The 55962-nt window shown below is 70.9% G+C and carries 46 protein-coding genes and 1 rRNA gene (2 of these 47 running past the window's edge); 26 read left to right on the forward strand and 21 right to left on the reverse strand.

Annotated elements, in window-relative coordinates; all coding sequences use genetic code 11:
- A 16S ribosomal RNA gene (locus tag ACO2Q3_RS02400) occupies window positions 1-53 on the reverse strand; it reaches 1429 nt to the left of the window's first position.
- Window positions 54-877: 824 nt separating this feature from the next.
- On the opposite strand from ACO2Q3_RS02400, the gene ACO2Q3_RS02405 reads away from it, so the two are divergent.
- Both ACO2Q3_RS02405 and ACO2Q3_RS02410 read left to right on the forward strand, forming a co-directional pair.
- Entirely contained in the window at window positions 878-1684 is an 807-nt protein-coding gene (locus ACO2Q3_RS02405; RefSeq protein ID WP_423304800.1) for a phosphotransferase enzyme family protein, read from the forward strand.
- Between the two features lie 70 nt (window positions 1685-1754).
- Entirely contained in the window at window positions 1755-2201 is a 447-nt protein-coding gene (locus ACO2Q3_RS02410) for an RrF2 family transcriptional regulator (protein ID WP_423304801.1), read from the forward strand.
- Window positions 2202-2249: 48 nt separating this feature from the next.
- On the opposite strand, the gene ACO2Q3_RS02415 is transcribed toward ACO2Q3_RS02410, so the two are convergent.
- Window positions 2250-2681 (reverse strand): CBS domain-containing protein, encoded by a 432-nt coding sequence (locus ACO2Q3_RS02415; protein WP_423304802.1) that lies wholly within the window; start codon window positions 2679-2681, stop codon window positions 2250-2252.
- Between the two features lie 317 nt (window positions 2682-2998).
- Here ACO2Q3_RS02415 and hfaA point away from each other — a divergent pair, with 317 nt between their 5' ends.
- The 5 genes from hfaA to ACO2Q3_RS02440 all read left to right on the forward strand — a co-directional run bounded on the left by hfaA (window position 2999) and on the right by ACO2Q3_RS02440 (window position 11652).
- Window positions 2999-3409: a holdfast anchoring protein HfaA gene (hfaA, locus tag ACO2Q3_RS02420; RefSeq protein WP_423304803.1), complete on the forward strand. Its 411-nt coding sequence runs from the start codon at window positions 2999-3001 to the stop codon at window positions 3407-3409.
- A gap of 16 nt (window positions 3410-3425) precedes the next feature.
- The gene (gene hfaB / locus ACO2Q3_RS02425) at window positions 3426-4460 is read left to right on the forward strand and encodes a holdfast anchoring protein HfaB (RefSeq protein ID WP_423304804.1); all 1035 of its coding nucleotides are present in this window, start codon (window positions 3426-3428) and stop codon (window positions 4458-4460) included.
- Entirely contained in the window at window positions 4378-5721 is a 1344-nt protein-coding gene (gene hfaD / locus ACO2Q3_RS02430; protein ID WP_423304805.1) for a holdfast anchor protein HfaD, read from the forward strand. Before hfaB ends, hfaD begins: the two co-directional genes overlap by 83 nt.
- Before the next feature lie 215 nt (window positions 5722-5936).
- Window positions 5937-8807 (forward strand): M16 family metallopeptidase, encoded by a 2871-nt coding sequence (locus ACO2Q3_RS02435; RefSeq protein WP_423304806.1) that lies wholly within the window; start codon window positions 5937-5939, stop codon window positions 8805-8807.
- Between the two features lie 88 nt (window positions 8808-8895).
- Window positions 8896-11652 (forward strand): tetratricopeptide repeat protein, encoded by a 2757-nt coding sequence (locus ACO2Q3_RS02440; RefSeq protein ID WP_423304807.1) that lies wholly within the window; start codon window positions 8896-8898, stop codon window positions 11650-11652.
- Between the two features lie 105 nt (window positions 11653-11757).
- Here the strand turns inward: ACO2Q3_RS02440 and ACO2Q3_RS02445 are convergent, their stop codons facing one another.
- Entirely contained in the window at window positions 11758-12657 is a 900-nt protein-coding gene (locus ACO2Q3_RS02445) for a hypothetical protein (protein ID WP_423304808.1), read from the reverse strand.
- Between the two features lie 141 nt (window positions 12658-12798).
- Here ACO2Q3_RS02445 and ACO2Q3_RS02450 point away from each other — a divergent pair, with 141 nt between their 5' ends.
- Window positions 12799-13341: a PAS domain-containing protein gene (locus ACO2Q3_RS02450; RefSeq protein ID WP_423304809.1), complete on the forward strand. Its 543-nt coding sequence runs from the start codon at window positions 12799-12801 to the stop codon at window positions 13339-13341.
- A gap of 10 nt (window positions 13342-13351) precedes the next feature.
- Here the strand turns inward: ACO2Q3_RS02450 and ACO2Q3_RS02455 are convergent, their stop codons facing one another.
- The 4 genes from ACO2Q3_RS02455 to ACO2Q3_RS02470 form a co-directional block, all read right to left on the reverse strand.
- Window positions 13352-14311, reverse strand: coding sequence for an aldo/keto reductase (locus tag ACO2Q3_RS02455; RefSeq protein WP_423304810.1), 960 nt, complete (start codon window positions 14309-14311; stop codon window positions 13352-13354).
- Window positions 14312-14412: 101 nt separating this feature from the next.
- The gene (locus ACO2Q3_RS02460) at window positions 14413-16062 is read right to left on the reverse strand and encodes a choline dehydrogenase (RefSeq protein WP_423304812.1); all 1650 of its coding nucleotides are present in this window, start codon (window positions 16060-16062) and stop codon (window positions 14413-14415) included.
- A 250-nt stretch (window positions 16063-16312) separates the two neighbouring features.
- On the reverse strand, window positions 16313-17095 hold the full coding sequence (locus tag ACO2Q3_RS02465) for an enoyl-CoA hydratase-related protein (protein WP_423304813.1): 783 nt from the start codon (window positions 17093-17095) through the stop codon (window positions 16313-16315).
- 76 nt (window positions 17096-17171) lie between these two features.
- Window positions 17172-17699 (reverse strand): gamma carbonic anhydrase family protein, encoded by a 528-nt coding sequence (locus ACO2Q3_RS02470; protein ID WP_423304814.1) that lies wholly within the window; start codon window positions 17697-17699, stop codon window positions 17172-17174.
- 313 nt (window positions 17700-18012) lie between these two features.
- Between ACO2Q3_RS02470 and ACO2Q3_RS02475 the strand changes: the two genes are divergently transcribed.
- From ACO2Q3_RS02475 to ACO2Q3_RS02495, 5 genes are all read left to right on the forward strand, one after another.
- Entirely contained in the window at window positions 18013-18786 is a 774-nt protein-coding gene (locus ACO2Q3_RS02475; protein ID WP_423304815.1) for a PhoH family protein, read from the forward strand.
- 83 nt (window positions 18787-18869) lie between these two features.
- Window positions 18870-19436 (forward strand): helix-turn-helix domain-containing protein, encoded by a 567-nt coding sequence (locus ACO2Q3_RS02480; protein ID WP_423304816.1) that lies wholly within the window; start codon window positions 18870-18872, stop codon window positions 19434-19436.
- Window positions 19437-19442: 6 nt separating this feature from the next.
- Window positions 19443-19991 carry a GNAT family N-acetyltransferase gene (locus ACO2Q3_RS02485; RefSeq protein WP_423304817.1) on the forward strand — a complete coding sequence of 183 codons (549 nt, stop codon included), beginning with the start codon at window positions 19443-19445 and terminating at the stop codon, window positions 19989-19991.
- 27 nt (window positions 19992-20018) lie between these two features.
- Window positions 20019-20249 carry a hypothetical protein gene (locus ACO2Q3_RS02490; RefSeq protein WP_423304818.1) on the forward strand — a complete coding sequence of 77 codons (231 nt, stop codon included), beginning with the start codon at window positions 20019-20021 and terminating at the stop codon, window positions 20247-20249.
- A gap of 63 nt (window positions 20250-20312) precedes the next feature.
- Window positions 20313-21269, forward strand: a complete 957-nt coding sequence (locus ACO2Q3_RS02495; protein WP_423304819.1) for a cupin-like domain-containing protein — start codon at window positions 20313-20315, stop codon at window positions 21267-21269.
- A 139-nt stretch (window positions 21270-21408) separates the two neighbouring features.
- Here ACO2Q3_RS02495 and ACO2Q3_RS02500 read toward each other — a convergent pair whose 3' ends face one another.
- A complete protein-coding gene (locus ACO2Q3_RS02500) occupies window positions 21409-22224 on the reverse strand; it encodes an arylamine N-acetyltransferase family protein (RefSeq protein ID WP_423304820.1) in 816 nt (271 codons plus the stop codon).
- A 72-nt stretch (window positions 22225-22296) separates the two neighbouring features.
- On the opposite strand from ACO2Q3_RS02500, the gene ACO2Q3_RS02505 reads away from it, so the two are divergent.
- Window positions 22297-23163, forward strand: a complete 867-nt coding sequence (locus ACO2Q3_RS02505; protein ID WP_423304821.1) for a 50S ribosomal protein L11 methyltransferase — start codon at window positions 22297-22299, stop codon at window positions 23161-23163.
- Window positions 23164-23203: 40 nt separating this feature from the next.
- A complete protein-coding gene (locus ACO2Q3_RS02510; protein ID WP_423304822.1) occupies window positions 23204-25018 on the forward strand; it encodes an aminopeptidase P family protein in 1815 nt (604 codons plus the stop codon).
- A 102-nt stretch (window positions 25019-25120) separates the two neighbouring features.
- Here the strand turns inward: ACO2Q3_RS02510 and ACO2Q3_RS02515 are convergent, their stop codons facing one another.
- Together ACO2Q3_RS02515 and ACO2Q3_RS02520 are read right to left on the reverse strand one after the other, a co-directional pair.
- Window positions 25121-25333, reverse strand: coding sequence for a hypothetical protein (locus ACO2Q3_RS02515; RefSeq protein WP_423304823.1), 213 nt, complete (start codon window positions 25331-25333; stop codon window positions 25121-25123).
- A complete protein-coding gene (locus ACO2Q3_RS02520) occupies window positions 25264-27285 on the reverse strand; it encodes a tetratricopeptide repeat protein (protein WP_423304824.1) in 2022 nt (673 codons plus the stop codon). Before ACO2Q3_RS02520 ends, ACO2Q3_RS02515 begins: the two co-directional genes overlap by 70 nt.
- 170 nt (window positions 27286-27455) lie before the next feature.
- On the opposite strand from ACO2Q3_RS02520, the gene ACO2Q3_RS02525 reads away from it, so the two are divergent.
- A complete protein-coding gene (locus ACO2Q3_RS02525; protein ID WP_423304826.1) occupies window positions 27456-28118 on the forward strand; it encodes a hypothetical protein in 663 nt (220 codons plus the stop codon).
- A 3-nt stretch (window positions 28119-28121) separates the two neighbouring features.
- Here ACO2Q3_RS02525 and ACO2Q3_RS02530 read toward each other — a convergent pair whose 3' ends face one another.
- Both ACO2Q3_RS02530 and ACO2Q3_RS02535 read right to left on the reverse strand, forming a co-directional pair.
- Window positions 28122-33605 carry an AAA domain-containing protein gene (locus ACO2Q3_RS02530; RefSeq protein WP_423304827.1) on the reverse strand — a complete coding sequence of 1828 codons (5484 nt, stop codon included), beginning with the start codon at window positions 33603-33605 and terminating at the stop codon, window positions 28122-28124.
- A complete protein-coding gene (locus ACO2Q3_RS02535; RefSeq protein ID WP_423304828.1) occupies window positions 33602-34798 on the reverse strand; it encodes a M48 family metalloprotease in 1197 nt (398 codons plus the stop codon). The genes ACO2Q3_RS02530 and ACO2Q3_RS02535 overlap by 4 nt, the downstream gene beginning before the upstream one ends.
- A gap of 248 nt (window positions 34799-35046) precedes the next feature.
- Between ACO2Q3_RS02535 and ACO2Q3_RS02540 the strand changes: the two genes are divergently transcribed.
- Window positions 35047-35832, forward strand: a complete 786-nt coding sequence (locus ACO2Q3_RS02540; protein WP_423304829.1) for an SDR family NAD(P)-dependent oxidoreductase — start codon at window positions 35047-35049, stop codon at window positions 35830-35832.
- Window positions 35833-36041: 209 nt separating this feature from the next.
- On the forward strand, window positions 36042-36602 hold the full coding sequence (locus ACO2Q3_RS02545; RefSeq protein WP_423304830.1) for a hypothetical protein: 561 nt from the start codon (window positions 36042-36044) through the stop codon (window positions 36600-36602).
- Window positions 36603-36624: 22 nt separating this feature from the next.
- Here the strand turns inward: ACO2Q3_RS02545 and ACO2Q3_RS02550 are convergent, their stop codons facing one another.
- Together ACO2Q3_RS02550 and hspQ are read right to left on the reverse strand one after the other, a co-directional pair.
- The gene (locus ACO2Q3_RS02550; protein ID WP_423304831.1) at window positions 36625-37215 is read right to left on the reverse strand and encodes a hypothetical protein; all 591 of its coding nucleotides are present in this window, start codon (window positions 37213-37215) and stop codon (window positions 36625-36627) included.
- Between the two features lie 222 nt (window positions 37216-37437).
- The gene (gene hspQ, locus ACO2Q3_RS02555) at window positions 37438-37767 is read right to left on the reverse strand and encodes a heat shock protein HspQ (protein ID WP_423304832.1); all 330 of its coding nucleotides are present in this window, start codon (window positions 37765-37767) and stop codon (window positions 37438-37440) included.
- A gap of 166 nt (window positions 37768-37933) precedes the next feature.
- Here hspQ and ACO2Q3_RS02560 point away from each other — a divergent pair, with 166 nt between their 5' ends.
- Complete coding sequence (locus ACO2Q3_RS02560) at window positions 37934-39043, forward strand: Ppx/GppA phosphatase family protein (protein ID WP_423304833.1); 1110 nt, start codon at window positions 37934-37936, stop codon at window positions 39041-39043.
- Window positions 39036-39740: an RlmE family RNA methyltransferase gene (locus ACO2Q3_RS02565; protein WP_423304834.1), complete on the forward strand. Its 705-nt coding sequence runs from the start codon at window positions 39036-39038 to the stop codon at window positions 39738-39740. Before ACO2Q3_RS02560 ends, ACO2Q3_RS02565 begins: the two co-directional genes overlap by 8 nt.
- On the opposite strand, the gene ACO2Q3_RS02570 is transcribed toward ACO2Q3_RS02565, so the two are convergent.
- Complete coding sequence (locus ACO2Q3_RS02570) at window positions 39710-39961, reverse strand: DUF6356 family protein (RefSeq protein ID WP_423304835.1); 252 nt, start codon at window positions 39959-39961, stop codon at window positions 39710-39712. The genes ACO2Q3_RS02565 and ACO2Q3_RS02570 overlap by 31 nt on opposite strands.
- 127 nt (window positions 39962-40088) lie before the next feature.
- On the opposite strand from ACO2Q3_RS02570, the gene ACO2Q3_RS02575 reads away from it, so the two are divergent.
- Window positions 40089-40553, forward strand: coding sequence for an Lrp/AsnC family transcriptional regulator (locus ACO2Q3_RS02575; protein WP_423304836.1), 465 nt, complete (start codon window positions 40089-40091; stop codon window positions 40551-40553).
- A 145-nt stretch (window positions 40554-40698) separates the two neighbouring features.
- Here the strand turns inward: ACO2Q3_RS02575 and ACO2Q3_RS02580 are convergent, their stop codons facing one another.
- Together ACO2Q3_RS02580 and ACO2Q3_RS02585 are read right to left on the reverse strand one after the other, a co-directional pair.
- Complete coding sequence (locus ACO2Q3_RS02580; RefSeq protein WP_423304837.1) at window positions 40699-44901, reverse strand: translocation/assembly module TamB domain-containing protein; 4203 nt, start codon at window positions 44899-44901, stop codon at window positions 40699-40701.
- On the reverse strand, window positions 44901-46820 hold the full coding sequence (locus ACO2Q3_RS02585) for an autotransporter assembly complex protein TamA (RefSeq protein ID WP_423304838.1): 1920 nt from the start codon (window positions 46818-46820) through the stop codon (window positions 44901-44903). The genes ACO2Q3_RS02580 and ACO2Q3_RS02585 overlap by 1 nt, the downstream gene beginning before the upstream one ends.
- 324 nt (window positions 46821-47144) lie before the next feature.
- Between ACO2Q3_RS02585 and ACO2Q3_RS02590 the strand changes: the two genes are divergently transcribed.
- The 3 genes from ACO2Q3_RS02590 to ACO2Q3_RS02600 are packed head-to-tail and all read left to right on the forward strand — an operon-like array spanning window position 47145 to window position 50573.
- Window positions 47145-48617, forward strand: a complete 1473-nt coding sequence (locus ACO2Q3_RS02590; protein WP_423305646.1) for a circularly permuted type 2 ATP-grasp protein — start codon at window positions 47145-47147, stop codon at window positions 48615-48617.
- A complete protein-coding gene (locus tag ACO2Q3_RS02595) occupies window positions 48614-49555 on the forward strand; it encodes an alpha-E domain-containing protein (RefSeq protein ID WP_423304839.1) in 942 nt (313 codons plus the stop codon). The genes ACO2Q3_RS02590 and ACO2Q3_RS02595 overlap by 4 nt, the downstream gene beginning before the upstream one ends.
- A 34-nt stretch (window positions 49556-49589) precedes the next feature.
- The gene (locus ACO2Q3_RS02600; protein WP_423304840.1) at window positions 49590-50573 is read left to right on the forward strand and encodes a transglutaminase family protein; all 984 of its coding nucleotides are present in this window, start codon (window positions 49590-49592) and stop codon (window positions 50571-50573) included.
- Window positions 50574-50641: 68 nt separating this feature from the next.
- Here the strand turns inward: ACO2Q3_RS02600 and ACO2Q3_RS02605 are convergent, their stop codons facing one another.
- The 4 genes from ACO2Q3_RS02605 to ACO2Q3_RS02620 form a co-directional block, all read right to left on the reverse strand.
- Window positions 50642-51427: a WYL domain-containing protein gene (locus tag ACO2Q3_RS02605; RefSeq protein ID WP_423304841.1), complete on the reverse strand. Its 786-nt coding sequence runs from the start codon at window positions 51425-51427 to the stop codon at window positions 50642-50644.
- 141 nt (window positions 51428-51568) lie between these two features.
- Complete coding sequence (locus tag ACO2Q3_RS02610) at window positions 51569-52831, reverse strand: TolC family outer membrane protein (RefSeq protein ID WP_423304842.1); 1263 nt, start codon at window positions 52829-52831, stop codon at window positions 51569-51571.
- A complete protein-coding gene (locus ACO2Q3_RS02615) occupies window positions 52828-53031 on the reverse strand; it encodes a YgaP family membrane protein (protein WP_423304843.1) in 204 nt (67 codons plus the stop codon). Before ACO2Q3_RS02615 ends, ACO2Q3_RS02610 begins: the two co-directional genes overlap by 4 nt.
- Before the next feature lie 79 nt (window positions 53032-53110).
- Entirely contained in the window at window positions 53111-54388 is a 1278-nt protein-coding gene (locus ACO2Q3_RS02620; protein ID WP_423304845.1) for an NAD(P)/FAD-dependent oxidoreductase, read from the reverse strand.
- Window positions 54389-54685: 297 nt separating this feature from the next.
- Here ACO2Q3_RS02620 and ACO2Q3_RS02625 point away from each other — a divergent pair, with 297 nt between their 5' ends.
- Together ACO2Q3_RS02625 and ACO2Q3_RS02630 are read left to right on the forward strand one after the other, a co-directional pair.
- Window positions 54686-55045 (forward strand): rhodanese-like domain-containing protein, encoded by a 360-nt coding sequence (locus ACO2Q3_RS02625; RefSeq protein WP_423304846.1) that lies wholly within the window; start codon window positions 54686-54688, stop codon window positions 55043-55045.
- Between the two features lie 11 nt (window positions 55046-55056).
- A protein-coding gene (locus ACO2Q3_RS02630; protein ID WP_423304848.1) for an efflux RND transporter periplasmic adaptor subunit crosses the window boundary here: on the forward strand, window positions 55057-55962 show its 5' portion. 153 nt of this gene lie beyond the right edge of the window; only the first 906 of its 1059 coding nucleotides appear in the window; its start codon is at window positions 55057-55059; its stop codon lies beyond the right edge, outside the window.

Consider the following 55962-nt stretch of genomic DNA (forward strand, 5'->3'; position numbering starts at 1 on the left):
TATTAGGCCTGCCGCCAGCGTTCGCTCTGAGCCAGGATCAAACTCTCAAGTTGAGTTGACGTTCTGACCGAAATGTCCACCAACCGGGCAGGTCGGTGAACGCGTTCGTTGCGTAGTCTATTGACGAGTTCCCATCTGTCCGTCGCCGCCCGAAGGCTGCAAAGAACAACATGGTATTGTCTTCAAGAGACCGCATTTGTCAGCGTCGAGACAACCTCCGAAGAGGTCATCGCCAGGACGCCGCCGCCTGCGTTTCTCTTTCCAAATCAACGATGTCAAAGACCCGACCGGCTTGCCGGCCCCACCGTTTAGCGCCCGGTGGCGGCGAGGAGCGGCGTATCTAGTCGCCCCGTTTTTCTCTGTCAACCGACTTCCGAACCTTTTTTCGAAGCTTCGATGAAGCTCAAATCCAGGCCGCACGAAGCAGTTCGAGGCCGCCGGGGCGTGCCCCAAAAGTTCGAACCGAGTCGATTGAAGGTGCGGAACCTATTCGAAGCGGCTGGTAATTGTCAAGAGCGTTTCCGCTCTAATTTCCAGTGCTCCGGGGCTCCGCCCCTTCACTCGGTTTGCTCCCTGAAACTCAGCAACCGCTTGTGCCGTAAGGCTTTGGCGGCAGTGGCTTCAGGGCGTCGCCCCGAGCGAGGGGGGCTATCTATCGGCGGCCCCGGGGCAGCGCAACCCCGCCGGTGACGATTTTTGAGACTTTTTCGACGACCGGTGTTCGCCGCCTGCGGCCCGACGCGCTAGAACCTCAAGGCCAGCAAGGGAAACGGCGGCGCCGGCCGCTTCGCCGCGACCTTTTGGTCGGCCGTGGACGGAGCGGCCGCGCGACGCGCTCACCCGCCGTCAGGCCCTTCGCACCGCCTTTGGGGACCCCATGACCGACCCGGACCACGTTGCCGACGACTCGGACGCGCTCGGCGAGCCGCTGGTCGGCGGACTTGAGGACGGACGCGTGTTCCGCGTGGGCGACACGGTGCGAAAGCCGGCTGGCCCCTGGACCGAAACCCTGCACGCGCTGCTGCGCCATCTGCAGGCCAGGGGCTTCCCCTGCCCTCGCCCGCTCGGCCGCGACTCGCGGGGGCGGGAGATGCTCAGCTTCCTGCCGGGCCAGGCGAGCCTGTGGCCCTGGCCGACGGGGCTGCTGGCGACCGACGGCTGCCGCAAGGTGGGCCAGTTGCTGCGCGCCTACCATGAGGCCGTGGCCGACTTCGTCCCGCCGGCGCCCGCCGTCTGGCGGCACGGCCCGCAGGAGCTGCGGCCCGGCGAGATCGTGCTGCACGGCGACTTCGCCCCCTATAACCTGGTCTGGCAGGGCGGCGAGCTGACCGGGGTGATCGACTTCGAGCTGGCCCGGCCGGGGCTCGCCCTGGAAGACGCGGCCTTCGCGGCGATCCGGCTCGGACCACTGCGCCCCGACCAGGCGCTGATGCGCATAGGCTTTCCCGAAGGCCCCGACCGGCGGGCGCGACTGGCGGCGTTCGCGGCCGGCTACGGCTGCGACCTGGCCGACCTCGTCCGCCAGATCCCGCTCACCCAGGCGGCCGAGCTGGCGCGGATCACAGGCTGGGGCGGAGAGGGTCGCGAGCCGTGGGCCACCTTCCTCGCCAGGGGGCTCGACGAGTCGGTGCGGCTGGAAGGCGCGTGGATGGCGACCCATCGATCCGAATGGGCCACGGCCTAGCGGACGAATCGCCCCCGCCACCCTTGCCACGCTTGGACGGGGGTCCATAAAGGGCGGCTCAGGAGGACCCATGCTTTCCAGCAAGGCGCGCTACGCCTTGCGCGCCCTGGTGGAATTGGCGCGCGAGCCGGCCGGACAGATCACCGCGGGCGAGCTGGCCCTGCGCGCCGACGCGCCGCGCAAGTTCCTTGAAGCGATCCTGCTGGAGCTGGCGCGGCGGCGCATCGTGGTCAGCCGGCGCGGCAAGTTCGGGGGCTACTCCCTCGCGCGCGCGCCCGAGTCTATTACCTTCGCCGAAGTGATCCGCGTGCTGGACGGCCCCTTGGCCCTGGCCCCGTGCGTCTCGCGCCTGTCGTTCCGCAAGTGCGACGACTGCCCCGACCTCGCCACCTGTTCGATCCGCGAGGCGCTGCTGCGCGCGCGCGACGCCACCGCCGACGTGCTGGAGGGCTACAGCCTGGCCGAGGCCGCCGCAGGCCGTGGCGGCGAGCTGTTCCACGAGAGCCACGGGGAATAGGCCCGCCCTCCGTCGAGCGGGCCGGGGCCGGCCGGATCTCGACCGGCTCTATCCGGCGGTGATGTAGGCCTTCAGGCCGTCGGCCTCGGCCACCGCCTCGGCGATCTTGGTCTTCACCAGGTCGCCGATCGAGACGATGCCCAACAACCGCCCGTTGCGGCAGACCGGCAGGTGGCGGATGCGCCGGTCGGTCATCCGCTCCATCAGCGCATCCACCGTCTCGTTGGGCTCGGCGAACACCACGTCGCGGGTCATGCAGATCGAGACCGGCTTGCTCAGCCCCGCGGCGCCCTCCTCGGCGACGATGCGGACGATGTCGCGCTCGGAGACGATGCCGACGACGCTGTGCGCCTCGTCGACCACCACCATGGCCCCCACCCTGCGGCTGTGCAGCAGCGCGGCCACCGCCGAGACGGACTCGCCGGGCGAGGCCGTGAACACCAGGTCGCCCTTATCCTTCAAGATCTGGGACACGAGCATCGCGTTGTCCTCCGTTTGCTCCCGTTGAACGAGGTTCGGCCGAAAGCGTCGTCGGATCAATGCGCTAATGCGTGATCGCCGTGTGAGCCGGGCGACTCAACCGGCGATCGGCGGATAGATTCGCGTGGCGGCGTCGCAACCAACCGCGACGTTCTATTGCAAAGCGGTCGCCTTTTAGTGGGGCGAACACCGGTCGGCCTTAACCAATTCAAGAGACCTTTGACGGTAAATCGCCAGGAAATCCTGTCGCGCTGTGTCCGCTTCTGAACGGGCGCCTGCGCGGCAGCGGGTGTCGCGTGAGGGCCGGAGGGGCAAGGATGATCGACAAGGCCAGATGGGCCGTCCTGGTGGCGGTGGCCGCTGTCTCGGGCGCCGCGGCCGACGCCGCCCGCGCCCAGGACATGAACACCAACTCCGCCAGCTTCAACGCCGGCTACGGCCGGGTCGCCGGCCAGGAGAACCATGCGGTCAACGTCGGCATGCGCGACGCCAACGGCAACCTGGTGATCGTCGACGGCCTGATCCTGCACGGCGAGGACCAGTCGACCTTCAGCGCCTCGGGGGCGGTCTCGGGCGCGGTGGACACCTTCTCCGGCGTCGGCGCGAGCAGCTCGGCCAACGCCATCGGCAACAACCTGCAGGTGATCACGCAGGGCAACTACAACACCGTCATCGTCAATTCGGTTCAAACCAACAACGGCAACGTCAGCGCGTCGACGACGCACTGAACGGAGACGAAAAGCAATGTTCTTCCATTCGTTCCTGGCCAAGAAGTCGACGCGGATCGTCGCCATGGCGTCCGCCGCCGCCTCGCTGCTGAGCGCCTGCGCCAGCCCGGTGGCCGGTCCGAGCGGGCTGTACGCCCAGCCCACCGGCAACGCGCCGGTGACGGCCAATCCGACGCCCTATTCGGCGGCGCTGGTGTGCCTGGCCGAGTACGCCCGCAAGAACAACATCAACGCGCCGCGCATCGCCGTCGGCCGCATCGCCGACTACACCGGCAAGGAAGAGTCCGACGGGTCCGGTCGCAAGATCACCCAGGGCGCCTCGCTGATGGAGATGAGCGCGCTGGCCAAGGCCGGTGTGCCGATGGTCGAGCGCTTTGACACCTCGGTCTCCGAGCTGGAGCTGAAGTACGCCAACAACAAGCTGATCTCGGACAACCCGTCGGCCCAGGCCGACATGCCGGCCGAATACCGCCGCATCCTGGCCGGCCAGGTGCCGGGCTCGGACTTCTACATCGCCGGCGGCATCACCGAGCTGAACTTCAACATCCGCTCGTCCGGCCTGGACGCCGGGGCCGGCGGCCTGGGGACCAAGGACCTCAAGGGCGGCCTGTCGGGCCGGGTGTTCATCATGAACGTCGGCCTGGACCTGCGGCTGGTGAATACCCGCACGCTGGAGGTGGTGGACGTCATCTCCTACCAGAAGCAGATCGTCGCCCACGAGGTGAGCGCCAACTTCTTCAAGATCTCGGGCAACACCGCCTTCGACCTGTCGGCCGGCGACGGGGCCCTGGAGCCGCTGCAGCTGGCGGTTCGCGCCGTGCTCGAGCGCGCCACCGTCGAGATGGTGGCCAATCTGTACGGCATGCCCGGCCCGCAGTCCTGCATGCAGGACGACTTCCTCGGCCACGCCGTGACCACCGGAACGACCGGCGCCTTCGTGCCCGCCTACAACAACCTGGAAACGAACAATGCCGCGACCCGTGAAGATCCTGCGCGTTGGCACTCTGGCCGCGATCCCGATGTGGCTCCTGTTCGCCGGGACCGCTACTAGCCAGACCGCGCCGGCCAGCAGCGTCGACAACACCCAGGTCCAGTCCGGCGACATCTTTTCGAGCGGCGCGCTGAACGTGGTGACCGCTTCGGACGCCACGAGCGTGGTCACGTCGTCGGGCAACACGCTCACCGGCTCGGTGGACAATGGCGGCAACCTGGCGCTGCATTCCAGCCAGACCACCAATGGCGCGGGCGATCCGAACACCACCCCGCCGCACCCGAACCAGGTCGACGCCGTCAGCACGATGTCGGTGGCCGCGGGCGCCTCTGTGGGCGGGATCACCAGCACCACGGCCGCCACGGGCAACTCGCTGGATTCCGGCATCACCCAGGGCGCCACGCTGAGCGCGACGGTGACCCAGGCCGCCAGCGGCGCGCCGGTCCACGCTGAAAGCAACATCGACGGCAGCAGCGACGGGGTCGCCACCAACGTGTCGCAGGCGACCCAGGCGATCACCAATTCGGCCGGCTTCGGCGCGACCGACTCGACGATCAGCGCCACGGTCACCCAGACCAGCTCGGCCACCGCGCGCAGCGACGCCGAGACCGACTACACCTATGTGGGCAACAACGGCGACGCCAACACCTCCAGCGTGGCGGCCCTGTCCAGCGCGGCGGTCGGCAACAACGTCACCTCGGTGGGCGTCGGAAACTCCGCGCAGACCCTGAACGTGAACCAGAGCCAGACCGACGGCACGGTTCAGGGCACGCAGTTCGCGTACATGGGCTCCAGCCAGGAGAGCAGCGTCAGCGCCACGGCGACCGCCAACAACTTCAACGCCACCAACGAACAGGGCGCGTTCAACGTCACCACCGCCCAGACCAACGACGCCTATGTGCATGCGCAGAGCGTTGAATCGTCTTACGAATTCGGTGGGGCGAGCGTCTCGGCCTACGGCGTGGGCAACTCCACCTACGCCGGCAACTCCGGGGCCGGCATCACGCTGGACAACACGCAGGTGAACGGGACGGGCGGCGTGCAGTCCGAGGCCAGCTTCACCGGCGTCTCCGGCTACGACGCCGCCGTCGCCTCGACGGCCATGGGCAATGCGGCCACGGGCTTCTCCTGCGCCTCGTGCGGCGGCGGCATGACCATCCGCAACAGCCAGACCAACCTCGGCGACATCTCGTCGACGGCCAGCACGACGATCAACAGCGACCCGGCCAACGGCGTGTCGGGCATCGGCCGTTCGGTCAGCGCCATCTCCACCGCGGTCGGCAACAACGCCACCTTCTACGTGACCCAGCCGAACCACTGACCGGCATGGTCCGCGCAGAGCCCTGTCGCCGCCGCGAGCCGCCCGCTCCGGCGGCGATTGCGTCCGTGGCGGGGCGCCGGCGGCTTTGCGACGCCCCCGTAACGGCCTGCGGCGGCATGCGGCCTTGAAGAGGCCGCACGCGCCTGTGCATCTTCCCCGCTGTTGGGGACGGACTTTCTAGGTAGAGACGAATACACATGGTTCGAATTTCCCGCGTGGCGGCCCCCCTCATCGTCGCCCTGGGGATCAGCGCCACGGCGCTGACGGGCGCGAGCGCGCTGGGGCTGCCGATGCTCGGCAAGCCGGCCGCGACGGCGCAGGGCACGGAACCCGAACTGAAGCTGAAGCCCGGCGAGTGGCCGCAGGCGCATTCCGACCTCAAGCCGGACCCGTCGATCCGCTTCGGCGCCCTGCCCAACGGCATGCGCTACGCCATCATGCGCAACGCCACGCCCGCCGGACAGGCGTCGCTGCGGCTGCGCATCGACGCCGGCTCGCTGGAGGAGACCGACGACCAGCAGGGCCTGGCCCACTTCCTCGAGCACATGGCGTTCCGCGGCTCGAAGGGCGTGCCGGACGGCGAGATGATCAAGATCCTGGAGCGGCACGGCCTGGCCTTCGGGGCCGACACCAACGCCCAGACCGACTTCGACGACACCATCTACAAGCTCGACCTGCCGACCACAGACAGCGACACAGTGGACACCTCGCTGATGCTGCTGCGCGAGGTGGCGGGCAACCTCACCCTGAACCAGGACGCCATCAACCAGGAGCGCGGCGTGATCCTGTCGGAGGAGCGGCTGCGCGACACGCCGTTCTACCGCATCTTCAAGGACCGCCTGGCCTTCCTGATGCCGGGCCAGCGCCCGCCCGAGCGCTTCCCGATCGGCAAGGTCGAGGTGATCCAGAACGCCAAGCGCGAACAGCTGGCCGACTTCTACGGCAAGTACTATCGCCCCGAGCGGGCGACCCTGATCGCGGTCGGCGACTTCGACGTCGACGCGATGGAGGCCCTGATCAAGGCCAAGTTCGGCGACTGGCAGGGCCAGGGGCCGGCCGGGGCCGATCCCGACCTGGGCCGCGTGGCCCGCCGCGGCCTGCAGACCAGCCTGTCGGTGCAGCAGGGCGGCCCCACCACCGTGCAGATGGACTGGATGACCCCGCCGGACCTCGGTCCCGACGACACCGCCCAGCGCCGGCGCGACCTGGTCGAGCGGCTGGGCTTCGAGGTGCTGAACCGGCGCCTAGCGACCCTGGCCCGGGGCGACAAGCCGCCCTTCATCAGCGCCGTCGGCTTCCGCGCCGACGAGTTCCGCGCCGCCCGCACCACCGTGATCTCGCTGACCGCCGAGCCCGACGCCTGGCAGGACGCCCTGTCCACCGCCGAGCAGGAGCAGCGCCGGCTGGTGAAGTTCGGCGTGCGCCAGGACGAACTCGCGCGCGAGATCGCCGAGGATGAAGCCTCGCTGAAGTCCGCCGCCGCCGAGGCCTCCACCCGGGTCACGCCCCGGCTGGCCGACGAGATCGCCTCCACCACCGGCCAGAAGGACGTACAGACCAGCCCGGCCGACGACCTGGCCTTCTTCGAGGCGGCGACCAAGGACCTGACCGCCGAACAGGTCAGCGCCGCCGTGCGGCAGGCGTTCGAGGGCTCCGGCCCGCTGATCTCCGTGTCCTCGCCCACCGGCCTCGACGGCGGCCAGCAGGCGATCCAGACCGCCTACAACACCGCCCGGGGCAAGGACGTGACCGCGCCGGTCGCCCAGGCCGCCGTCAGCTGGCCCTACGCCGACTTCGGACCGGCCGGAAAGGTCGCCGAGCAGCGCGAGGTGGCCGATCTCGACACGGTGTTCGTCCGCTTCGAGAACGGCGTGCGGCTGACCGTGAAGCCGACCAAGTTCCGCGACGACCAGGTGCTGGTGAAGGTGCGCATCGGCTCCGGCCGCCAGGCGCTGCCCCCCAGCCGCCAGAGCATGGCCTGGGCCGGCTACGCCTTCATCGAGGGCGGCCTGAAGAAGATCAGCGCCAACGACACCGAGCGCGTGTTCGCCTCGGCCGTCTACGGCGCCAACTACGGCCTGGAGGACGACGCCAACGTGCTGTCGGGCGTCACCCGGCGCGCGGACCTCGACACCCAGATGCAGGTGCTGGCGGCCTACGCCTCCGAGCCCGGCTGGCGGCCCGAGGCGCTGCAGCGCATGAAGACCTACACCGCCACCCTGCTGGACCAGTACGGCGCGACGGATTCGGGCGTGCTGGGCCGTGACCTGGCCGGGCTGATGCACGCCGGCGACCGTCGCTGGACCTTCCCCAGCCGCGAGGACATCACCTCCGCCGACCTCGACGCGCTGAAGGCGCAGATGGCCCAGGTGACCACGGGTCCGATCGAGGTGGTGGTGGTGGGAGACATCACCGTGGACAAGGCGATCGCCGCGGTGGCCGCCACCTTCGGCGCCCTGCCGCCGCGCACCGCGGGCCCCGCCCCCACGGTGACCCCGGTGAACTTCCCGACGCCCAACACCCAGCCGATCGTGCTGACCCACCGCGGCCGGGCCGACCAGGCGCTGGGCTACGCCGCCTGGCGCACCAACGACTTCTTCGCCGACCCGCAGGGCGCGCGGAACGTCTCGATCCTGGGCGAGGTGATGCAGCTGCGGTTGCTGGACACCTTCCGCAAGGAACAGAGCGTCACCTATTCGCCGCAGGTGGGCTATTCCTCCAGCTTCACCTGGCCGGGCTGGGGCTACGTCAGCGCCAGCGTCGAGGTGCCGCCGGCCAAGCTGCCGGACTTCTTCGCCAACGTGAACCGCATCGCCGCCGACCTGCGCGACCATCCGATCACCGCGGACGAGCTGGAGCGGGCCAAGAAGCCACGCATCGAGGAGGCCGAGAAGTCGCGCGAGACCAACGGCTACTGGATCTCGGCCCTGTCGGGGGCGCAGACCGATCCGCGCCGCCTGGACGCGATCCGCTCGGAACTGCCGAACATGGAGCGGATCACCATCTCGGACGTGCAGAAGACCGCGCAGCGCTATCTGCGCGACGACGCCCAGTGGAAGCTCGAGGTGACCCCGGCCGGCTCCTGAGGAATCGGCGCGTGGCGCCGCACGATCCGTTGCGGCGCCGGGGGTTTTGGAGTTTGCTCAAGGCCGTGAGGCAACGGGCGCCGCGGCGATGAACCTCGTCTTCTACACCCTGGTCGCCGGGGCCATCGGGGCCGGCCAGCACAACCTGGATGCGGCCCGCGCGGCGGAGAAGGCCGGGCAGTACGACAACGCCCTGCCGCTGATCGAATCGGCCCTCGCCTCGTCCGATCTCACCGCGGCGCAGCGGGCCGATGCGCTGGTGCTGCGCGCCCAGGCGCAGAAGGCCCTGGGCCGGCCGGACGCCGCCCTCGCGGACTACGACCGCGCCGTCGCGGCCGATCCCACATCCGGCGACGCCCTGATCGCCCGCGGGCTGTTCCACGACGAGCGGGGCGAGACCGACGCCGCCCTGTCCGACCTCGACGCGGCCGTGGCCAAGGCCCCGCAGGACGAGTACGCCCACTTCGACCGCGCCGTGGCGCTGAGCCACAAGCTGCGCTTCGACGCCGCCATCGCCGAGTTCGGCCGGGCCATCGCCCTCAACCCGGACGATCCCGACGCCCATCTGCAGCGCGGCGTGGCGCTGGTGTTGACCAATGATCTCGACGGCGCCATCGCCGACTTCACCAAGGCCCTGGCGCTGGCGCCCGACAACGCCGACGCCTGGTACCAGCGCGGCTATGCGCGCCGCCTGAAGGGCGACTACGCCGGCGGCCTGGCCGACCAGGACCAGGCCATCGCCCGCCGCCCCAACTACGCCGACGCCCTGCTGGACCGGGGGGTGGACAAGCTGCGGCTGGGACGGCTGGACGACGCCCTGCCCGACTACGACGCCGCCATACGCCTGCAGCCGGACGATCCCACGGCCTACGCCGAGCGGGGGCTGCTGTACGCCGCCAAGGGCGACGCGGCGGCGGCCATCGCCAACTACGACGCCGCCCTGCGCCTGCGGCCGGCCGACGCCAGCGCCCTGCAGCTGCGCGGCCGCGCGCGGACGCACCTGAAGGACTGGGCCGGCGCCCTGGCCGACTTCGAGGCGGCGGCGAAGGCCGATCCCAAGGACGCCTATACGCCGCTCTATCGTGGCGAGGCGCTGGAGGCGAAGGGCGATCGCGACGCCGCCGCGGCCGCCTTCGCCGAGGCGCTGCGGCTGGACCCGCAGCTACGCGACGCCCTGATCGACCGCGCCCAGGTGTTCTCGGACCTGGGCCGCTTCGACGACGCCCAGAACGACTTCTCGGCCGCCCTGAAGCTGCAGCCGGACGACGAGATCACCCTGGTCAACCGCGGCCTGATGTTCGACGCCAAGGGCGACCGCCTCTCGGCCATCGCCGACTACAGCGCCGCCCTGAAACTGAACCCCAAGAACGCCGTCACCTGGCTGAACCGCGCCGTCGCCTGGGCCGGGCTCGGCAAGCTCGACAAGGCGCTGGCCGACTACGACCAGTCCATCCGGCTGGACGGCAAGGACGGCCTGGCGTTCCGCAACCGGGGCCTGGCCAGGGCGGCCAAGGGCGACAAGGCCGGCGGCCTGGCGGACCTCACGGCCGCCATCGCGCTCAGCCCGGACGCGGCGGCCGCACGGCTCGACCGCGGCAGCATCCGGCTCGAGGCGGGCGACACCGACGGCGCCGTGGCCGACTTTTCCGAGGCGATCCGCCTGGAGCCCGACAATGCCGACGCCTGGGTCGACCGCGGCATCGCCTGGCAGCGCAAGGGCGAGTGGCAGAAGTCGATCGACGATTTCTCCGAGGCGATCCATCGTCGGGGCCAGTTCGCCGCCGCCCACCTGCGCCGCGCCTGGTCGCGCCGCGAGCTTCGCCACCCGGACGAGGCGATCGTCGACTACGACAAGGCGCTGGCCATCGATCCGAAGCTCGGCGAGGCGCTCGACGGACGGGGCGAGGCGCGCATCGAGACCGGCGATCTGGCCGGCGCCCTGCCGGACTTCGACGCCGCCATTCGCCTCAACCCCAAGGACTCCCAGGCCTATGTGGACCGGGCCCAGGCCGAGGCTCGCCTGGGCCACCCGGACAACGCGCTGGCCGACCTGACCACGGCGCTCGGCCTCGCGCCGGACTACGCCTTCGGCTACGCCATGCGGGGGGCGGTCTACCGCGAGCGGGGCGACTACGCCCACGCCGTCGACGACTACGACCGGGCGGTGAAGATCAAGCCGCGCGAGGCCGACTACCGGGTGTGGCGGGGCCTTGCCTATTCGTACAAGGGCGATCAGTCGCACGCCCTGGCCGACTTCAACGCCGCCATCGGCCTCAACGCCAACGACGCCGAGGCCTATGCCGACCGCGCCTCGGTAGAGCTCGGCCGCGGGGCGGTCGACGCCGCCCTGGCGGACTACGGCTCGTCGCTGCGGCTGAACCCGTCCGACGCCTCCAGCTACTTCGGCCGCGGAGCGACCTATTTCGTGATGGGGGCGTACGACCGCGCGGCCGGCGACTTCGACCAGGCGCTGGCGCTGGACCCCAGCCAGTCCTACGCGGTGCTGTGGCGGCGGATCAGCCACGCGCGGGGCGCCACGGCCGACCCGGCGGCCCTGGCCCGGCAGGCGGGCGGCGTCGACCTGAACGCCTGGCCCGGGCCGATGGTCAGCTACTACCTGGGCAAGATCCCCGAGGACGCCGCGGTGGGGGCCGCCGCCAAGGCCGAGGCCAGCGACGCGCGCAGCGAGTCCTGCGAGGCCAGCTTCTACCTGGGCGAGGACCGGCTGACCAAGGGCCAGGGGGACGCCGCCCGGCCGTTGTTGCAGGCGGCGGTCAAGGCCTGCCCCAGCGCCTTCTTCGAGGCGGCGGCGGCCCGCGCCGAGCTGAAGCGGATGTCGAAATAGACCACGTCCGGGGCGCCAGAACGGAAGAAGGGGGCGCTCCCCCCCGGAAGCGCCCCCTTCAAAGCGAACAGCCCGCAGGCGTTCGCTAACCCGGCACGGCGAATGTCAGTAGGCGATGCCGCCGACCCCGCCGTCAAGGCTCATCCCGACCGCGGCCGCAGAAGACGTGCTTTCTTCGCGGTAGGCCGTGTAGCGCTCTGTGTACCAGATCGTCAGCACCTTGATCCCGGCGCCGAAACGCCGCAGGAGCGAGCGCTCGTTGCAGTCGCGGGCCGGCTTCTGCGGACGGCACACCAGCGAGCCGCCATGGCCGCCCGCCGCCCCGGCGCCGGCCGGACCGCCCGGCACGTGATACAGGGCTTCGCCCTTCTGGCAGGTGATGGTCTGGCCGCCCTCGAAGGAGACCTTCTCCCGCCACTCGGCGACGGTGATCTGCATGTGCGCGCCGGCGATGCAGCGGTACAGCTCGCCGTCGTAGGCGTCGTCGATGTCGCGATCGGGCGAGACCTGCGAGGCCGGGTGCGGCACTTCCTTGTCGTCGAAGCAGAAGGCCTGGATCACCACCTTCTTGAACATCGAGCGGGTGGCCTCGTAGGCCGTGCGCTTGACGCCGCCCTCAACGTTCAGCCCGTTGATCAGGCCCGTGGCCCCTGGCGCGGCGTAGCCGCCGCCTCCCCCGCTCCCACTGTAGAACACCGTGCTTCCCGCGCCGGCGCCGGCGACGGCCCCCGCGCTGGCGCTGGCCTGCACGTTCACCGACACCGACGGGGCCACGTAGACGTTCACGCCGGGAATGTTGACGTTATGGCCCGGCGTGCAGCACGGCGGGCTGACCGGCGGCGGCGACGGTGGCGCGCAGCAGGGCGGCGGGGTGTTGCAGTTGCAGGACGGCGGCGTCGGCGGCGAGCAGCAGTTGCCCGCCACGGCCTTGGACGGCGCCAGGCCCGCCAGCAGCCAGAACGCGCAGCCGGCGATGATCGCCATCAGAATGGTCTTGCCGGACATGGGTCGGCTCCTTCGCATTCACCACGACCAGCCGCGCCGCGCCCCCCGGGAGTGTCCCGATCTGGGGCGCCGCGCGCCTGGCATGCGCCTTCCCTGCAACCCTCATGCGGCCGCGATGGGCCGAGGGCGTGGGACGACGTCATGTTCCATTCCAACACGGAACTGTTGATAGACTATTGGCGTGCGCGGCGCGGAGACCTGCCGCTGCCCCCCCGTACGGCTATCGACCCCGCCGATTTCGCGCACCTGCTGCCGCAGACCTTCATCCTGGGTCGGACGGCGTCCGGCGTTTACCCTGTGCGCCTGGCCGGGGAGTTCGTCGTCGACGTGCACGGCCGCGGCCTGCGCGGCGAGAACGTGCTGAACCTGTGGACCCGGCTGCACCGGATCGAGCTGCACACCGCCCTGGAGAGCGTGCTGCGCGATCCCGAGCCGCTGGTGGTCAGCGCCGACGCGCGCACCGACGAGGGCCTGACCGCGCGCTTCGAGGTGCTGTTCGCGCCGCTGACCGGCGCCAGCGGCCTGCCCGACCGCTTCATCGGCCTCTATCAGCCGACGTCGGCCACCCACCGGCTGCGCAACCGCCCGGTGCGCGACCTGCTGATCCGCGCCGTCGGCGGCGCCGACCTGCGGGTGACGCCCCGGCTGCGGCTGGCCGCGCTGGACGGCCGCCGCATCGCCTGACGGCGGTCTCCTATTCGGCCGGGACCGGCGCGGGCGCGCTGGCGGCTTCGAGGGCGGAGACGGCCGAGGCGTCGAGCTTCAGGCTGGCCGCCTTCATCAAGTCCTGCAGCTGGTCCACGGAGGTGGCGCTGGCGATCGGCGCGGTGACCTTGGTCATCAACCAGGCCAGGGCGACCTGGGCCGGCGTCGCCGACAGGCCGGCGGCGACCTCGTCGAGGGCGCCCAGGATCCGCAGGCCACGCTCGTCGAGGTACTTCTTGGCGCCGCGGCCGCGCTGGCTCTTGGCCAGGTCCGCCTCGGACCGGTACTTGCCGGTCAGGAAGCCGCTGGCCAGGCCGTAGTACGGGATCACGCTGACCTGCTCCTCGCGGCACGCGGCGGCCAGGCCATCCTCGAAGGCGGCGCGGTCATAGAGGTTGTACAGCGGCTGCAGCGTCTCGTAGCGCGGCCAGCCGTGGGCGGCGGCCGTGGCGTTGGCCGACTGCAGGCGGGCGGCGTCGAAGTTGGAGGCGCCGATGATCCGCACCTTGCCCGCGGCCACCAGCCGCGAATAGGCCTCCATCGTCTCGTCCTGCGGCGTCTGCGGGTCGTCGGCATGCGACTGGTAGAGGTCGATCACGTCGGTCTGCAGCCGGCGCAGGGAATCCTCCACCGCCTCGACCATCCACTTGGCCGAGAGGCCCTTCTTGCCCTCGCCCATTTCCATGCCGAACTTGGTGGCGATCACCACCTTGTCGCGCTTGCCGGAGCGCTTCAGCCAGGCGCCGATCACCGTCTCCGAGGCGCCGCCGCCGGCGGGGCTCCAGCGGGCGTAGACGTCGGCGGTGTCGATGGCGTTGAAGCCGGCGTCGACGAAGGCGTCCAGCACGGCGAACGAGGTCGCCTCGTCGGCGGTCCAGCCGAACACGTTGCCACCCAGCATCAGCGGGGCGATGGCGATGTCCGAGCGGCCGAGTTTGCGATGTTCCATGGGTCTCTCCCTCGCAGCGTTTTCCGGGGCCTTATAGACCCCGGATCGCGGACGCGCGGCAGAGAAATCCTGGAAGTCGGCCCCGTACGAAGGCCTCGCGCTCAGGCCGCGGCGTGGTCGAACACCGCCACGTCCAGCGGCGCCGGCGCGGCCTTGCCCAGGATCATGTCGGCGGCCTTCTCGGCGATCATGATGGTCGGCGCGTTGGTGTTGCCGCCCACCAGGGTCGGCATCACCGAGGCGTCGATCACCCGCAGGCCGGCGATGCCCTGCACCTTCAGCTCGCCGTCGACCACCGCCAGGGCGTCGCCCGCCACGCCCATGCGGCAGGTGCCGACCGGATGGTAGATGGTCTCGGCGCTGCGGCGGATCCAGGCGTCGATGTCCTCGTCCGAGTTCACCGCCGTCCCCGGCGCGACCTCGTCGCCGCGGATCGCCTTCAGCGCCTTCTGGCCGGAGACCTCGCGGGTCATCTTCACCCCCTCGCGCAGCGCGCGGCGGTCCTCCTCGGTGGCCAGGTAGTTGGCGAAGATCGCCGGATCGGCGAACGGGTCGGCCGAGTGCAGGCCGATGGTCCCGCGGCTTTCCGGGCGCAGCTGGCAGACGTGCACCGAGAAGCCGTCCTTCTCGACCACGTCCTTGCCGTGGTTCTTCATGATCGCCAGCACGCAGTGCAGCTGCAGGTCCGGCCGGTCGAGGTCCGGGCGCGACTTCAGGAAGGCGCCGGCCTCCAGGAAGTTCTGCCGGCCGAAGCCCTGGTTGAACAGCATGTAGTTCAGGCCGGTCAGCAGGCGGTTGACGCCCTTGTTGTAGCCGTAGGCGGTCTTGATGCCGGGGGTCTCCCACGACAGGATCACGTCCAGGTGGTCCTGCAGGTTCTTGCCCACGCCCTTGGACTCGTGGACCGTCTTGATGCCCACCTTGTTCAGCTCGTCGCCGTCGCCGATGCCCGACAGCTGCAGGATGTGCGGCGACTGCACCGCGCCGGCCGCCAGCAGCACCTCGCCGTCGCAGTGGACGGTGTGGGTCTCGCCGTCCTGTACGAACACCACGCCCACCGCGCGGCCCTTTTCCACCAGGATCTTGGTGGTGCGCGCGCCGATCGCCGAGATCAGGTTCTTGCGGGTGACCACCGGGCGCAGGTAGGCGGCGGCCGCGCTCCAGCGCTGGCCGTCCTTGATGGTCAGCTGGTACGGCCCGAAGCCCTCCTGCTGGTAGCCGTTGAAGTCGGGCGTGGTCAGATAGCCCGCCTCGGCCCCCGCCTTGATGAAGCTGGAATAGATCGGGCTGGGCGAGGAGGCCTTGGAGATGTGGAGCGGCCCGTCGGCGCCGTGATAGTCGTCGCCGCCGCCTTCCAGCGACTCCGCGCGCTTGAAGTACGGCAGGACGTCGGCGTAGCCCCAGCCCGACAGGCCCATCTGCCGCCACTGGTCGTAGTCGCGGGCGTGGCCGCGGATGTAGATCATGCCGTTGATCGAGGACGAGCCGCCCCAGCCCTTGCCGCGCGGCCACCACAGCTTGCGGTTCTCCAGCTGCGGCTCCGGCTCGGTCCAGAAGCCCCAGTTGTAGTCGCCCTTGGCCTGGATCAGGCCGCCGACGCCGGCCGGCATCTTCACCAGGATCGAGTTGTCCTTGCCGCCGGCTTCCAGCAGCAGCACCTTGGTCGAGGGATCGGCCGACAGCCGGTTGGCCAGCACGCACCCGGCCGAGCCGGCGCCGATGATGATGTAGTCGTAGCGTTCGGCGGCCATGCGGCGTGCTCCTGCGGGAAATCGATCACGAAAGTGACGGCCGCGTCATCTTACGAACCGCGGCCGGCGTCAACTCCGAGGCTGTATAGCCGGCCCCGGCGCCCGGCTGGAGCCCCCATCCCCGGCTTCGCCGGTACTTCCCCCAGAGGGGGAAGAGAGACCGCGCTTCAGCCAAAGCATCCGTTCTCTTCCCCCTCTGGGGGAAGTACGGCCGAAGGCCGGGATGGGGGCTCCAGCTGGGCGCCGTCCCCTACCGCCCCTTCCATTGCGGCGCGCGCTTCTGGGCGAACGCCATCGGGCCTTCCTTGAAGTCCTCGGAGCGGAACAGGGCGGCGATGGCCGGATACTTGTTCTGGCCGGTGATCGCCGCTTCCAGCGACGGCTCGTCCAGGCCGCGCATCACCGCCTGCTTGGAGGCGCGGATCGACATCGGCGACAGCTCGCCGATGGTGGCGGCCCAGCGGCGGGCGGCGGTCATCAGCTCGGCGGCCGGGACCACCTCGTTGACGAAGCCCAGGTCCTCGCCCTCCTTGGCCGACACCCGCCGGCCGGTGAGGATCATGCCCATGGCGCGCTTGACGCCGATCGCCCGCGGCAGCCGGTGCAGGCCGCCGGCCAGGGCGGCCAGACCCACGCGCGGTTCGGGCAGGGCGAACACCGCCCCCTCGGCCGCGATGATGATGTCGCAGGCCAGCGCGATCTCGAAGCCGCCGCCCATGGCCACGCCGTTCACCGCCGCGATCAGCGGCTTGTCGAGGTCGAAGCGCGAGGTGAGGCCTGCGAAGCCCGACTTCGGGCTGGCCATGCCGCCGCCGCCGGCCTGGTGCTTCAGGTCGTTGCCGGCCGAGAACGCCCGCTCGCCCGCGCCGGTGATGATGCCCACCCACTGGTCGGGGTCGGCGGCGAAGGCGTTCAGCGCCTCGTCCATCTCGAAGTGCGCCGGCGAGTGCAGGGCGTTCATCACGTCCGGGCGGTTCAGGGTGATGACCGTCACCGGCCCTTCGCGGTCAACCTTGATGAACTCGTAGGCCATGGACGGCTCCCTTCGTCTGTTGTCTGGCCGGGTTGTGCTCCGGCTGACGCCCCGGAAATCAAACCGTCCGCAGGGCTCAGGCCGGCGCGAGCCCCGCCTTGAACCGCTTCCAGTTGTGCACGTAGCTGGCCGAGCCCAGCGCCATGCGCGACGCCTGTTCCGGCGACAGCTCACGCACCACCCGGCCGGGCGAGCCCAGCACCATGGAATTGTCGGGGATCTCCTTGCCCTCGCCGATCAGGCTGTTGGCGCCGATCAGGCAGTTCTTCCCGATCTTCGCCCCGTTCAGGATGATCGAGCCGATGCCCACCAGGGTTCCATCGCCGATGGTGCAGCCGTGCAGCATCACCATGTGACCAACCGTCACGTTCGCGCCGATGGTCAGCGGCGAGCCGTGGTCGGTGTGAAGAACACTATTGTCCTGGACGTTGGAATTCTCGCCGACGGTGATCGGATCGTTGTCTCCGCGCAGCACGGCGCCGAACCATACACTCGCATTCTTCTTCAGGATTACATTACCCATCACCATCGCATTCGGCGCGATCCAGTATTCATCGTCCGCCGGCAGCGTGGGACCCAGGTCGCCCAACTTGTAAGCATTCATCAGCACACCCCTTATTCTTGGAACCTGGCCCTTGATTAATCGTTCAGAAACCAAGTTAGGATCATAGTAGTCGGGCGATTCGAAGGGAGGGCAGCCTTTCTTCGTCTCCCGCCACGGGCGTCCCGTCCGTGGTCTCCTCGTGAACGGAGATCTGGGTGTCGCGTAAAGTCCCAGGGCGGCCGGAGGGGCCGCCTCAGATCCGGGAATGCGGTCCTCCGGGAACGCCGCGCGCATCCTTCATTCACATCCAACCGACCCAAGGGCGAGCCGCTACGGCGTCGCCCTTTTTCTTTGCCCACAGCGGAGGCTTTTCATGACCAAGCGAGCCCTGAAGCGGATGGTGCGCGAAGGCGCGTTCGACGCTGGCCAATTCGACGACGACGCCAAGGTGCGCCGCCTGCCGACCGCTCGCGGCTGGAATCCCCTGCCCCACAACGACGAGCGCGATCCAGGGCGCGAGCAGGGCTATCTGAAGACCATAAAACCAAAATCCGAGGGCCAGTCCGCCCTGATCGAGGCGATCGACCAGAAGAGCCTGGTCCTGGCGCTGGGGCCGGCCGGCACCGGCAAGACCTATCTGGCCATCGCCAAGGCGGTGGAGGCGCTGGAGGCCGGGCGCGTGGCGCGCATCGTGCTGTCGCGGCCGGCGGTGGAGGCCGGCGAATCGATCGGCTTCCTGCCCGGCGAGATGGAGGACAAGCTGGCGCCCTACCTGCGCCCGCTCTACGACGCCCTGTCCGACCGGCTGTCGATGAAGCGGGTGCGCGCCCTGATCCAGGAAGGCGCCATCGAGATCGCCCCGGTCGGCTTCATGCGCGGGCGGACGCTGAACAACGCCTTCGTGGTGATCGACGAGGCGCAGAACTGCACCTACGTGCAGCTCAAGATGCTGCTGACCCGGCTGGGCTGGAGCTCGACCATGGTGGTCACCGGCGACCCCGCTCAGTCCGACCTGCTGCCAGAGCTGTCGGGCCTGGCCGGCGTCGCGGCGAAGCTGCAGGAACTGCCGAACATCGCCGTGGTGCGGCTGGCCGACCGGGACATCGTGCGCCATCCCCTCGTCGCCGAGATGCTGAGCGTTCTGTAGCGCGCGTGGCGCGTTGAACTGCAGGCGGCGAGGCCCGGCTTCGCCGCTTGTTTTTCGCATTCATCGTCCACTATAAGAGACGAATGGACGATATCCTGGACGACACCACCGAGCGGCTGGCGCGGCGCATCCTCGCCGAGCGCGAGGCCCGGGGCTGGTCCCTGGCCGAGGTCGCCACCCGCTCCGGCGTCTCCAAGGCGATGATCAGCAAGGTGGAGCGCGGCGAGGCCAGCCCCACCGCCACGCTGCTGGTGCGCCTGGCCAGCGCCTTCGGCCTGACCCTCGCCACCCTGCTGGCCCGGGCCGAGGGCGGCGGCGGCCGGCTGAGTCGCGCCGCCGAGCAGCCGGCCTGGCGCGATCCGGCGTCCGGCTATGTGCGCCGCCAGGTGTTCGCCCATCCCGAGAGCCCGATCGAGCTGACCGAGGTGGACCTGCCGCCCGGCGCAGAGGTCGCCTTCCCTGCCGCCTCCTACGCCTTCATCCGCCAGGTGGTCTGGGCCCGCGCCGGCGCCCTCACCATCGAGGACGGGGCCACCCGCGTGACCCTGAGCCCTGGCGACGCCTATGCCTTCGGCGAACCCGCCGACGCCCGCTTCATCAACGCCACGGAGGCCCCCTGCGCCTACGTGGTCGCCCTCTGCCGACGGTAGCCCCCCATGACCCAGACGCTCGATATCCGCCCGCTCGGCAGCCGGGCCGGCCACCTGGAGGCCCTGTCGGCCCTGCTGGTGGAGACGGTGGCCGGCGGCGGCTCGGTGAGCTTCATGCATCCGCTTGCGCTCGACGACGCCCGCGCCTTCTGGAGCAAGGCGCTGGCGGACGCCGACGCCGGAGGCCGGATCGTGTTCGGCGCCTTCGTCGGCGACCTGCTGGCCGGCACCGTCACCCTGCTGCTGGACCTGCCGCCCAACCAGCCGCACCGCGGCGAGATCGCCAAGATGATGACCGCCGTGGCCCACCGTGGCCGCGGAATCGCCAGCCGGTTGATGCGCGCCGCCGAGACCGCCGCCGCCGCCCGGGGCCGCACGGTGCTGACACTCGACACCGCCAGCGAGGAGGGCGCGGCCGGCCTCTACGAGAAGCTCGGCTGGACCCGCTGCGGCGAGATCCCGGACTACGCCTTCAAGCCGCACGGCGGCCTGACCGGGACGATCCTGTATTTCCGCCGCCTGCCCCCGCTCGCCCCGGCGGCGGTTTGCGCCTAAGCTGGCGGCGAACAGCGGGAGACGGCGATGCGGCTCTTCAGGGCGGCCCTCGGACTTTGCGGCGCGATGAGCCTCGGCGCCTGCGTGATGCACTATCACCAGGAGAACGCCGCCCTGCGCATGGTGCGCCCGGCCGCCCAGACCCCGGCCCTGGCCGACTACACCAAGCCGAACACCGACTATCCGACCGTGGGCGGCAACATCCTGAAGGACCAGGACGCCAACTTCCACGACGCGCCCGCCCAGCCGGTTCACTAGAGGGCCTGGCGGCCCGCGCCTTGCTGCGCCCGTGCGGACGTGAACCGCATTGGGACAGCCGACATGATCCAGTCGCTCATCTTCGGCCTCGAGGCCAAGGACCGCCCGCGCGTGGGGCGTGAGATCATGCGCTTCAACCATCGCCTGGCGGACACCGGCCTGTTCACCGACGAGGCGCTGGCCCGGCTGATCGACGAGCATCCCCGCTCGGAGCTCACCGTCTGCACCATGCAGGAGAACCCGCCGCCGGATCAGACCTGGATCGCCGGCGAGGCCAACGGGCTTTCCGGCGCCGAACTGGTCGAGGCGGCCAGCCGCGGGGCCCTGTGGATCAGCCCGCGCAGCGCGATGACCAAGAATCCCCGCTACAAGGCGGTGTTCGACAAGGTGATGGGCGACTTCAGCAAGGCCACCGGCCTGCGCGTGCTGACCGCCGACGCCGCCGTGCTGCTGTCGGGGGCGAAGATGGGGATCTTCTTCCACGTCGACCCGGCCGACACCATGCTGTGGCACATCCGCGGGACCAAGACGATCCACGTCTATCCGCCCAAGCAGGAGCACGTCACCGAACAGGCGCTGGAGGCGATCCTGCTGAAGGAGACCCTGTCCGACCTGCCCTACCGCCCCGAGATGGAACAGGATGCGGTGGCCGTGCCCTTGGAGCCCGGCGAGGCCGTGTTCTGGCCGCAGCACTCGCCGCACCGGGTGGTCAACGGCCCCAACCTGAATGTCTCGGTGTCGGTGGAATTCAACACCCCGCGCGCGGCCCTGACCAACGGCGTGTTCTACGTCAACGGCGTGCTGCGCCGCCGGCTCGGCTGGGCTGTGCGAACGCGTGGAACGCCGGCGGTGCTGAAGCCCGCCTACTGGGCCGGGGCCAAGGCGCTGAAGGTGCTGAGCCCGCCCAGGCACAACGTCGAGCGCGCCCACGTCCGCCAGTTCGACGTCGACCTCTCGGCCCCCGGCTGCATCCGCTGGCGCGAGGGGTTCGGACCGCAGGCGCTGGGCGAGGCGGCGTAAGCACATCCCCTGTCATCCCGGAATCCGCGAAGCGGATATCCGGGACCGCGGCAGGCTCAGGCGCCCGAGGGCGAGTTAGCGTCGGCGTTTCCGGCGGTCCCGGATCGGTGCTGCGCGCCGTCCGGGATGACAGAGCATTTTAAGCCGGAAGCCGATCGAAGAGGCTTTCCACCGGCGCCGGTGGGGTGATGTCGAACACCTCGTCGAGGGCGCGGGCAAGTTCACCCGCGGTCTCCAGCCGCTCGCTCTGCGGCGGGCCCTCCAGCGGCCGGCGGGTGAGGTTGCGGTTGACCAGCATCACCCGGCCGTCGGGCTTCACCGCGGTGATCACCAGGTTGTTGACGAAGATCGAACTGGGATGGGTCGCCGTCCACCAGTTGGCGGTCTCGAAGTCGGCGGGGACCTGCGGCTCGAGCCCCAGCAGATAGGTGCTGCGCCAGTCGCCGGGCGCCACCAGGTGCTGCACGGCGTAGCCGTGCGGATCGGGGATCAGCCGCACCTTGCCGTGCGGCGTGTCCTGCTCGAGGTCGGGCTCCAGGCGAACCGGGCCGGTCATGGTGTTGCCGCCGAACGCGGCGTCGACCAGGAACACCCCCTCCGGCAACTCGACGCGCAGCCCCATGTGCGAGCGGTTGGGCGTGGGCAGGCCGTCGGGCCGGTTCCACACCACCCGGCCGATCAGGCTCGTCAGTCGATAGCCGAGGGCTTCGAGCACCGCCTGCAACAGGCCGTTCATCTCGAAACAGTAGCCGCCGCGCCGGCCGGCGATCATCTTGGCCTGCAGGCTGTCGGCGTCCAGCGCCGGGACCTTGCCGGTCCAGGGATCCAGGTTCTCGAACGGCAACGCCAGGGGCTGCAGCCGGTGGATCGCCTTCAGCGTCTCCAGGGTCGGCGCGCGCGGGCCGTCGTAGCCGATGCGGCGGAAATAGGCGTCCAGGTCGATGGCGTCGCTCATCCTGCGCCTCCCCCTTCAGGCTTGTTTGCTGCTTCCTCGCCTTTCTGAGCGGCGGCGTCTAGATACGCGCCCATGACCGACGAGGCCTATCAGATCATCGCCCGGGGCCCGCGCGCGGCCGCCGAGGCCGCCGCCGCCGCCATCGACGCCGATCCGCTGCTGGAGGGCGCGACCTATTCCATCCTGGAAGAGGACGAGGACCGCAACATCTGGCGCATCGACGCCTTCCCCACCACGCCGGAGGAGGCCGACGGCCTGATGGCGCGCCTGGCCGAGCATCCCACGCTGCGCACGGTGAAGGAGAAGCTCGCCGACGCCGACTGGCTGGCGATGGCGCTGTCCGGCCTGCCGCCGGTGCGCGCCGGCCGGTTCTTCGTCTACGGGATGCACGACCGCGGCCGCACGCCCGCCAACGCGGTGAACCTGCGCATCGAAGCCGGCGCGGCCTTCGGCACCGGCCATCACGGCACGACGGTCGGCTGCCTGCTGGCCTACGACCGACTGCTGAAGCGGCGATCGTTCCGGCGCGTGCTGGACGTGGGGACCGGCACCGGGGTGCTGGCGATCGCCGCCCGACGCACGGGCGCGCCGATCGCCGTGGGCACCGACATCGATGCGGTCTCGGTGCGCATCGCCCGGGAGAACGGCAAGGTGAACGCCGCCACCGCCCGCTTCGTGCACGCCTCCGGCCTGGGCCACCAGGCGGTGCGCGCCCAGGCCCCCTACGACCTGGTGTTCGCCAACATCCTGGCCCGGCCGCTGGTCTGGCTGGCGCAGGACATCAAGGGCGCGCTGAAGCCGGGCGGCTACGCCATCCTGTCGGGGCTGCTGCGGGTGCAGGCGCGGCACGTGCTGGCCGCCTATCTGTCGCGTGGCTTCCGGCTGGAGCGGCGGCTGAACCGTGACGCCTGGACCACCCTGGTGCTGCGGCGGGGCTGATCGCTTTGCCATCCTGCCCGAGGCGTCCTAAATCTCGGACATGCGCCAGACCTTCGACGAAACCACCGATCCGTCCTTCGGGCCCAAGCACGCCTCCCTGATCCGCGCCGCCATGGCCGAACAGGGGCTGGATGGCTTCCTGATCCCGCACGAGGACGAGCACCAGAACGAGTATCTGCCGGCGGCCAACGACCGCCTGGCCTGGGCCACGGGCTTCACCGGCTCGGCCGGGGCGGCGGTGATCCTGAAGGACAAGGCGGCGATCTTCGTCGACGGCCGCTACACCCTGCAGGTGCGCGACCAGGTCGACACCCGGCTCTTCGAGATCCGCGACCTGGTGGAGGGCGGCGTGCCGGCCTTCCTGCAGGAAGCGGCCCGGCCGGGCATGGCGATCGGCTACGACGCCCGCCTGCACAGCCCCGAGGCGCTGGAGCGGCTGCGCAGCGCGGCCGGCAAGGCCGGGGCCGAACTGAAGCCGGTGGCGGTCAATCCCCTCGACCAGGCCTGGGGCGCGGCCCGCCCGGCCCAGCCCAAGGCGCCCGTGGCGCCGCACCAGCTGGAATTCTCGGGCGAGGACTCCGCCGCCAAGCGGGCGCGCGTCGGCGCCAGCCTGAAGGACCAGGGCGCGGACGCCGCGGTGCTGACCGCGCCGGCGTCGATCGCCTGGCTGTTCAATGTGCGCGGCGGCGACGTGATCCGCTCGCCCCTGCCGCTGGCCCAGGCCGTGCTGAACGCCGACGGCACGGCGCGGCTGTTCCTGGATCCCGAGAAGGTCACCGAGGATCTGCCCGCCTGGCTGGGCAACCAGGTCAGCCTGGAGACCCCGGACGACCTGCCGGCGGCGCTGGCCGACCTGAAGGGCAAGACCGTGCTGGTGGATGCCGGCCAGTCCTCGGCCTGGTACTTCGACACCCTGGCCGGCGCCGGGGCCAGGGTGGTTCGCGCCGCCGACCCCACCGCCCTGCCCCGCGCCTGCAAGAACCCGGTCGAGATCGAAGGCGCGCGCCGGGCCCACGCCCGCGACGGCGTCGCCCTGAGCCGGTTCCTGCACTGGATCGCCACCGAGGCCCAGGAGACCCTGCCGGACGAGGTGGAGGTGGTCACGCGGCTGGAGGGCTTCCGCGAGGCCACCGGGGCGCTGAAGGACCTGTCGTTCGACACCATCGCCGGCGCGGCGTCCAACGGCGCCATCGTCCACTACCGGCCGACCCAGCGCCTCAACAAGCGCACCGAGAAGGGCTCGCTGCTGCTGGTCGACTCCGGCGCCCAGTACCTGGACGGCACCACCGACGTCACCCGCACGGTGGCCATCGGCGAGCCGACCCGGGAGATGGCCGAACGCTTCACCCTGGTGCTGAAGGGCCATCTCGCCCTCGGCCGGGTGCGCTTCCCGGCCGGCACCACCGGCTCGGCCCTGGACGCCCTGGCGCGGGTCCCGCTGTGGTCCGCGGGCCTCGACTTCGACCACGGCACCGGCCACGGCGTCGGCTCGTACCTGGGCGTGCACGAAGGACCGCAGCGGATCTCCAAGCTGCCGAACAGCGTCGCCCTGCGGCCGGGCATGATCGTCTCCAACGAGCCGGGCTACTACAAGGAAGGCGAATACGGCATCCGCATCGAGAACCTGCAGTTCGTCACCGCGCCTGCGGCCATCGAGGGCGGCGAGCGGCCGATGCTGGGCTTCGAGACCCTGACCCTGGCGCCCATCGACCGGCGGCTGATCGTGGTGGAGATGCTGACCGCCGAGGAACGCGCGCAGATGGACGCCTACCACGCCCGGGTGCTGGCCGTGGTCGGCCCGCAGGCGCCGGCGGACGTGCGGGCCTGGCTGGAAACGGTCTGCGCGCCGCTTTGACGAAAAGCGGGACAGACTGTCCCCGGACGCCGGCAACGCCGTCATCCTTCTCCCGCAAGGGGAGAAGGACGACTTGACGGCAGGCAATGGGAAGGACCGAGTTCAGCCGCCCGCAGCCAGGACGGCCCCCCGCATGCGGGCGTTGTCGGCGTCGATGCGGGCGATGATCGCCTGGAAGCGCGGGTCGCTGCGCACCGAGGCCACCATCGGGTAGCGGTCCAGGCGGATCCAGGCGTTGATGTCGATCAGGGTGCGATAGCCGCCGGCCTCGGCGGCCTGCAGCTCGGCGATGGCATGCTCGCGGTCGCCCAGCACCCCGTAGGCGAGAATCCGCGCCAGCCGCCGCTCGTTGGACAGGCGCACCCCCGGCCGGGGCGCGGTGGCGGCCAGGAGGCGGTCGAGGATGCGGCGGGCCTGGGCGTGGTCGCCGAGCTGGTCGAAGTCTGCGCCGCCAGGACGGCGTCGAAGGCCAGCGACGGGTCGACCTGCGGCTCGGACTGGTAGAGCGCCGGGCTGACCTTCAGGGCCATGTCGCGGGCCTTCTGGTAGTCGCCGACCATCACCGCCATCTCGATGGTCGAGGTGCTCCACACGCCATCGCCGGTTTCGGCATAGGCCTTTTCGCAGAACGCCAGCGCCCCGCGGAAGTCCTGGCCGGACACCAGCTCCAGCGCGCGCGGGATGCGCGACGTGGGCCCGGGCTGGCCCAGCGGCGCGGCGGCGGCCTTGAACTGCGGCAGCATGCCCAGGTTCAGGTACAGGTGCGCCAGCTCCAGCGCCGCCGAGGGGTCGGTGTTGGGTGCGGCGGCCGCCTTCAGCCAGGGCGCGGCCTGGTCGAGCTTGCCCTCCTCCACCAGGATCAGCCCCAGTTCCTGCTTGGCGTCCACCAGATCCGGGAAGAGGTCGATGGCGGCGTGGTAGCGGGCCTCGGCGTCGGCGAAGTGGCCCATGGCAGCCTGCGACTTGGCGGCGGTCAGCAGGGCGAGGCGGTTCAGCGGATCGATCGCCAGGGCGCGGTTGGCCAGGGCCAGCCCCTGGGCCGGGTCCTCGTGGTGGTAGAGGAAGTTGGCGTAGGTGGTCAGCACGTCGGGATTGCGCGGCGCGAGCGCCAGGGCCCGCTGGTAGGTCGCCCGCGCGCCGCCGATGCAGTCCTGGTCTGACATGCGGAGGGTGCGGATCACGCAGCGCATGCCCTGCGCCAGCAGGGCGTCGACGGAATTGGGGTCCAGCGCCACGGCATGGTCGATGGCGACCTTGGCCTCGGCGTCCGCCTGGCGGAAATCCAGCACCAGATAGTTCTGCGCCAGCAGCTCCAGCGCCTGGCCATACCCCGCGTAGGTGGCGGCGTTGGCGTCGCCGCTGTCGATCAGCCGCTTGAAGGTGTCGCGCGCCGCGGTGACCTCCTTGAGGCCCAGCCGGCGAAGCTGGGCGGTGGCGATCAGCTGGTCGCGGAAGGCTTCGGGATCCGGGGCGGCGGACTGCGGCCCGCCGAGCGCCAGCTTGACCTTCAGCACCTCGGCGACCCGATGCGAGATGTCGGACTGGATGGCAAAGGCGTCGTTCATCGTCCGGTCGTAGGTCTCCGACCAGATGTGGAAGCCGTCGGCCACCTTGATCAGCTGCACGGTGACCCGCAGCTTGTCGCCCTCGCGGCGCACCGAGCCTTCCAGCACGTTGGCGACGCCCAGCTTGCGGCCGATCACGCGCAGGTCGTCGTTGCGCCCCTTGAAATAGAAGGCCGAGGTGCGGCCGGCGACCTTGAGGTCCGGCAGCTGCGCCAGGCCGTTGATCACCTCCTCGGACAGGCCGTCGGCGAACAGGTCGCCGTCCTTCTGGTCGCTGAAGTTGACGAACGGCAGCACCGCCACCGACCGGTCCGACGCCTGCGGCTCCGAATCGCCGCGCGAGAGGCCGAGAGGGCGGACGACGCCCGCCATCTGCGCGCCGGTGACGCCCAGGATCGCCACCGCCGTCGCCATCAGCAGCCAGTCCGACCACGCCAGGCGCTGCTTCGCGGCCCGCTTGGACGGCGCGGGCGTGCGGCGGATGCCTTCCGGCGAGGCCTCGAACGCCCAGGCGATGATCAGCGCCACCGGCAGGCCGAGCATCAGCAGCACCGCCGTCAGGGTCACGGTCCAGGCCGGCAGGCGCAGCACCGGGAACAGGGTGGCGGCGACCTGGAACACCGCCCAGCAGGTCACGGCGTAGACGCTGGCGACGCGGACGATGCGCCGGCGTTTCACCTCGCTGAGGAAATCCCCGACCATCCGCCCCGCCCCGGCTGCACGCCAGGGGCGACTATGCCCGAACGTGTTACCGGACTGAAGCAGGTTACAGAACTGTAGCGCCGCTCTACGCCTTTGGCGGATTGCGCCTGCGGGCCTCCCGCGGTTCCTGGCCGCACGGCGACAACGCCCAGCCAGACAGGAAGCACCCCATGTTCGTCGGACACTACGCCGCCGCCCTGGCCGCGAAGGCCGCGGAGCCCCGCGCCCCGCTGTGGGCCTATGTCGGCGCCTGCCAGTTGCTGGACATCGGCTGGAGCGGCCTGGTGATCGGCGGCGTGGAGAAGCTGCGCATCGACCCGTCCCTGCCGGGCAGCGGCCTCGACCTCTACGACATGCCCTTCACCCACAGCCTGCCGGGCTCCCTGGCGATCTCGCTGGCGGCGGCCCTGGCTGCGCGCTGGGCGATGCGCCTGCCCTGGCGCGCCGCGGCGCTGATCGGCCTGGTGGTGTTCTCGCACTGGCTGCTGGACCTGCTGGTGCATCGGCCGGACCTGGAGCTGTTTCCGGGTGGGCCGAAGGTCGGCCTGGGCCTCTGGAACCTGCCCGGGCCCGAGCTGGCGCTGGAGATGGGCCTGGTGGCGATCGCCGCCGGCGCCTGGACCTTCCAGCGCCGCGCGCAGGGCCGGTCGCTCTGGCCGGCGCTCGGCTTCCTGTCGGCCCTGGTCGTGCTGCAGGTGGTCGACGAGATGGGCGGCGGCGGCGGCCAGCCGACCGGCATGGCGCTGACCGCCCTGGCCGCCTACCTGGTGGCGACGGCGCTCGCCTGGCTGACGGAGCGGCGGCCGCCAGGCGACGCGACCCGCCCTGCCTGACGCCTACTTGCCCTGCAGGGAGACCTCGACCTCCTCGTAGCCCTTGCGCAGCTTCTCATCGATCAGCTTGTTCACCTCGCGGCGCACGCGGGCCGGGCTTTCATAGGTCTTCACCACCGCCTGGCCCTTGGTCCCGACGCGGCCGAACATCACCGTCACGTCCAGGCCCTCGGCCCCGATGCGCCAGAACTTGTTGGACGAGCCCTGCCGGAAGCGGAACTCGCGCATGCCTGGCGGCAGGGCTGCGAGCGGCATCGCGGTCGGGGCGTGGTCGTCGGCCTGCGCCGGCGGCCAGGCCGCCACCGGGCGCGCCTCCAGCGCGGCGATGACCGGATCGTGCAGGTCGTCTTCCTCGTCGGCGTCGTCGTCGGCCAGCCTAGCCTCAATCCGCGCCAACACGCCGGCAGGATCGCGCAGCCAATCCGCCGACAGCACCTCCATCACCGGCCAGCCGAACCGGCGCAGGATGTCCGGCCGGAACACATAGCGCTCGCGTGGCGGGGCCAATGGCTCCGCCGTCGCCGGCGGGTCCAGCAGGATGGCCAGCATGAAGCCGCCCGGCCCCGCGATAGCCAGGTCGCAACGGAATTGGGAGCGGCCGACATGCTCGCGCACGTCGTGGCCGCGCGCCCGCAGGGCGGCCGCCAGGGCGGTGCGCAGGGGATCGGCGGGCGGCGCCGCCGCGAACGCACGGCGCGCGCCGGGATTGAGCCCGGCCAGCACCGCCTGCGACTGCTCGGCCTCGCCCCGCGCGCTGGCCTCGGCGAACTGCAGGAAGGCCTTGAAGGCCGCCGCGCCGTCGTTGTGGGTGTTGGTGATCGCCTCGGCGCGGATCGTCGAGACCAGGGCCATCCGCTGCTTGGCGCGGCTGAAGATCACGTTGAGCCGCTTCTCGCCGCCCCGCTGGTTGATCGGGCCGAAGTTCATCAGCATCCGTCCGTCCGGACCCGGCGCGTAGCAGACGCTGAGGATGATCACGTCGCGTTCGTCGCCCTGCACGTTCTCGAGGTTCTTGACGAACAGGCCGTTGAAGTGCCCCTCGTCCTCGCGCACGTACTCCGCCTCCAGCCGGGCCGAGAAGGCCGGGTCCTCGGCCGCCAAGGCGTCCAGCGCCGCTTCGATCTCGCCCTGCTGCGCCTCCGAGAACGCGACGACGCCGACGCTCATGCCGGTCTCGCGCGCCAACAACTCGCGCACCAGCCGGGCGATGTAACGGGCTTCCGGCGCGTTGGCCCGGCTGAGGTAGACGCCGTCCTGCACCGCGTGGAAGCTCAGCGCTCGGCTCAACAGATTGTCGACGCCCAGCCTTGCCGCCGCTTCGTCCTGGGAGCCCGTCGGCGCCACCGCGGCGCCCGTGTCGTCGATCTGCCGATCCGGGATGGTGATCAGCCGGCCTTCGTAGAAGGCCGCGTTGGAGAAGCTGATCAGCGCCTCGTAGCGGCTGCGATAGTGCCAGGCCAGCAAGGTGGCGGGCAGGTTTCTCGCCGCCTGGTTCAACAGGCTGTCGGCGTCCAGGGTGATGGCGATCCGATCGCCGCCTTCCTCGGCCACCACGGTGGTCTCGTCCTCGTCGGGGGCGGCGGAGAAGAAGCTGGTAGGCGGCAGCTGCATCTCATCGCCGACCACGATCACCTGGCGCGCCCGGCTGAGCGCCGGCACGGCCTCCTCCATCGGGATCTGGCTGGCCTCGTCGAAGATCACCACGTCGAACAGGTCAGCGGCCAGCGGCAGGGTGTCGGACACCGACAGCGGGCTCATCAGCCAGATCGGCTTCAAATCGTTGATCACCGCACCGGAATCGCCCCCCGCGAGTTCCCGGATCGAGCGATAGCGCATGCTCTTGCCGAACTCGTGCTCCAACTCGCGGCGCCCGGTGCTGTAGCCCTTTCGGAAGCGGCGTCCCGCATCGTCGAGCTGGGCGATCGACAGGCTCGAGCGACGCACATTGTCCAGGAATTTGCGATGCTGCGTCGCCCGCACCAGGGCCGCGTTGCGTTCCGTCCCCAGCGCCTGGGCCCGGGTCACCCGGCGGGCGGCCAGGGTCAGGGCCGCGCCATCGAACTGAGCCAGCTCAGGGTCGCTTCGCAGCCGGCGGGCCAGTGACTCGGTGGCCACCAGCGCCTCCATCCTGGCCGGCGCCAGCGGCAGATCCTGGATCATGCCGGCGAAGGCGGGGCCTGCGGCATGCAGTTCCTGTAGGATAGGCAACAGGTCCGGCAGGTCTTCCAGAGCCTCGCGCAGGTCGCGCAGCCACTTGGCGAGGTCTTCCAGGCTCTGGTCCGCCGGCGCCCGGAAGTCGCGCAACACCACCGCCTGCAGCCGCTCCAGCGACTCGGCGGTCGCGCCATCGAGGGCGGCGGTCTGTGGCGCGGCGTGCAACGTCGCCAACAGGCCCTTCAGGGCCGCGCCACGCACCACCGGTGTCAGATCGGCGACCGCACGAACGAAGGCGTCGACATCGGTGATGCGGTAGCGCGCCTTGAGCGCCTGTTCCGCCGCCGCGCGCGCCGCCTCCGCCGCCTGTTCGGCGGCCAGGTCGCCCAGCAGGACGCTGAAACGCGGTCGCACCGCGTGCCTTGAGAGGTCGTAGCGCCGCTTGAGCTCGCCGCTCAGCCTCCACCAGGCCGGCGACAGGACCCTGAGGATCGAGCGTTCCTGGCTGCGGGCCAGATCGAGCGCGGCCTGGGTGTCCTGGGCCGAGAGCTTGTCGCGCCAATGGACGGTGGCCGCCGCGCACGTGTCGCGCGCCGCAGTGAGCCTGGCCAGATCATCGACGCCTGCTGCGAGGTCGCGGGCCGCGCCCGAGGTCGGGTCCAGCAGATCGAGCCGGTCCGCCAGCCCAAGGGCGGCCACGTCCCGCGCGGTCCGGGCCATCAGCAAGGCGTCGGCGAGGGTCAAGGCGCCGGACAGGCTGCGCCGCTCGTCCTCGAACGCCTCATCCAACCCGTCGAGCACCGCCTCGCACGCCTCGATCGCGGCCAGGGTCTGGGCATAGGCCTGGGGTTGTCCGACGAGGCCTGCGCCCAAGCGGGAGAAGGGATGCTCGGCCAGGCTCTGCACGCCCAGTCGATCGCGCAGCAGCCGCGCCAGACGGCCCACGAGGTCACGCCTGGAGTCCCACTCCGCATAGTCCGGCAGGCGCTCACGCACCGCCGGCCCGACGGCGTCATCCGCGTCGGGTAGCTCCATGATCCGCCGCATCAGCGCCCGGATCGAGGCGCCCAGGGCATCGCTGCGCTCCGTCATCAACCGCTCGAAGCGTTCGATGCGCGCGAGCTGCTCGCTGGCCACCGTCGCCGCCGCGCTGCGCGCCTGAGCGTTGGCGTCGAAACTGTCGGCCTGGCCGATCCACTGCTCGTAGCCTTCGCGCAGATTGCCGACGAAGGCCTTCTTGTCCGACTGCGAGTCATGGATCAGGCAGCACAGGTCATCGAGGCCGCTCTGCTTGAGCCGGTGGAAGACCACGTCGAGGGCGGCGCGCTTCTCACAGACGAACAGCACGCGTTTGCCCCGCCCGGCGTAGTCGGCGATCAGGTTGGTGATCGTCTGAGACTTGCCGGTGCCCGGGGGGCCCTGGATGATGAAGCTGCGGCCGCTGCGCGCCACGGCGACAGCGGCGTTCTGCGTGCCGTCGGCCGGCACGACGTTCCACTGGTCCTCGATCGGGATCGGCGCCGGGGGCTGGGTCTCGACCGCCCGCGGCTCGATGGAGAATATCCGATCGAAGCCTGGATTGGGCGCCGGCTCGTCGATCAGCTGGTTGTAGTCCCGCACCAGGGACATCTTCTTGTAGTTGAAGTTGGCCAGCGTCACCTGGGTCAGGTCCAGGTCCCAGGCGAACTTGTGCCCGCCATCTTCCGGCAGATCGTAGGTCAGCGCCTCGGCCGTGTCGGAACGGGGCGCCATGCGCATCGGCGACGGCGCTGCGCGCGCGCCCACAGCGCTTCGCATGGGCAGCGGGCTGGGCCGGACCTGGCCTTCGAACAGAGCCAGGCCGAGCGGACGGTAGTCGTCGCGGTCGTAGCTGAAGTCCGGCCGCGCCAGCTGGCCGCCGCGCAGGGCGTCGCGACCGCGTCGCCGCTGGAACTGCTGCAGCCGCTGCACCGCCTTCTGATGGATCAGGCGGATCGCCGGACGGGTCACCAGGCGCAGGTCGACGCCCGGCTCCGACGCCTTGATCTGCGCTGTCAGGTCGGCGTGGATCTGTTCCAGCGAGACCGTCTCCAGGTCCACGGTCTCCGGCAGCCGGATATCGTGCAGCTGACGCAGATGGTGGCGCAGGGCGGGGTTGAACTCGGCCTCGTCGCCGGAGAGCTCCAGCACGTACTGGTCGGTGACGCCCTTGCGCTTGACCAACTCCACCGGCAGCCACAGCAGCGGCGAGACGATGCGCTCGTCCGGCGCTTCCTTCAGGTTGTTCCAGCGCAGGTAGGCGATCACCAGCCGCAGGTGGCTGAAGCCGAACTCCGAGCGGTCACGGCGGGCGGTCTGGATCAGCCGGTCGAGGGCGCCGGGCAGATACGGTTGGTCCTCGAAACGCAGCCAGCGGCGCAGGCTGACGGGCTTGCCGGCGATGACATCGGCAGCGAACGCGCCGCCCCAGACGCACAGGTCGTCCGGCTTGATGCTCTCCAGCCGCAACACCAGCGGCACGCTGGCGACGGTCAGGTTCACACTGGCCTGGCTCGGACGGAAATAGATCAGCCGGTTGCGGCGAGACAGGTCGAACAGCCGGTCGCGCAGGTGCGACAGCACCGCCGTCCGGCGCGGCGCGGCCCCGTCGGCCGCCCCCAGGACCCGGTCGATATCCAGGCCGGCGGGCTGGTCGCGCCAGGTCTCCAGGCGCCGGACCAGGTCGGCCAGGTCAGTCGCCCGCGCGTGCCGGTTCAGGGCGGTCATCTCGCCGATCACCCCCGCCAGGACCGGGTTGAGGCGCCGGTTCAGCAGGAAGAGGTTGCCGTGGTTGCGGGCAAAGCGCTGGACGTCGTCCGGATCGGCAAAGTCGAGCCCGCACGCCAGGCAGGCCAGGATCTGGCCCACGAGGAAGATGTCGGTGATCTCGTCATGGTGCCCCAGCCGCAGTTCCCAGGCGTCGAATCCGACGAGATACGCAGGCTTGCTGATCGCCTCGGCGCCGGACTGGGCCTGCAGCGACTCGACCTCCACGCCGGTATCGGCGTCGTGGGTGACGCGCAGCTCGTCGATGACATTCAGCGCCGAGCCCGGCTGCGGCTGGACCTTGCGCACCGCGGCCAGGTCGTACGACGGCTCGGTCCCTTCGGCCCTGCGCAGCCCCAGGCGTCCCTGCGCGTCCTGCAGCACGTCGCCGGCCCCGAGCGCGGCCACGCGGCCGGCCTGGTGCAGCGCCGCGACCTGGCGCATCAGCGGCAGAACCGCGAACAGCACGTCGTCGATCGGCAGGGCGGCGCCGCCCAGGGCGTCGAGGACCTGGGCCAGCGATTGGGATGCTTCGACCGCCTCGCTCATGCCGCCGCCTTCAGCTTGCGAGCGAGGGCGTCGACTTCACGCCGACCGAGCTTGGCGTCGCGCTTCAGGGCTTCCAGGAAGGCGTCGCCACGCCCCAGAACGCCGGCGGCGCGCGCCGCCGCGAGCAGAGCGTGATCGCGCTGATCCACGTCCACCAACGCCAGGTCCAGCATCACGAAACCGAGATAGTCGCGTACGCTGTCGTCCGCCCGATCGGGCAGGAGGGCGTCGGGCTCGAGGGGCGGCTCGTCGTCGCGCCAATCCGGGAAGTATCGGCGGACCTGGGTCATCACCTCCTCGCTCGCCAGGGTCCTGTCCTCCAGGAAGCGGGCGATGAAGCCGCGGGTCACGCGGGTCAGTTCGGCCTGGTCGACCAGATCCAGCCGCCCAAGCGACAACGGACCCTGCAGCCGCCGCCGCAGCCAGCCATCCAACTGCGGATCGCCACGTCGCCACCGGTCCACGGCCTGGGCTCGCAGGAAGGTCTCAGGATGCGAATAGCCCTGCGACAACGACGGGTCCGCGGTCTCCAGTTCGGCCGCCTGGGCCAGATAGGCGGCGGGATCGACGGTGGCGGCGCCCGCGTGGACCTTGACCAAGGTCGTGATCGCCGGCCCGGCGTCATCCGCGGCGAAGGCGGCCCCGCGGTCGGCATAGATCTCGGTGTAGAGCCCATAGAGCCTGGCGCTCTGCACGTGGCTGGGCGCGGCGCCGGGATTGGCCAGTGTCTGATCGAGGATCCGCGAGGCCGTGTAGAAGTCTCCCTGCTCGATCGACCACAGCCGATAGTGGGCCAGTTCGTGCCCCATCAGGGCGAGAAGTTCCCCGTCGCTCAGCTGTTCCAGGATGGGCCCGTGCAGGATCACGTGCGCCTCGCCCGGCAGGTACATCAGCGCGGCGTTCATCGTCGCGCCGCCGGCCTGATACAGCGTCGCCGGGGCGTCGATGCCGAGCCGGGCCATCACTGAATGACACGCCGCGTACGCGGCCGGATGGGCCTCGGCCGTCAGGCGATAGGTGTCGCGCAGCAGGCCCGCCCGGACATCCTGCCGGTTCTGCTCCTGCACCTCGAACGATGACGCCCATGCCCAGACCTCGGGCTCCTCGGCCTTCAGGTGCGCCACCAGGGCGCGGTGATAGGGCAACGGCGCGAGCGCTTCGACGAACTCGGGCGGCCCGCGTTCCGCAGCCACCAGCTCAGGAGATCCGTCCTCAGGTGACCCGTGTTCAGGCGGTTGCGACTCGGACTGCATGCGTCGGCCCCTCGAACGGCCCCCCAGCATTCTTCGGCCGCTTTGCCGACAACCGTAGAGGGTTTCGGAAGGCCGGGGAATCGCCGCGGCGGCATGAAGCGGCGCTTTCTGCTGCGACCTCACCCGGGGTGACTCTGGACAGCCGCGCAGCGCCCGCCCTTTGCTGCAGAAAGCGACAGGAGGACGCCATGGCGGACCGTTTCGACCTTTCCGGCAAGGTCGCCCTGATCACCGGCGGCTCGCGGGGGCTGGGGCGGGAGATGGCGCTGGCCTTCGCCGAGGCGGGCGCGGACGTGGCGGTGGTCAGCCGCAAGGTCGACGCCTGCGAGATCGTCGCCGGCGAGGTCGAGGCGCGGGGCCGCCGCGCCCTCGCCTACGGCTGCCACCTGGGCCGCTGGGACGCCATCGAACCGATGGCCGACGCGGTCTGGAACCACTTCGGCAAGGTCGACATCCTGGTCAACAACGCCGGCATGTCGCCGCTGTACCCATCCCTCGACCAGGTCACCGAGGACGCCTTCGACAAGGTCGTCGCCCTGAATTTCAAGGGCCCCTTCCGGCTGACCGCCCTGGTCGGCAAGCGCATGCACGAGGGCGCCGGGGGGTCGGTGATCAACATGTCGTCGGTCGCGGCCGTGACGGCCTCGCCCTACGCCCTGCCCTATGCGGGGGCCAAGGCGGCGATCAATTCGCTCACGGAGGGCTTCGCGGCGGCCTACAGCCCGAACGTGCGGGTGAACAGCATCATCGTCGGCCCCTTCGCCACCGACATCTCCGACCACTGGGCCGATCCGCGTGATCCCGACAACCCGGGTTACACCAAGGCCGGCCTGCGCGTCGGCCGACCGGACGAGATCATCGGCACGGCCCTCTACCTCGCCAGCGACGCCTCGAGCTTCACCAACGCCGCGATGATCCGGGTGGACGGCGGCCCGGTGCGGGCGCGCCGCGGCGGCGCGGCGGCGAGGCCCTGAGGCCCGGGCGCCGCCCCCACCCGACGCCCGGCCCGGAGCCGGGCGATGGAACTTTGCCTATACCACAGGTGGAATGTCGGCCACTCGACGGAGTCCCCGATTGCACAATCTTTTCAGGCAACTATCCCCACAATTCACAGGCCGCTTAACCGATCGTTCGCCAAGCTCTGCTAAACCTCAGGTCGGGGTGGCATCCGAGGTCTGAAGTGATGTCGAGCGCATTGCCGCCCCCTGAACCCTGCCCGATCGTGCGCCCCGCCTCCGGCGGCGGTCCCCTGGCCCCCACCGAGCGGCCGACGCCGCTGAGCTATCGTTCGGGCGGGGCGCGGCTGCGGCGCTACCTGGCCTACGCGGCGGCGCGGCCGGACGACGGCGCGGCGGGGTCGGCCCCTCCGGAGGACCCGGCGCCCACCCGCACGGCGGAGGAGGCGCGGCGGCTATACAAGTGGGGCGGCCAGTTCTCGGCGGTGCTCACCGAAATGCGCGGACGGTTCGACGGCGACCTCGACCAGTACCTGATCTACATGGTGTTCATGCTGGCGGAGCACGGCCAGGCGCGGGCCGCGGCGCAGGTCAGCGCGGCGCCGGCCAGGGGCCTCAACGCCTTCAGCATCGCCGAGATCACCGGCATCCCCCGCGAGACGGTGCGCCGCAAGCTGGCCGCCCTGACCGCGCGTGGCGAGGTTCGCCGCAGCGAGGACGGCCTCTATCATGTGGGCCCGGCCGCCAGTCTGGACGGCTTCTTCCACGACCTGTCCCGGCTGGCCTGATCGAGCCGGCGTAAACGGCGCCCTATTGCAGGAAACTGCGAGGCTCGGCCCGGTCCGAGCGTCCGTCCATCCAGCGGCACAGGTCCCGCAGCGCCAGCGCCCGCAGCGCCGCGTCAGGATTGCGTTCCGGCGGCAGGCCGACCAGGGCGCGGGCGTCGTTCAGCTCGGCCGGCTCGCCGGGCTCCAGCCGCAGCCGCTCGCGGCGCGCCAGGCGCACGAAGCGCTCGCGGGCGCAGTCGAAGCCGGCCAGGCGATCGGTCGCCGGCGCCGGCAGCAGGCCGCGGGCGAGGCCTGCGCCGAAAGCCGTGAGCCGCAGCCCCTCGCATACCGACAGCGCCCCTTCCAGACCCCGCCAGTCCAGGGCATGGGCGCCGGCCACCGCGGCGCACGCGGCCTCGGTGGGCTCGCCCACCGGGCTCTCGACGCGCACGAACGCACTCAGCATCACCGCGCCGAAGTCGTCGGCGACCGCATACTGCAGCAGATGGCGCCGGCCGTCGGCGGCCACCGAGCGGATGTGCAGCCAGGCCTGGTCCGGCCGGGGCTCCGGCGGACGCCGCCGCGGCTCGACCCCGAAGCTCCGACCTGTCCTGAAGAGATCCGTCCACGCCATTTCCGCACCCGCTTGACCTTAAGTCTGCAACCCGCGCGGGGCCCGCGCCGTTGCGGCCATGCGGCCGGCAGGGCGCCCGATTCGGGCGGGCGCGAGCGCCCCGATCCGGGCGCCTGGCGGATTGACTTGAGGGTGGGTGCGCCGGCGTCGGCTGGCCGCATCATGCGAACCGGCTTGTTCCTCGCGGGGGTGTTTGACGGTGGGGAGAAATCCCCTGCGACCTCAGTGGGTGATGCGCGGGCGCAGCTCGTAGTGGTCGCCCTTGAAGGTCTCGAAGATCAGCGCGGTGTGCGGGTGCTGCACCGGCTCTCCACTCTCGTCGGGCAGTAGATTCTGCTCGGAGACATAGGCGACGTAGGTCGTCTGATCGTTCTCGGCCAGCAGGTGATAGAACGGCTGGTCCTTGCGTGGCCGGACCTCTTCCGGAATGGCCGACCACCACTCTTCCGTGTTGGCGAACACCGGGTCGACGTCAAAGATCACGCCCCGGAAGTTGTACACCCGGTGCTTGACCACTTGGCCAATGGCAAACTTGGCGAGTCGAACACTCATGAGATGACGCTACACCCCAACCCCTGACTGGAAGATGAACGGTTATGGCTCCGTTTGCCTTATGGGGGCGGCTATCGCAAGGCGAAAAGGGTTGCTAAGGTCACCGCGAAGCGAGGCGGGGGCGCCCTGTCAAAAGCCCTTTGCCTTCAGAGTGTTAGGGCAAGACATGGGTGAGGCGGCAAGGGCGCCGGGCGGTCGCGGGACCGGCCCGAGACGCGCGCCGGACGAGCAGCGCACTTTTGCCGCGCTCGATCTGGGTACGAACAACTGCCGGCTGCTGATCGCCACGCCGACGGCCCGCGGCTTCCGCATCGTCGACGCCTATTCGCGCATCGTCCGGCTCGGCGAGGGCCTCAGCCAGACCGGCCGTCTCTCGCCCGACGCCATGGAACGGGCGATGGGCGCGCTGCGCGTGTGCGCCGACAAGATCCAGCGCCGCGGCGCGGTGAAGGTGCGCGCCATCGCCACCCAGGCCTGCCGCTCGGCCGAGAACGGCGCGGAGTTCGTGGAACAGGTCGCCGAGCGCACCGGCCTGAAGCTGTCGATCATCACCCCGCGCGAGGAGGCTCAGCTCTCCGTCGCCGGCTGCCTGAACCTGCTGGACCGCACGTCCGAGGCGGCCCTGGTGCTGGACGTGGGCGGCGGCTCGACGGAGCTCTCCTGGATCGACCTGGCCGACCGCGGCCTGGACGTCGACCCCAAGCGCCTCGCCCACTGGCGCCTGCCGATCAAGGCGTGGCTGTCGATCCCGATGGGCGTGGTGACCCTGGCCGAGCGCTTCCCTGAGCGGGTCGGCGACGGCGCCTGGTTCCGCGACATGGTCGAGGCGGTGAAGCACGAACTCGCCGCCTTCCCCCACGCCGACGACTTCCGCCCGATCTTCGAGGCCGGCCGAGCACACCTCGTGGGCACCTCCGGCGCGATCACCAGCCTGGCCGGCCTGCACCTGGGCCTGCGCCGCTACGACCGCACCAAGGTCGACGGCCTGTGGATGACCCGGCAGGAGTGCGAGACGGTGGCCAACCGCCTGGCGAGCCTGGGTCCGGTGGAGCGCGCCGCCGAACCCTGCATCGGCCCCGACCGCGCCGACCTGGTGCTGGCGGGCGCCGCCATTCTGCAGGCGGTGCAGGAGGTCTGGCCGTGCGACCGGGTCCGCGTCGCCGACCGCGGCCTGCGCGAGGGCCTGCTGCTGTCCCTGATGTCGGAGCAGCGCCGCCGCCGGCCGCGCCGCCGCCGGCCGTCGAGGCCCGCCGCGCGGGAGGCCGGCCATGAGTGACGAACCGCCCCGCAAGCGCATGGTGCGCCCGCCCACCGGCGGCACCGACGCCGGACGCCAGACCGCCAAGCGGCTGAAGAGCGCCAAGGACCGCACGCCCTCGTCCCAGGCCTGGCTGGAGCGGCAGCTGAACGATCCGTACGTCGCCGAGGCCAAGGCCCGCGGCTACCGCTCACGCGCCGCCTTCAAGCTGCTGGAGATCGACGAGCGGTTCCATCTGCTGCGCAAGGGCGCGCGGGTGATCGACCTGGGCTGTGCGCCGGGCGGCTGGGTGCAGGTGGCGCTGCAGAAGGGCGTCGGCGCTGTGGCGGGCGTCGACCTGCTGGCGGTGGACCCCCTGCCCCCCGCGGCGCTGATCCAGGCGGACTTCACCGAGCCGGGCTGCGGCGAACGGCTGATCGAACTGCTGGGCGGCGCGCCGGACCTCGTGCTGTCGGACATGGCCCCCAACACCATCGGCCACCGCCAGACCGACCACCTGCGGATCATGGGCCTGATCGAGGCCGCCGCGGAGTTCGCCATCCAGGTGCTGAAGCCCGGCGGCGCCTTCGTGGCCAAGGCGTTCCAGGGGGGCGAGACCGGCGTGATGTTCGGCGAACTGAAGCGCCACTTCACCGACGTACGGAACGTCAAGCCCAAGGCCAGCCGGGCCGACAGCTCCGAAGTCTACATCGTGGCGACCGGCTTCAAGGGCTGAGGCCGGCTTGCGGCGCCCGACGCCCGGCGCGCGATCATTCGCGCGTTGAGCCGCTGCACGGTGTCGCTGGCGGTGTGCTCGAACAGGAACGGCGCCAGCCCATGCGCCAGGGCGGCCAGCCCCGCGCCCAGCAGGGTGAAGGCGAAGCTCCAGGCCGTCCCCAGGTGCTGGCCATAGCTCTCGCCGACGGAATGGGGATGCTCCGAGAAGCGCTCCAGCATGGATCGAACTCCGACAAATCAGGCTGGGGCCAATGTCGCGCCGGATGCGGGGAATGGCTTCTTCGATCTGACTGCGCAATTTGTGATATCGAGAATCTGGTTCTCGAAATTGACCCCCAGGAAGAACATGCCTCTCGACGCCATCGACCGCCGCATCCTGGCCGTGCTGCAGGACGACGCCACCGTGGCCATCGCCGACCTGGCCCAGCGCGTGGGGCTGTCGCAGACGCCTTGCTGGAAGCGGGTCAAGCGGCTGCAGGACGAGGGCGTGATCACCCGCCGCGTCGCCCTGGTGGATCGCGAAGCGGCCGGCGCGCCCCTGGTGGTGTTCGTCTCGGTGCGCACCAACCGGCACGACGCCGAGTGGATCGCCGCCTTCGCCCGCGGCGCACGCGCCCTGCCCGAGGTGCTGGAATTCTACCGCATCAGCGGCGAGGTGGACTATCTGCTGAAGGTCGCCGTGGCCGACATCGCCGCCTACGACCGCTTCTACAAGCGCCTGATCGCCACCGCCCCGCTGGCCGACGTCAGCTCCAGCTTCGCCATGGAAGAGATCAAGTTCACCACCGCCCTGCCGATGCTGGCGGGATAGCGCTGCGCTGGAGCCCCCATCCCCCGCTTCGCGGGGACTTCCCCCAGAGGGGGAAGAGAATCTGACAGCGCTTACCGATCTCTTCCCCCTCTGGGGGAAGTACCGCCGAAGGCGGGGATGGGGGCTCCAGCAGGGAACCGCCGCCTCAGTAGTCCTTGCGCCAGCGCACGCTCAGCCGCGTGTCGCCCTGGCGGGTGACGCGGGAGATGAACGACAGGGTCTTCTTCACGCGCCACTCGATCGAGGCCGTGGCGCCTTCGCGGCCGCCGCCGCCGACCTCGAGATAGACGTTGTCGGTCAGGTACTTGCCGCCGGCGACCGTGGCCGCGCCATAGGCGTCCGAGCCGAACGCCAGGCGGTCGAGGCGGGCGAAGTTGCGCAGCCCGCCGACCACGTCGAAGCCGCCGCCCGTGGCCAGGGCCGAGAGCGCCGAGGCCAGTTGCGCCGCTTCGCCCGAGCTCAGCTGGCTGGCGGACGAACCGAACAGCACCTGGGAGAGGACCTCGTCGGTGGGCAGCACCGGCGTCGAGGTGAGCGCGATCTTGGGCTTGGCGGCGGTGCCGGTGATGCGGATCACCGCGGTCAGCGCCGGGTCGTCCCGGGTCGCCGTCAGGTCCAGCCGGATCGCCTCGGCCGTCGAGCCGAGGTAGATCACGCCGCGGTTGTCGAACTGGAACCGCTTGCCGGCGAAGTCGTAGTCGCCACGCACCACCCGCGCGGTCCCGCCGAGCACCGGCGTGTTGGTCGTGCCGGTGACATGGGCGTCCAGCGACAGCTCCACATCCAGGCCCCTGCCCTTCACGAACACCCCGCGGTTGGCCTTCAGGGTGACGTCCAGCGCCACCGGCGCCTCCCGCGGCGGCGGCCCGCGCACGGCGCTGGTCAGGTCCACCGGCTGGTTGATCTCGATGACGTCCATCGGCACCACGCCGGAGGGGATCGGCGGGTTGGCGGCGATGTCGGCCCGGTCGATGCCCAGGGCGCCGACGATGCGGATCTTGCCGTCGGCGGCGCGGTCGAGGGTCGCCTGGCCGCTGGCGGTGGCCGAACCCAGCTTGTTGTCGATCAGCCGGAACGCCTTGAGGTTCAGCCGGAAGGTCGAATCCCCTTCGCGGAACAGGCTGATCCGGCCCGAGCCCGAGGCCTGGCCGCCGTGGCCGTCGGCGCCGCTGACCTGGCTGACGTCCACCGCATAGTCGTCGAGCGCGGCGCGCAGGGTGACGTCCTGCAGCTTCAGCCCGGTCTCCGCGTCGGTGAACTTGCCGTTGTCCAGCGCCAGGGTTCCCACCGCGCCGGGATCGCGCAGGGTGCCGCGCAGCTCGCCCTGGGCGGTGACCTTGCCGGACACCGAGCGCTCCGAGCCCATCACCAGGTCCCAGATCGGCTTCAGCTCGCCGTTGATGTCGAAGCGGCCGGACATCGGCCGGGTGCGCACCAGGGCGATGCGGAACGGCGCGGCGGAGGTCTCGGCCGGCAGCACCACGTGCGCCGTGGAGCGCAGGCCGTCGGGACTGCCGAGGGCGGCGTCGACCGTCAGCGAGTTGCTGGTCAGGGCGGCGTCCACCTGGCCGCTCAGCGGCTGGGCCCCCTTCAGATCGCGCCCGCCGGCCCCCTCCAGCTTGGCCTTCAGCGTGCCGCCCAGCGCCTTGCCCCGGCCCGACAGGTCGAGATCGGCGTCGAAGCGGCCGACGAAGTCCTGGTCCAGCAGGCCCAGGCTGACGTTGCTGAGCGCGGCCTTGGCGTTCAGCGCCCCGTCGATGTCGCGCCAGTCGATGTTGGCCGAGCCGCCGCCCAGGCTGATCTGCGCCTTGGCCGCCATGCCGCGGTCGCCGAAGCGCAGCTCGGCCGGGGACAGGGTCTTGAAGTCGGCGCGCCGCACGCGCCCGCCGCCCTGGAAGGTGAAGACGTTGTCGCTGCCGAACTGGCTGGCCACGCCGGCGCCCGACAGCTTCCACGGGCCGGTGGTGGTCACCCCCTCGGCGGCGACCTCGTAGGGCAGCCGCATCAGCGGGCCGTCGGCGCGCAGGTTCAGGGTCTTCACGGCCAGGCCGCCGGACTTCAGCGCGGCGTTGGTCGCCGCCAGCGACAGCTGGGCGCGCGCGCCGCCGGGCGCGTCGGTGATCAGCAGCCGGCCGTCGGCGCGGCCCTGGCTGAGGAAGGCCCCGGGGCCCAGCGCCAGGGTCAGGTCGCCGCTGGAGGCCTGCCCGCGGCGCAGCGCCAGGGAGCCGGAGGCGCTGAGGCCGCCGCCGTCCACGGCGATGCCGTCCAGGTCCATGCCGCCGGTGAGGAAGCGGAAGGCGGCGGCGCCGCGGGCGGGGCCGTAGGGGCTGGCGCCCGCCAGCGCGACCCGCCCGTCGGTGGCGTTCGGCCCGCGCATGAAGGTGAGGTCCAGATGCGCGTTCTGCAGCGGCATGTACGGCAGGTCGATCTCGGCGAAGTCGGCCTTCAGGTCGGCGCGCGGATCGTTCATCGTGCCGGTCAGCGAACCGCCGCCCTTGGCCGCGCCCGCCACCTCGATCGGACCGAACTCGAACGGCCCCGACGCCTTCCAGTCCAGCGCCAGCTTGAGCGCCGCGTCCGGCCCGATGTCCCCCGTCGCGCCCAGGGAGCCGGCATAGCCGTCGAGCAGCGACTGGCTGACCTTGAACACCCCGTTCTTGTAGTCCGCCTTGGCCTGCAGGCGCGGCGTCTGGCCCATCAGCCGGTCGAGGTCGCCGAGGCCCGCCGCGAAGCTCTCGCCCTTGGCGTCGAAGCTGATGGTCCAGGGCTTGCCGCCCTCCTCGTGGCCGCTGTCCTGGTGCGCGCTCCAGCTGGCCTTCACCAGGCCGTGGGCGCCGGCATGCGCCGCCGCCAGGTTGGAGATCGCCGCGTCGCCCTTGAAGCTGAGGCCGCCGAACAGGCTGTGATCGCCCTCGCCGGTGACCTTCAGGCCCGGGGCCTGGACCATCAGCCGGCGCATCAGCATCCGGTTGCCCGCCAGCCAGTCGATCTCGGCCGCGGCCGAGGGCCGGGCGCCGAGCATCGCCGCCAGCAGCCCGCGGCCCGCGCCGCCGTCGCCCTGGGCGGTGATCTTCAGGCTGGTCTGCCCCTTGGCGACGTCCAGCTGGAACGGACCGTCCAGCCGGGCGAGGCTGAAGCCCATCAGCTCGCTCTGACGGATCTCGCCCTTGCCGGCGACGCCCCAGTGGGCGCCCGTGCCGGTGAGCCTGCCGCTGAAGTGGCTGGGCCCAAGCTTGGGCCACGAGAGGATGCGGTTGGAATCGACCACCTGCAGATCCAGGTCGACGCCTTGCGGCCCCATGGCGCGCCGGCCGACGTCGGCCTCGCCCCTGGCCGTGAGCTTCGCGTTCTCGGCGCTGGCGTTGAGGGTGAAGGTGAAGAAGCGGTCGGGAGCCTTTGCGCCGGCGACGTCGAAGCGCACTTCCGGCCCCAGGCGATGCACATATCCGGCGAGGAGGCGCGAGGCGGCCAGCTGCAGCACCCCGGTGGCCGAGCCGCCCTGCGGGGTCCAGGCGCCCGAGGCGTCCAGCGGCCGGCTCTGGCCCACCTGGGTCAGGAGGGCGAACTGGCCGGCGCTCACCGTGCCCTTGGCATGCGCCGTCATGTGGAACGGCTGGTCGGCGGCCAGGCCCAGGGAGCCGGCGAGCGCACCGCCCTTGGCCTCGCTGGCGTCGGCGTCCACCGAGAACCGGCGAGTCCCCTCGACGTCGAACACCGCCTTCAGGTGGTCGCCGGGATGCAGCACGCTCAGCGCCGTCAGGGTCCCCTTGGCGTCGGACCGGCGTCCGACCGTGAATCCGCCGGACAGGTCATAGACGCCGCGCTGGTCGGAAAACGCGGGCAGCATCTCGACCCGGGCGGTCAGGCGATCGATCGCCACCGACACCGGCGCCGGGCCGGACGGACCGGACGGCGGCCCCAGCACAGGGCGGCGGATCAGGGTCAACTGTCGCGCGGCGATCGTGGTGGCGTGGAACCGGCGGGCGAACAGCGCCTGCCAGCTCCAGCGCATGGAGACGTTGCGGGCCTCGGCCCAGGCGCCGTGGCCATCGTCCAGCGCCAGCCGGTCGACGCTGAAATTCTCGAACACATCGCCGTGCAGGCCGGAGAGCCGCAGGTGGCCCAGCCGGCCGACCCTGGTCCCGTCCAGCGCCCGCTCCACCGCCTGCCGGCCCCAGGGGGTCTGCACGCCGAAGCGCGCCACCAGGACAGCGCCCAGCAGCAGCAGCAGCGTCCAGGCGACGACGTGGGCGGCGATACGCGCCGCGCGGGGCGCTGGGCGGCGGGGCGGCGGCGGGGCGCCCGGGGTGATGGCGGCGTCGGGGGCGTTGGCGTCGGGGGCGCTCATCAGAAGGCCTGACCGATGGAGATGTACAGCTGGAACGGCGAATCGCCCTTCCGCCGCGCCAGCGGTGTGGCGACGTCGAGACGGATCGGGCCGAAGCCCAGGTCATAGCGCACGCCGACGCCGACCCCGGCGCGCATGTTCTTGAAATCGGGCGAGGACGTCGATCCCACCGAGCCGGCGTCGACGAAGCCCACCACGCCCCAGCGTCCGGTCACCTTCTGGCGCACCTCGAACGAGGTCTCGACCAGCGACAGCCCCCCCTCGGGCGTGTTGTCCGACAGGCGCGGACCCACCGCCTGGTAGCCGTAGCCGCGCACCGAACCACCGCCACCGGCGAAGAACCGCCGGTCGGTGGGCACGCCGGGGATCCGGCCGCCGATGATCGAGCCCACGTGGATACGGCCGGCGAGCACGGTGCTGGCGTTGCTGCCGAACGGCAGATAGGCCGAGGCCTCGCCCTGCAGCTTCAGATAGGTCAGCGAGCGGTCGCCGGTCACCAGGGTCGGCTCGCCGCGCATGTCCAGCCGCCAGCCGTGCGTCGGGTTCAGCAGGTCGTCGGACTTGTCGATGGCGAAGGCGCCAAGCACCGAGGGAATGAACAGCCGCAGCTTCTCGCCGACCGGTAGCGCCTGGGAATTGACCGCGGTCTTTTCGGTGGTGGTGACATAGTCCGCGGCGGCGCCGACGCTGACGTAGGACCACTGGGAATAGCGGCGCTCGATTTCCACCCGGGCCCCACCGCCATAGTCGCTGAAGGCGTCCGTGCGGTCGCCGAACAGACCGGCGCCGATCTTCAGCGTCTGGCGCGGCCGGCGCCAGTGCGGCAGGTCCAGCTCCAGGTCGAGCTTCTGCTGGATGTTGTAGATGCGGGCGCCCAGCGTCAAGGTGTCGGCCCGGTGCAGCCGGTTGTACCAGATCAGCTTGCCGTCGACGCCCGAGCCCTCGGTCGTCGAGAAGTCCGCCCCGCCCTCGAGGTTGTTGGTGTTCACCGTCGTGCCGCCGGTGGTGGAAAAGCCCGCGCCGAGCTCCAGGGTATGCGGCGGCCGGTCGGCCAGGCTGACGATCACCGGGCGATAGCCGTCCACCGCCTTGTCCTTCGGCGCCAGGGCGACGGTGATCTGGTCATAGACGCCCACGTCGGTCAGGCGCCGCTCCAGCTCGGCCACCGCCTTGGGCGAATAGACGTCGCCGTGCTTCCAGGGCGCCAGGCCCCGCACCCAGGCCGGATTGGTGCGCCCGTCGGTGATCACCGTCACCCCGTCCAGGCGCACCAGGTCGCCGGCGGCGACCTTGTAGGTGGGCTGCACCGTGTTGTCGGCGTGGTCGACAATCACCACCCGCGGCTGGGCGGCGGCGTCGGCGTAGCCCTGCTTCTGCACGGTGGCGACGATGCGCCCCTCCGCGGCCACCACGTCGGCGGCGCGGCCGGGAACGCCGGGGGCCAGCTTCATGGCCTCCAGCGCCGCCTGCAGGGCGTCGGCCTTGGGCGGCAGCCCGACCCACTCCACCTGCGGCGCCTTGATCAGGAAGCGCGGGCCGGTGTCGATGTGCAGCATCGCCTGCGGCGGGTCGCTGTCGGCCACGTCCGGCTCGACGTCGTAGCCGTAGTAGCCCTCGGAGCGCAGCACGGCGATGGCGTCGCCCATGGCGTCGCCGGCGCGCTGGCGGGCGTCGAAGCTGGAATCGGGGCGAGTCTTCACCGTGCCGATGGCGCGCTGGATCTCCTGGCGCAGGCCCTTGTCGAGATTGCCGTCCACCGTGGCCTTGGCCTCGTCGGCGCGGGCCGTCCCCGCGGCGGACAGCAGCAGCGCCGCCACGGCCGCCAGTCCCGGCGCGAACACGCCGCCACCGGCGCCGCGAAGCCTTGCGCCGCAAGGGGCGGGCTTCGAGGCGTCGGTCGCGAGACGTCTTCGTTTCAAGCCACGCTTCCCACGCACGCTGCCCCCGCGCCCCCGCTCCGCCCCGTGTAGAGGCGTGTTTCGGCATTGTCACCTGTGATGCCGCCGCAGGGCCTCGTGGAAGGGCTTTCGCGGTCCGACGGAAAACTGCACAAAGGTTGGGCGCCGGCTGTTCAAGGGGGGCGCGGGCGGAGTCACCCGTTGCGGCGGACCGTCCGGCATGGGCATGAATCGACAAGGAAGAGGATGAGTTCAGGCGACAGCGTGGCCCAAGCCCAGACCGTGGAAATTCCCGAGACCCAGGGGGTCCTGCCCGGCGTGCATCCTGCGCCGCAGACCGGCTACATGCCGGGCGAGGCCTATGACGAGATGTTCGCCGCCGACGGGGCGACGCGACCGCACTACGAGCTGCTGCGCAACCGCATCGAGACCCTGGGGGCCGACGAGCTGGAGGAGCGCCAGGAAACGCTGGAGCGCTCGTTCCTGCTGCAGGGCATCACCTTCACCGTCTACGGCGCGGAGAGCTCCACCGAGCGGATCATCCCCACCGACCTGTTCCCGCGGATCATCCCGGCGAACGAATGGTCGGTGATCGAGAAGGGCCTGACCCAGCGCCTGCGGGCGCTGAACATGTTCCTGGCCGACATCTACGGCGACCAGCGCATCCTGATGGACGGGGTGATCCCGCGCGAGCTGGTGCTGAGCGCCCCCTCGTTCCGCCGGCAGATGCAGCACCTCTATGTGCCGCACAAGGCCTACGCCAACGTCTGCGGATCGGACCTGATCCGCGGGACCGACGGCGATTTCTACGTGCTGGAGGACAATCTGCGCGTCCCGTCCGGGGTCAGCTACATGCTGGCCAACCGCGACGCCTCGCGCCGCACCTTCCCGGGCACCTTCCGCCAGGCCGGGGTGCGGCCGGTGGAGCGCTATCCCGACCTGCTGCTGGCGACGCTGAAGAGCATGTCCAGCGAGTGGCGATCGAACCCGCAGGTCGTGGTGCTGACCCCGGGGGTCTACAACTCCGCCTACTACGAGCACGCCTATCTCGCGCGCCTGATGGGGGTGCCCCTGCTGGAGGGGCGCGACCTCGTGGTGCACGACAACATGGTCTACATGCGCACCACCAACGGCCTGCGCCGGGTGGACGTGATCTATCGGCGGGTGGACGACGACTTCATCGACCCGCTGTCGTTCCGCCGCGACTCCTCGCTGGGGGCGGCGGGCCTGTTCAACGCCTACCGCGCCGGCAACGTGGTGATCTGCAACGCGCCCGGCACCGGGGTGGCCGACGACAAGGCGGTGTACGCCTATGTGCCGGACATCATCCGCTATTACCTGGGCGAGGACGCCATCCTGCCCAACGTCGAGACCTACCTGTGCCGCGAGCCGTCGCAGCTGAGCCACGTGCTGGCCAACCTCGACAAGTTCGTGGTCAAGGCGGTGGGCGCCTCGGGCGGCTACGGCATGCTGGTGGGGCCGCACGCCTCGGCCAGGGAACGCGCCGACTTCGCCGAGGCGCTGAAGGCCGATCCCTGCAACTACATCGCCCAGCCCACCATCCAGCTGTCCACCGCGCCCTGCCTGGTGGACGGCAATATCGAGCCGCGGCACGTGGACCTGCGCCCGTTCATCCTGTCGGGCGACAAGATCGTCGTCACGCCGGGCGCCCTGACCCGGGTGGCCCTGAAGCGCGGCTCGCTGGTGGTCAACTCCAGCCAGGGCGGGGGGTCGAAGGACACCTGGGTGCTGGCCGAGGACGCCGACACCGCCGCCCTCGAGGAGGCCAACCGGCCCGCCAAGGGAGGCCGGCCATGATGCTCGCCCGCGTCGCCGACAGCCTGTACTGGATCGGCCGCTACGTGGAGCGCGCCGAGCACCTGTCGCGCCTGGCGGTGGTGATGCTCAACGCCAACCTCGACCGCACGGACGCGGCGGCCCAGGCCGCGCACATCGCCCTGGCGGCGGTGGGCGACCCCGACCCGCACCGCGCCGCCCAGGTGTTCCAGTCGGCGCACGCCCTGGCGCTGGACAAGGAGGACCACGGCTCGGTGCTGGTGTCGCTGTCGCGGGCCCGGGAAAACGCCCGCCAGGTGCGCGACCAGATCACCACCGAGACCTGGGAGCGGCTGAACCTTCTGTACCTCAAGGTCATCGACCCCGGGGTGGAAGAGGCCTTCGCCGACGACGCCGCGGGCTTCCTGCAGGAGATCATCGCCGACCTGCACCTGTTCAAGGGCGCGGCCGACGCCACCATGAGCCACGGCGAAGGCTGGCGCTTCATGCTGGCCGGCATCTACATCGAGCGCGCGCAGCTGATGGCGCGCCTGCTTGAGGTCTGCTTCAGCGAGGGCCAGCGGCCGGTGGCGGCGGACCACATCGCCCTGATGAGCCTGCTGCGCATGGCCTGCGCCCTGGAGCCCTACCTGCGGGTCTACACGGCCGACATCAATCCGCGCTTCATCCTGGAATTCCTGCTGTTCGACGAAGACTTCCCGCGCTCGATCCGCTTCGCCACCGAGCGCATCGAGGAGAGCCTGGCGCACCTGTCACGCCGGCTGGAAGGCGAGCGGGCCGACGCCCTGCGGCTGGCCGGCCGGCTGAACGCGCGGCTGAAGTACGCCGACGCCGAGGAGGTCGAGGCTGCGGGGGCGCATTCCCTGCTGGCGGCGGTCGCCGACGAGTGCGCGGCCATCCACGAAGCCATCTACGACACCTTCGTCGCCTATCCCCTGGAACTGAGCCTGCCGGCCTGATCGCCGCCCCCTCGCCCCGAGGCAAAGAGACCCGATGCTGCTCGAAGTCCGCCACGTCACCCAGTACCACTACGACGCCTCGGTGCGCGAAAGCGTCATGGAGCTTTGGATGCAGCCGCAGAAGTCCGGCTCCCAGCGCCTGGTCAGCTTCGAGCTGGAGGTCGAGCCGCCGGCGCAGCTGTTCTCCTACGCCGACGCCTTCGGCAACGCGGTCTATCACTTCGACGTGCCGCAGCCGCACGAACGGCTGACCATCGTCGCCCGCTCGGCGGTGGAGACGGCCGGGCAGCCGGACCTGCCGGAAGCCCTGGACCGCGGCGAGTGGGACCGGCTGAAGAGCGACTTCGTGCGCGGGGAATGCTTCGACTTCCTGCGCCCGCACGGCTACGCGGTGGAGACCCCGGCCCTGCGCGCCTTCATCGAGCGCCACCAGATCGACGAGTTGCGCCATTTCGACCCGCTGACCGCGGTGCGCAAGCTGATGGGCGTGATCTACGACGCCTTCGACTACGAGACCGGCGTGACCACGGCCGACAGCCCCATCGACCACGCCCTGGAGGAGGGGCGCGGGGTCTGCCAGGACTTCAGCCACATCATGATCGCCATCTGCCGCGGCTGGGAGATCCCGGCGCGTTACGTCTCGGGCTACCTGTTCACCAACCGCACCGAGGGCGACCGCTCCGATCCCGACGCCACCCACGCCTGGATCGAGGTGTTCCTGCCGTCGCTGCGCTGGGTCGGACTGGATCCCACCAACAACGTAGTCACCGGCGAGCGCCACGTGGCCGTGGCCGTGGGCCGCGACTACGCGGACGTGCCGCCCTCGCAGGGCGTGTACAAGGGCGAGGCCGAGAGCCAGCTGGCGGTCGGGGTCTCGGTGCGCCGCGCCCGCACCGCAATCGCCGAGCCCGAGTTCATGCGCATGGCCCAGCCCACCTTCAACGGCGGCCGCCGCCGCGCCTCCAGCGCCGCCCTGATCGACCAGCAGCGCCAGCAGCAGCAACAGCAGCAGCAGTAATAGGCTTCGCCCAACCTCTTCCCCCGCTCGCGGTCCGCGCGCGGGGGAAGAGAAGGCCTGTCGCGACCCTAGGCCGGGGCGCGGTGCGCCTTCAGGATCATGGCCATGTCGTCGACCAGGTCGGCCTCGTCGGCTTCGACACTGCCGTGCGCCTTGGCCAGGGTCAGGGCGGCGCCGGCCATGATCTCCGCCAGCTTGGCGTCGGCCAGGGCCACCTCGTCCACCGCGTGCAGGAAGGTCTCGAAGCTGGGGGCCAGGCCGGCGGCGTAGTCGACCAGGCCGGCGATGTCCTCCTCGGAGGCGTCCGGCAGGGCCATCTCCAGGAACACCTCGATCACGTCCAGCTCGTCCTCCGACACCACGCCATCGGCGCGGGCGACGGTCATCAGCGCGCGCAGAGCGTAGCGGACCGCGGCCCGGGCCGACGGGGAGCGGCGCACCGGGTGGGCCAGCGCCTGGCGAAAGATCTCGTCAGGCGGTCCCAGGTCCTCGCCGGTGACCCCGTGGGCGATCGCCTCGATGCGGTCGACGCGGAAGTTGCGCAGCGCCTGGCGCTCGACGCAGCGGGCCTTGAGGAAGGCGCCGCCGTCGGCCTCGAACACCTCCAGCGCCACGATCCGGCGGGCGCTGACCTGGCCGGCGTGGTCGCGATAGCGGATGACGAAGGCCCGCTGGCCCACCGCCTCGCTGGCGGCCGGATGGTCGGCGCCATTCTCCGGATGAGGGATGACGTCCGCCTCGGGCAGGTGCGGCCCCTCGAAGCCCTGCGGCGTCAGCCCCGGCTCCGGCAGCGTCTCACCGCGGCTCAGCCGCCCGATGAAGGGGATCACCGCCATGCCGATCGTCCTTCCCATGCACCCACCTTCACCAACCCAGGGCGACGCTATCGAGCGGCCCGGGCCGCTTTGTTGCCTGCCGCGCCCGGGCTGGCAAGGGTCGCGCGGCGTAAGCACGGGTTGAGTAACCGATGTGCGGCGCCACCGCCGGTGCGCGCGTCAGTCGGCGCCCAGCAGCGCGCGCAGGCGCCAGGCGGCGGCCACGGCCTGGCCCCGGGCGTCTATCAGCGCAGCCTGTGCCGCCAGGCGGTCGCTTTGAGCATCCAGCAGATCGAGGGTAGGCTTCTGGCCCACGCGCACCTCGTTGGCGACGCTGTCCAGCGCGCTGTCGGCGGCCTGGACCTGGGCGTCGGCGGCGCGGATCATGGACCTGGCGGCCACCAGATCGGCCCAGGCGCCGGTGACCGCCTCACGCAGCTGGGCCCGAGCGCCGTCACGGCCTGCCTGCGCCGCCCGACGATCGGCCTGCGCCTCGGCGATCCGCCCGCTGACCGCACCACCCGAAAACACCACCCAGCGCCCTTGTACGCCCACGGTGACGTCGTTGGCCTGATAGCCGGGGAAGAACTGGTCGCGCACGGCCGAGGCGCTTGCGGTGAACGCAAGGCTGGGCGCGCGGGCGCCCTCCGCGCCGCGCACGGCGGCCTCGGCGGCGGCCAGGGTCGACTCGGCCGCACGCAGGCTTGGACTGCTGCGTTCTGCCGCCGCCAGCGCCTCGTCGAGGCTGGCGGGCAGGTCGGCGGGCGGCGTCGACGGTTCCAGGCCTGACGGTTCGGCGCCGGTCACGGCTGTGAAGTGCGCGCGGCGCTGTTCCAAGGCGCCCTGCCCGCGGGCGAGCGCCGCCCGGGCGGCGGCCAGCCGCGCCTCGGCCTGGGCCACGTCGGTGCGCGCGATCTCACCATGCTCGAAGCGCAGGCGCGCCTGGCGCTCCACCTCGGTAGTCTGGGTGACCTGGACGTCCAGCAGGGCCAACATCTGTTCTGCCGACTGCACGCCGACATAGGCCTCCGCCGCCTGGGCCGACAGCAGCGCCTCGGCGCCGGCGGCCCGGGCAAGGGCGGCGTCACGGCCCGCCCGCGCGCCCTCCACCGCCGCCGTCAGGGCGCCGCCGGCGAATAGCGGCTGGCGCAGCTCCACCGCGCCGGCGCGGGGACGCACGTCGGCCCGACCGAACCCGAAGAACCCCCCAAGGTCCGTGGTCCCGGTCCCCGCCTCGCCGCTCAGGGTGACGGTCGGCAGGCGTCCGGCCTGCGCCTGCTTCAGCCGCGCGGTCGCGGCGTCGGCCTGGGCGCGGGCCGCAGCGAGATCGGGATTGCTGCGCCGGGCCAGGGCGACGGCGTCTTCGAGCGACAGGGCGTGGACGGAGGGGGCCGCGAGGACAAGGGCCGCGATCAGCGCCACCAGACCCCGGACGCGCCTCATCGGAAGGCGGTCCCCGGCTTCACGCCCAGCGCCTTGAACACCATGGCCGCTGGGCAGACTCCGGTGAACGAAGCCTGGATCATGTTCAGGCCGGCGAAGGCCGACAGGGCGATCCACCACGGATGGATGAAGTAGGCCAGCGCGACGCCCAGCAGGACGACAAAACCGGCGAACGCCAGCACGGCGCGGTCGAGGGTCATGATCTGATCTCCGGATTGCACACCGGCGCCGCGGGGCGCGGCGACTTCGGCGGGAGGCAGGCGTGCGCGCGCACCGGCGTCACGCCTTGAGCTTGCGGACGCCCATGACGTCCAGGGCCAGCTTTTCGTAGAACGGCTCGCTTTCGCCCCGGCGGACCTTGCCGAGGAAGTATTTCTCGAAGCCGACCTTGGCCAGGTGCACCCACTTGCCGCTGGACGACCAGTTGACGTTGCGCGGCGGGATCTGCGGCTGAGCGATGAACGCCACCCCGCCGTCGCCGAAGTCGGCCAGGCAGATGGCGTTCCAGCTCGCCTCGTGGGTCGCCTCGCCGCCCTGGGTAAGAGCGCCGAGGTTGCGCGCGATGGCCGTGACCATGCTCTCGATCATGAATCCGGTCTTGGGCACCCCCACCGGCACGGGCGTCTTGCCCGTGGGGGCGATGGCGACACAGACCCCCAGGGCGAAGACGTTGGGATACGCCGGGTTGCGCTGCCTGGCGTCGACGACGACGAAGCCGCGAGGATTGGTGAGCCCCTCCAGGCCGCGTACGGCCCCCACCCCGCGGAACGCCGGCAGCATCATCGAGAAGGCGAACGGCAGCTCGTGCGTGGCCTTGACAGCGCCGTCCTCGCCGACTTCCTCGACATGCATCAGGGCCGCCTCCACCGAGGCGACCCGGGCGTTCGTGATCCACTTGATGTGCCGCTGGCGCATCTCGCTCTCCAGCAGCCCCTTGGTGTCGCCGACCCCGTCCAGGCCGAGATGGCCGATATAGGGTTCGGAAGTGACGAAGGTTATCGGCGCGCGGTCGCGCAGGCGCCGGCGCTTCAGCTCCGTATCGAGGATCATGGCGAACTCGTAGGCGGGGCCGAAGCAGGAGGCGCCCTGCACCGCCCCAACCACGATCGGCCCTGGGGACTGGCAATAGCGCTCGAAGGCCTCGGCCGCCTTTTCCGCGTGATCGATGTGGCAGATCGACTGGGTGAAGCCTTCCGGGCCCAGGCCGGCGATCTCGTCGAAGGCCAGTTCCGGACCGGTGGCGATCACCAGATAGTCGTAGTCGAGGCTCGATCCGTCGTTCAGCTGGAGGCGGTTCTCCGCGGGATCGACCCTGGCGGCGCCGACGCCAGTGAACCCTATCCCCTTGCGCTTGAACACCGCCGGGAGTGACACCTCGATCGCCTCGCGCTCCCGCCAGCCCACCGCGACCCAGGGGTTGGACGGCACGAAGTGAAACACTTCGCCCTGGTTGACGACGCTGACGTCGGCCCGATCGCCGACCTCGCGCTTGACCTCGAAGGCGGCGATCGCGCCGCCAAGGCCAGCGCCGAGGATTACAATCCGCGCTTTTCCCATCTGCCCATTCCTCCCGTTCGCGCCGCGAACGGTCCGAAGCTGAGCCCGAAACCCGCTGCGGACCTTGATCTGCATCACACCGCGTCCCAGGCGGGGGCCTTAAGGTCGCAGCATCGAGGCTTGACTGAATATTTGAATAATCGCATATGCGCAATCATGAAACTTTCTATGGTTCTGCGATGAGGGCCCCGGCCGCCGACGAGGCGCCGCCCGGCGCGGCGGTCCGCGGCCCGGCGTGGCCGAGCCCCTGTCGCGCGTCTTCTGCAACGTCCCGTCCAACCCGGAGGAAACAGACCCATGCCAGCCGCCAGGATCCGCGACCTGCCCCCCTCGGCCGTCAAGGCGGCCCTGGACGCTCATGAGATCATCCTCGTCGACGTGCGCGAGCCGGCCGAGTTCGCCGCCGAGCGCATCCATGGCGCGGTGAACTTTCCGCTGTCGACCTTCGATCCGGCCGCCCTGCCTAAGGCTGGCGACCGTCTGATCGTGTTCCAGTGCGGTTCAGGCAAGCGCTCAGGCATGGCGGTGGAGCGCTGTCAGGCCGCCGGTCACGACATCGATGCCCACCTGGCGGGCGGGATCATGGCGTGGAAGGCCCAGCGCCTGCCCACCGTCACGCTGGACACCGCCACAGGCGGTGTCCGCGACGCGCGTTGAGGGCGCCGGCCTTGGCCTCCCTCGTGGCCGCAGACGCACGCTGGGCCGGGCGCGGCGGAGCACTCGCCGGCGCACTCGCGCTGACGCTGGCGGCATGCGCCCCGCCCAGGCCGGCGCCGCCTCCGGCGGAGACTGCGCCGGCAGCCGGCCGCCTGACGCTCCACACCCAGACCGTGCCCGATCTCAAGCCGGTTCCGGCCGTCCTGACCACCCGCGACATGGCCGACGCGCGCGCCCGGATCGCCGGTCTGCTGGTCAGCCTCACGGTCAAGGAAGGCGACAGTGTGCGCCAGGGCCAGGTGATCGCCCGGGTGCAGGACGAGCGGCTGTCCATGGAGACCCACGCCTACGATGCGCAGGTGACCGCCGCCGCCGCCGAGGCGACCCGCGCCCAGGCCGACCTGGCGCGCACCCGCGACCTGTTTTCGCACGGGGTCTACGCCCAGGCCCGGCTGGACCAGGTGGAGGCCCAGGCCAAGGCCGCCAACGCCGCCCTTGCCGCCGCCCGCGCCCAGCGTGGAGCCAGCGCCGCCGTCGGCGCCCAGGGCGCGATCCTTGCGCCGGCCGCCGGCAAGGTGCTGACCGCCGACACCCCCATTGGCTCCGTGGTGATGCCCGGCCAGAGCGTGGCGCGGATCACCGCCGGCCCGGTGGTCGTCCGGCTGGCGTTGCCGGAAGCCGAGGCCGCCGCCCTGAAGGTCGGCGATACCGTGACCCTGAACGCCGAGGACCTGCATGGGGCGGCCTCGCAGGGAACGGTGACCCAGGTCTATCCGTCGGTCAGCGGCGGCCAGGTCACCGCAGACGTGACCGCCGAGGGCCTGCCGAAGGACCTGATCGGCCAGCGGGTGCGCGCCGCCGTCGTGATCGGCCGCCGCCAGGCGCTGATCGCGCCGCGCCGCTATATCGCCACCCGG

This window comes from Caulobacter sp. KR2-114 (genome assembly GCF_049446115.1).
Classification (GTDB): domain Bacteria; phylum Pseudomonadota; class Alphaproteobacteria; order Caulobacterales; family Caulobacteraceae; genus Acaudatibacter.

What these genes read in the sequence shown, in the direction of transcription:
- ACO2Q3_RS02490 (WP_423304818.1), top strand. Translation starts at nt 20,019, where the DNA reads ATGCGGCTCTTCAGGGCGGCCCTCGGACTTTGCGGCGCGATGAGCCTC.
- hfaD (WP_423304805.1), top strand. Translation starts at nt 4,378, where the DNA reads ATGCCGCGACCCGTGAAGATCCTGCGCGTTGGCACTCTGGCCGCGATC.
- ACO2Q3_RS02470 (WP_423304814.1), bottom strand. Translation starts at nt 17,699, where the DNA reads ATGAATGCTTACAAGTTGGGCGACCTGGGTCCCACGCTGCCGGCGGAC.
- ACO2Q3_RS02465 (WP_423304813.1), bottom strand. Translation starts at nt 17,095, where the DNA reads ATGGCCTACGAGTTCATCAAGGTTGACCGCGAAGGGCCGGTGACGGTC.
- ACO2Q3_RS02500 (WP_423304820.1), bottom strand. Translation starts at nt 22,224, where the DNA reads ATGAGCGACGCCATCGACCTGGACGCCTATTTCCGCCGCATCGGCTAC.
- ACO2Q3_RS02480 (WP_423304816.1), top strand. Translation starts at nt 18,870, where the DNA reads ATGGACGATATCCTGGACGACACCACCGAGCGGCTGGCGCGGCGCATC.
- hfaA (WP_423304803.1), top strand. Translation starts at nt 2,999, where the DNA reads ATGATCGACAAGGCCAGATGGGCCGTCCTGGTGGCGGTGGCCGCTGTC.
- ACO2Q3_RS02605 (WP_423304841.1), bottom strand. Translation starts at nt 51,427, where the DNA reads ATGGGAAGGACGATCGGCATGGCGGTGATCCCCTTCATCGGGCGGCTG.
- ACO2Q3_RS02495 (WP_423304819.1), top strand. Translation starts at nt 20,313, where the DNA reads ATGATCCAGTCGCTCATCTTCGGCCTCGAGGCCAAGGACCGCCCGCGC.
- ACO2Q3_RS02600 (WP_423304840.1), top strand. Translation starts at nt 49,590, where the DNA reads ATGCTGCTCGAAGTCCGCCACGTCACCCAGTACCACTACGACGCCTCG.
- ACO2Q3_RS02475 (WP_423304815.1), top strand. Translation starts at nt 18,013, where the DNA reads ATGACCAAGCGAGCCCTGAAGCGGATGGTGCGCGAAGGCGCGTTCGAC.
- ACO2Q3_RS02540 (WP_423304829.1), top strand. Translation starts at nt 35,047, where the DNA reads ATGGCGGACCGTTTCGACCTTTCCGGCAAGGTCGCCCTGATCACCGGC.
- ACO2Q3_RS02610 (WP_423304842.1), bottom strand. Translation starts at nt 52,831, where the DNA reads ATGAGGCGCGTCCGGGGTCTGGTGGCGCTGATCGCGGCCCTTGTCCTC.
- ACO2Q3_RS02405 (WP_423304800.1), top strand. Translation starts at nt 878, where the DNA reads ATGACCGACCCGGACCACGTTGCCGACGACTCGGACGCGCTCGGCGAG.
- ACO2Q3_RS02410 (WP_423304801.1), top strand. Translation starts at nt 1,755, where the DNA reads ATGCTTTCCAGCAAGGCGCGCTACGCCTTGCGCGCCCTGGTGGAATTG.
- ACO2Q3_RS02565 (WP_423304834.1), top strand. Translation starts at nt 39,036, where the DNA reads ATGAGTGACGAACCGCCCCGCAAGCGCATGGTGCGCCCGCCCACCGGC.
- ACO2Q3_RS02520 (WP_423304824.1), bottom strand. Translation starts at nt 27,285, where the DNA reads ATGGTCGGGGATTTCCTCAGCGAGGTGAAACGCCGGCGCATCGTCCGC.
- ACO2Q3_RS02550 (WP_423304831.1), bottom strand. Translation starts at nt 37,215, where the DNA reads ATGGCGTGGACGGATCTCTTCAGGACAGGTCGGAGCTTCGGGGTCGAG.
- ACO2Q3_RS02440 (WP_423304807.1), top strand. Translation starts at nt 8,896, where the DNA reads ATGAACCTCGTCTTCTACACCCTGGTCGCCGGGGCCATCGGGGCCGGC.
- ACO2Q3_RS02625 (WP_423304846.1), top strand. Translation starts at nt 54,686, where the DNA reads ATGCCAGCCGCCAGGATCCGCGACCTGCCCCCCTCGGCCGTCAAGGCG.
- ACO2Q3_RS02595 (WP_423304839.1), top strand. Translation starts at nt 48,614, where the DNA reads ATGATGCTCGCCCGCGTCGCCGACAGCCTGTACTGGATCGGCCGCTAC.
- ACO2Q3_RS02450 (WP_423304809.1), top strand. Translation starts at nt 12,799, where the DNA reads ATGTTCCATTCCAACACGGAACTGTTGATAGACTATTGGCGTGCGCGG.
- ACO2Q3_RS02530 (WP_423304827.1), bottom strand. Translation starts at nt 33,605, where the DNA reads ATGAGCGAGGCGGTCGAAGCATCCCAATCGCTGGCCCAGGTCCTCGAC.
- ACO2Q3_RS02620 (WP_423304845.1), bottom strand. Translation starts at nt 54,388, where the DNA reads ATGGGAAAAGCGCGGATTGTAATCCTCGGCGCTGGCCTTGGCGGCGCG.
- hfaB (WP_423304804.1), top strand. Translation starts at nt 3,426, where the DNA reads ATGTTCTTCCATTCGTTCCTGGCCAAGAAGTCGACGCGGATCGTCGCC.
- ACO2Q3_RS02615 (WP_423304843.1), bottom strand. Translation starts at nt 53,031, where the DNA reads ATGACCCTCGACCGCGCCGTGCTGGCGTTCGCCGGTTTTGTCGTCCTG.
- ACO2Q3_RS02525 (WP_423304826.1), top strand. Translation starts at nt 27,456, where the DNA reads ATGTTCGTCGGACACTACGCCGCCGCCCTGGCCGCGAAGGCCGCGGAG.
- ACO2Q3_RS02580 (WP_423304837.1), bottom strand. Translation starts at nt 44,901, where the DNA reads ATGAGCGCCCCCGACGCCAACGCCCCCGACGCCGCCATCACCCCGGGC.
- ACO2Q3_RS02505 (WP_423304821.1), top strand. Translation starts at nt 22,297, where the DNA reads ATGACCGACGAGGCCTATCAGATCATCGCCCGGGGCCCGCGCGCGGCC.
- ACO2Q3_RS02485 (WP_423304817.1), top strand. Translation starts at nt 19,443, where the DNA reads ATGACCCAGACGCTCGATATCCGCCCGCTCGGCAGCCGGGCCGGCCAC.
- hspQ (WP_423304832.1), bottom strand. Translation starts at nt 37,767, where the DNA reads ATGAGTGTTCGACTCGCCAAGTTTGCCATTGGCCAAGTGGTCAAGCAC.
- ACO2Q3_RS02510 (WP_423304822.1), top strand. Translation starts at nt 23,204, where the DNA reads ATGCGCCAGACCTTCGACGAAACCACCGATCCGTCCTTCGGGCCCAAG.
- ACO2Q3_RS02560 (WP_423304833.1), top strand. Translation starts at nt 37,934, where the DNA reads ATGGGTGAGGCGGCAAGGGCGCCGGGCGGTCGCGGGACCGGCCCGAGA.
- ACO2Q3_RS02455 (WP_423304810.1), bottom strand. Translation starts at nt 14,311, where the DNA reads ATGGAACATCGCAAACTCGGCCGCTCGGACATCGCCATCGCCCCGCTG.
- ACO2Q3_RS02575 (WP_423304836.1), top strand. Translation starts at nt 40,089, where the DNA reads ATGCCTCTCGACGCCATCGACCGCCGCATCCTGGCCGTGCTGCAGGAC.
- ACO2Q3_RS02590 (WP_423305646.1), top strand. Translation starts at nt 47,145, where the DNA reads ATGCCGGGCGAGGCCTATGACGAGATGTTCGCCGCCGACGGGGCGACG.
- ACO2Q3_RS02570 (WP_423304835.1), bottom strand. Translation starts at nt 39,961, where the DNA reads ATGCTGGAGCGCTTCTCGGAGCATCCCCATTCCGTCGGCGAGAGCTAT.
- ACO2Q3_RS02545 (WP_423304830.1), top strand. Translation starts at nt 36,042, where the DNA reads ATGTCGAGCGCATTGCCGCCCCCTGAACCCTGCCCGATCGTGCGCCCC.
- ACO2Q3_RS02460 (WP_423304812.1), bottom strand. Translation starts at nt 16,062, where the DNA reads ATGGCCGCCGAACGCTACGACTACATCATCATCGGCGCCGGCTCGGCC.
- ACO2Q3_RS02415 (WP_423304802.1), bottom strand. Translation starts at nt 2,681, where the DNA reads ATGCTCGTGTCCCAGATCTTGAAGGATAAGGGCGACCTGGTGTTCACG.
- ACO2Q3_RS02445 (WP_423304808.1), bottom strand. Translation starts at nt 12,657, where the DNA reads ATGTCCGGCAAGACCATTCTGATGGCGATCATCGCCGGCTGCGCGTTC.